This is a genomic window from [Pantoea] beijingensis, from assembly GCF_022647505.1.
Taxonomy (GTDB): Bacteria; Pseudomonadota; Gammaproteobacteria; order Enterobacterales; family Enterobacteriaceae; genus Erwinia; species Erwinia beijingensis.
On record NZ_CP071409.1, the window covers coordinates 2,937,145 to 2,994,815 of the forward strand.

55 protein-coding genes (2 of these 55 only partly in view) are annotated in these 57,671 nt (G+C 50.3%); 23 read left to right on the forward strand and 32 right to left on the reverse strand.

Going from position 1 to position 57,671, the window contains the following annotated elements; genetic code table 11:
* The 5 genes from cyoB to J1C60_RS13365 form a co-directional block, all read left to right on the forward strand.
* On the forward strand, positions 1-1,614 hold the 3' portion of the coding sequence (cyoB, locus tag J1C60_RS13345; protein WP_128179310.1) for a cytochrome o ubiquinol oxidase subunit I. Its footprint begins 369 nt before the window's first position; the window shows 1,614 of its 1,983 coding nt (coding positions 370-1,983); the start codon falls outside the window, past its left edge; its stop codon occupies positions 1,612-1,614.
* Positions 1,614-2,228 (forward strand): cytochrome o ubiquinol oxidase subunit III, encoded by a 615-nt coding sequence (locus J1C60_RS13350; RefSeq protein ID WP_128179309.1) that lies wholly within the window; start codon positions 1,614-1,616, stop codon positions 2,226-2,228. Before cyoB ends, J1C60_RS13350 begins: the two co-directional genes overlap by 1 nt.
* Positions 2,228-2,557 carry a cytochrome o ubiquinol oxidase subunit IV gene (locus J1C60_RS13355; protein ID WP_128179308.1) on the forward strand — a complete coding sequence of 110 codons (330 nt, stop codon included), beginning with the start codon at positions 2,228-2,230 and terminating at the stop codon, positions 2,555-2,557. Before J1C60_RS13350 ends, J1C60_RS13355 begins: the two co-directional genes overlap by 1 nt.
* A 13-nt stretch (positions 2,558-2,570) precedes the next feature.
* A complete protein-coding gene (cyoE, locus tag J1C60_RS13360) occupies positions 2,571-3,458 on the forward strand; it encodes a heme o synthase (RefSeq protein ID WP_128179438.1) in 888 nt (295 codons plus the stop codon).
* A 295-nt stretch (positions 3,459-3,753) separates the two neighbouring features.
* Positions 3,754-5,118: an MFS transporter gene (locus J1C60_RS13365; RefSeq protein WP_128179307.1), complete on the forward strand. Its 1,365-nt coding sequence runs from the start codon at positions 3,754-3,756 to the stop codon at positions 5,116-5,118.
* 98 nt (positions 5,119-5,216) lie between these two features.
* On the opposite strand, the gene J1C60_RS13370 is transcribed toward J1C60_RS13365, so the two are convergent.
* Positions 5,217-5,708: a YajQ family cyclic di-GMP-binding protein gene (locus J1C60_RS13370; RefSeq protein ID WP_128179306.1), complete on the reverse strand. Its 492-nt coding sequence runs from the start codon at positions 5,706-5,708 to the stop codon at positions 5,217-5,219.
* 132 nt (positions 5,709-5,840) lie between these two features.
* On the opposite strand from J1C60_RS13370, the gene panE reads away from it, so the two are divergent.
* Both panE and yajL read left to right on the forward strand, forming a co-directional pair.
* Positions 5,841-6,761 (forward strand): 2-dehydropantoate 2-reductase, encoded by a 921-nt coding sequence (gene panE / locus J1C60_RS13375; protein ID WP_128179305.1) that lies wholly within the window; start codon positions 5,841-5,843, stop codon positions 6,759-6,761.
* Positions 6,715-7,320 (forward strand): protein deglycase YajL, encoded by a 606-nt coding sequence (yajL, locus tag J1C60_RS13380; protein ID WP_128179304.1) that lies wholly within the window; start codon positions 6,715-6,717, stop codon positions 7,318-7,320. Before panE ends, yajL begins: the two co-directional genes overlap by 47 nt.
* A 49-nt stretch (positions 7,321-7,369) precedes the next feature.
* Here the strand turns inward: yajL and thiI are convergent, their stop codons facing one another.
* A complete protein-coding gene (gene thiI / locus J1C60_RS13385; RefSeq protein WP_128179303.1) occupies positions 7,370-8,818 on the reverse strand; it encodes a tRNA uracil 4-sulfurtransferase ThiI in 1,449 nt (482 codons plus the stop codon).
* A 238-nt stretch (positions 8,819-9,056) separates the two neighbouring features.
* Here thiI and xseB point away from each other — a divergent pair, with 238 nt between their 5' ends.
* The 4 genes from xseB (at position 9,057) to J1C60_RS13405 (ending at position 13,263) form a co-directional block, all read left to right on the forward strand.
* Entirely contained in the window at positions 9,057-9,299 is a 243-nt protein-coding gene (xseB, locus tag J1C60_RS13390) for an exodeoxyribonuclease VII small subunit (protein WP_128179302.1), read from the forward strand.
* Positions 9,299-10,198 (forward strand): (2E,6E)-farnesyl diphosphate synthase, encoded by a 900-nt coding sequence (gene ispA, locus J1C60_RS13395; protein WP_128179301.1) that lies wholly within the window; start codon positions 9,299-9,301, stop codon positions 10,196-10,198. The genes xseB and ispA overlap by 1 nt, the downstream gene beginning before the upstream one ends.
* A gap of 19 nt (positions 10,199-10,217) precedes the next feature.
* The gene (gene dxs / locus J1C60_RS13400) at positions 10,218-12,083 is read left to right on the forward strand and encodes a 1-deoxy-D-xylulose-5-phosphate synthase (protein ID WP_128179300.1); all 1,866 of its coding nucleotides are present in this window, start codon (positions 10,218-10,220) and stop codon (positions 12,081-12,083) included.
* A gap of 205 nt (positions 12,084-12,288) precedes the next feature.
* Positions 12,289-13,263, forward strand: a complete 975-nt coding sequence (locus tag J1C60_RS13405; protein ID WP_128179299.1) for an aldo/keto reductase — start codon at positions 12,289-12,291, stop codon at positions 13,261-13,263.
* Between the two features lie 96 nt (positions 13,264-13,359).
* Here the strand turns inward: J1C60_RS13405 and J1C60_RS13410 are convergent, their stop codons facing one another.
* The 11 genes from J1C60_RS13410 to nrdR form a co-directional block, all read right to left on the reverse strand.
* Complete coding sequence (locus J1C60_RS13410) at positions 13,360-13,779, reverse strand: HIT family protein (protein WP_128179298.1); 420 nt, start codon at positions 13,777-13,779, stop codon at positions 13,360-13,362.
* A 72-nt stretch (positions 13,780-13,851) separates the two neighbouring features.
* Positions 13,852-14,898 carry a LacI family DNA-binding transcriptional regulator gene (locus J1C60_RS13415; RefSeq protein ID WP_128179297.1) on the reverse strand — a complete coding sequence of 349 codons (1,047 nt, stop codon included), beginning with the start codon at positions 14,896-14,898 and terminating at the stop codon, positions 13,852-13,854.
* A gap of 176 nt (positions 14,899-15,074) precedes the next feature.
* Positions 15,075-15,848 carry an SDR family NAD(P)-dependent oxidoreductase gene (locus J1C60_RS13420; protein WP_128179296.1) on the reverse strand — a complete coding sequence of 258 codons (774 nt, stop codon included), beginning with the start codon at positions 15,846-15,848 and terminating at the stop codon, positions 15,075-15,077.
* Between the two features lie 36 nt (positions 15,849-15,884).
* Complete coding sequence (locus J1C60_RS13425; protein ID WP_128179295.1) at positions 15,885-17,762, reverse strand: TRAP transporter large permease; 1,878 nt, start codon at positions 17,760-17,762, stop codon at positions 15,885-15,887.
* 310 nt (positions 17,763-18,072) lie between these two features.
* Positions 18,073-19,092 (reverse strand): TRAP transporter substrate-binding protein, encoded by a 1,020-nt coding sequence (locus J1C60_RS13430; protein WP_128179294.1) that lies wholly within the window; start codon positions 19,090-19,092, stop codon positions 18,073-18,075.
* A 350-nt stretch (positions 19,093-19,442) separates the two neighbouring features.
* Positions 19,443-19,946, reverse strand: a complete 504-nt coding sequence (pgpA, locus tag J1C60_RS13435) for a phosphatidylglycerophosphatase A (RefSeq protein ID WP_268967048.1) — start codon at positions 19,944-19,946, stop codon at positions 19,443-19,445.
* The gene (gene thiL, locus J1C60_RS13440) at positions 19,927-20,904 is read right to left on the reverse strand and encodes a thiamine-phosphate kinase (protein WP_128179293.1); all 978 of its coding nucleotides are present in this window, start codon (positions 20,902-20,904) and stop codon (positions 19,927-19,929) included. Before thiL ends, pgpA begins: the two co-directional genes overlap by 20 nt.
* A 52-nt stretch (positions 20,905-20,956) precedes the next feature.
* A complete protein-coding gene (nusB, locus tag J1C60_RS13445; protein ID WP_128179292.1) occupies positions 20,957-21,376 on the reverse strand; it encodes a transcription antitermination factor NusB in 420 nt (139 codons plus the stop codon).
* 16 nt (positions 21,377-21,392) lie between these two features.
* A complete protein-coding gene (gene ribH / locus J1C60_RS13450) occupies positions 21,393-21,863 on the reverse strand; it encodes a 6,7-dimethyl-8-ribityllumazine synthase (protein ID WP_128179291.1) in 471 nt (156 codons plus the stop codon).
* Positions 21,864-22,037: 174 nt separating this feature from the next.
* A complete protein-coding gene (ribD, locus tag J1C60_RS13455; protein WP_128179290.1) occupies positions 22,038-23,147 on the reverse strand; it encodes a bifunctional diaminohydroxyphosphoribosylaminopyrimidine deaminase/5-amino-6-(5-phosphoribosylamino)uracil reductase RibD in 1,110 nt (369 codons plus the stop codon).
* Between the two features lie 3 nt (positions 23,148-23,150).
* Positions 23,151-23,600, reverse strand: coding sequence for a transcriptional regulator NrdR (nrdR, locus tag J1C60_RS13460; RefSeq protein WP_128179289.1), 450 nt, complete (start codon positions 23,598-23,600; stop codon positions 23,151-23,153).
* 385 nt (positions 23,601-23,985) lie between these two features.
* Between nrdR and lysM the strand changes: the two genes are divergently transcribed.
* On the forward strand, positions 23,986-24,423 hold the full coding sequence (gene lysM, locus J1C60_RS13465) for a peptidoglycan-binding protein LysM (RefSeq protein ID WP_128179288.1): 438 nt from the start codon (positions 23,986-23,988) through the stop codon (positions 24,421-24,423).
* A gap of 31 nt (positions 24,424-24,454) precedes the next feature.
* Positions 24,455-25,015 carry a SadB/YajI family lipoprotein gene (locus J1C60_RS13470; protein ID WP_128179287.1) on the forward strand — a complete coding sequence of 187 codons (561 nt, stop codon included), beginning with the start codon at positions 24,455-24,457 and terminating at the stop codon, positions 25,013-25,015.
* A gap of 207 nt (positions 25,016-25,222) precedes the next feature.
* On the opposite strand, the gene J1C60_RS13475 is transcribed toward J1C60_RS13470, so the two are convergent.
* The 6 genes from J1C60_RS13475 to queA all read right to left on the reverse strand — a co-directional run bounded on the left by J1C60_RS13475 (position 25,223) and on the right by queA (position 31,491).
* Positions 25,223-25,573, reverse strand: a complete 351-nt coding sequence (locus J1C60_RS13475) for a GFA family protein (RefSeq protein WP_128179286.1) — start codon at positions 25,571-25,573, stop codon at positions 25,223-25,225.
* Positions 25,574-26,005: 432 nt separating this feature from the next.
* Positions 26,006-26,974, reverse strand: coding sequence for a protein translocase subunit SecF (secF, locus tag J1C60_RS13480; protein ID WP_128179285.1), 969 nt, complete (start codon positions 26,972-26,974; stop codon positions 26,006-26,008).
* Between the two features lie 10 nt (positions 26,975-26,984).
* Positions 26,985-28,832 carry a protein translocase subunit SecD gene (gene secD, locus J1C60_RS13485; protein WP_128179284.1) on the reverse strand — a complete coding sequence of 616 codons (1,848 nt, stop codon included), beginning with the start codon at positions 28,830-28,832 and terminating at the stop codon, positions 26,985-26,987.
* Between the two features lie 27 nt (positions 28,833-28,859).
* Positions 28,860-29,192 (reverse strand): preprotein translocase subunit YajC, encoded by a 333-nt coding sequence (gene yajC, locus J1C60_RS13490; protein WP_128179283.1) that lies wholly within the window; start codon positions 29,190-29,192, stop codon positions 28,860-28,862.
* Positions 29,193-29,216: 24 nt separating this feature from the next.
* Positions 29,217-30,341, reverse strand: coding sequence for a tRNA guanosine(34) transglycosylase Tgt (gene tgt / locus J1C60_RS13495; RefSeq protein ID WP_128179282.1), 1,125 nt, complete (start codon positions 30,339-30,341; stop codon positions 29,217-29,219).
* A 79-nt stretch (positions 30,342-30,420) separates the two neighbouring features.
* Positions 30,421-31,491: a tRNA preQ1(34) S-adenosylmethionine ribosyltransferase-isomerase QueA gene (gene queA / locus J1C60_RS13500; protein WP_128179436.1), complete on the reverse strand. Its 1,071-nt coding sequence runs from the start codon at positions 31,489-31,491 to the stop codon at positions 30,421-30,423.
* A 267-nt stretch (positions 31,492-31,758) separates the two neighbouring features.
* Here queA and J1C60_RS13505 point away from each other — a divergent pair, with 267 nt between their 5' ends.
* The 3 genes from J1C60_RS13505 to J1C60_RS13515 all read left to right on the forward strand — a co-directional run bounded on the left by J1C60_RS13505 (position 31,759) and on the right by J1C60_RS13515 (position 34,508).
* Positions 31,759-32,340, forward strand: a complete 582-nt coding sequence (locus J1C60_RS13505) for an acyl carrier protein phosphodiesterase (protein WP_128179281.1) — start codon at positions 31,759-31,761, stop codon at positions 32,338-32,340.
* Positions 32,341-32,533: 193 nt separating this feature from the next.
* The gene (locus J1C60_RS13510) at positions 32,534-33,136 is read left to right on the forward strand and encodes a peroxiredoxin C (protein WP_128179280.1); all 603 of its coding nucleotides are present in this window, start codon (positions 32,534-32,536) and stop codon (positions 33,134-33,136) included.
* Between the two features lie 121 nt (positions 33,137-33,257).
* Complete coding sequence (locus J1C60_RS13515; RefSeq protein WP_128179279.1) at positions 33,258-34,508, forward strand: mechanosensitive ion channel family protein; 1,251 nt, start codon at positions 33,258-33,260, stop codon at positions 34,506-34,508.
* A 181-nt stretch (positions 34,509-34,689) separates the two neighbouring features.
* Here J1C60_RS13515 and proY read toward each other — a convergent pair whose 3' ends face one another.
* The 5 genes from proY to phoB all read right to left on the reverse strand — a co-directional run bounded on the left by proY (position 34,690) and on the right by phoB (position 41,042).
* The gene (gene proY / locus J1C60_RS13520) at positions 34,690-36,045 is read right to left on the reverse strand and encodes a proline-specific permease ProY (RefSeq protein WP_128179278.1); all 1,356 of its coding nucleotides are present in this window, start codon (positions 36,043-36,045) and stop codon (positions 34,690-34,692) included.
* A 116-nt stretch (positions 36,046-36,161) separates the two neighbouring features.
* Positions 36,162-37,481 (reverse strand): branched-chain amino acid transporter carrier protein BrnQ, encoded by a 1,320-nt coding sequence (brnQ, locus tag J1C60_RS13525; protein WP_128179277.1) that lies wholly within the window; start codon positions 37,479-37,481, stop codon positions 36,162-36,164.
* Between the two features lie 605 nt (positions 37,482-38,086).
* Positions 38,087-39,007 carry a PstS family phosphate ABC transporter substrate-binding protein gene (locus J1C60_RS13530; protein WP_128179276.1) on the reverse strand — a complete coding sequence of 307 codons (921 nt, stop codon included), beginning with the start codon at positions 39,005-39,007 and terminating at the stop codon, positions 38,087-38,089.
* Entirely contained in the window at positions 39,004-40,338 is a 1,335-nt protein-coding gene (gene phoR / locus J1C60_RS13535) for a phosphate regulon sensor histidine kinase PhoR (RefSeq protein ID WP_128179275.1), read from the reverse strand. Before phoR ends, J1C60_RS13530 begins: the two co-directional genes overlap by 4 nt.
* Before the next feature lie 14 nt (positions 40,339-40,352).
* On the reverse strand, positions 40,353-41,042 hold the full coding sequence (phoB, locus tag J1C60_RS13540; RefSeq protein ID WP_128179274.1) for a phosphate response regulator transcription factor PhoB: 690 nt from the start codon (positions 41,040-41,042) through the stop codon (positions 40,353-40,355).
* Between the two features lie 335 nt (positions 41,043-41,377).
* On the opposite strand from phoB, the gene sbcD reads away from it, so the two are divergent.
* The 3 genes from sbcD to J1C60_RS13555 are packed head-to-tail and all read left to right on the forward strand — an operon-like array spanning position 41,378 to position 46,747.
* Positions 41,378-42,601: an exonuclease subunit SbcD gene (gene sbcD / locus J1C60_RS13545; protein WP_128179273.1), complete on the forward strand. Its 1,224-nt coding sequence runs from the start codon at positions 41,378-41,380 to the stop codon at positions 42,599-42,601.
* Positions 42,598-46,275, forward strand: coding sequence for an SbcC/MukB-like Walker B domain-containing protein (locus J1C60_RS13550; protein ID WP_128179272.1), 3,678 nt, complete (start codon positions 42,598-42,600; stop codon positions 46,273-46,275). The genes sbcD and J1C60_RS13550 overlap by 4 nt, the downstream gene beginning before the upstream one ends.
* A gap of 34 nt (positions 46,276-46,309) precedes the next feature.
* The gene (locus tag J1C60_RS13555; protein WP_235859184.1) at positions 46,310-46,747 is read left to right on the forward strand and encodes an energy transducer TonB; all 438 of its coding nucleotides are present in this window, start codon (positions 46,310-46,312) and stop codon (positions 46,745-46,747) included.
* A 103-nt stretch (positions 46,748-46,850) separates the two neighbouring features.
* Here J1C60_RS13555 and mak read toward each other — a convergent pair whose 3' ends face one another.
* Positions 46,851-47,759: a fructokinase gene (gene mak, locus J1C60_RS13560; RefSeq protein ID WP_128179271.1), complete on the reverse strand. Its 909-nt coding sequence runs from the start codon at positions 47,757-47,759 to the stop codon at positions 46,851-46,853.
* A gap of 148 nt (positions 47,760-47,907) precedes the next feature.
* Here mak and rdgC point away from each other — a divergent pair, with 148 nt between their 5' ends.
* Complete coding sequence (gene rdgC, locus J1C60_RS13565) at positions 47,908-48,819, forward strand: recombination-associated protein RdgC (RefSeq protein ID WP_128179270.1); 912 nt, start codon at positions 47,908-47,910, stop codon at positions 48,817-48,819.
* Positions 48,820-49,096: 277 nt separating this feature from the next.
* Here rdgC and ppnP read toward each other — a convergent pair whose 3' ends face one another.
* The 5 genes from ppnP to aroL all read right to left on the reverse strand — a co-directional run bounded on the left by ppnP (position 49,097) and on the right by aroL (position 52,216).
* Positions 49,097-49,390, reverse strand: a complete 294-nt coding sequence (gene ppnP / locus J1C60_RS13570; protein ID WP_128179269.1) for a pyrimidine/purine nucleoside phosphorylase — start codon at positions 49,388-49,390, stop codon at positions 49,097-49,099.
* A 94-nt stretch (positions 49,391-49,484) separates the two neighbouring features.
* Positions 49,485-50,162 carry an AroM family protein gene (locus J1C60_RS13575; RefSeq protein ID WP_128179268.1) on the reverse strand — a complete coding sequence of 226 codons (678 nt, stop codon included), beginning with the start codon at positions 50,160-50,162 and terminating at the stop codon, positions 49,485-49,487.
* A 127-nt stretch (positions 50,163-50,289) separates the two neighbouring features.
* Positions 50,290-51,060 carry an IclR family transcriptional regulator gene (locus J1C60_RS13580; protein ID WP_128179267.1) on the reverse strand — a complete coding sequence of 257 codons (771 nt, stop codon included), beginning with the start codon at positions 51,058-51,060 and terminating at the stop codon, positions 50,290-50,292.
* Between the two features lie 248 nt (positions 51,061-51,308).
* Positions 51,309-51,500 carry a YaiA family protein gene (locus J1C60_RS13585; RefSeq protein ID WP_128179266.1) on the reverse strand — a complete coding sequence of 64 codons (192 nt, stop codon included), beginning with the start codon at positions 51,498-51,500 and terminating at the stop codon, positions 51,309-51,311.
* A 191-nt stretch (positions 51,501-51,691) separates the two neighbouring features.
* A complete protein-coding gene (gene aroL / locus J1C60_RS13590; RefSeq protein ID WP_128179265.1) occupies positions 51,692-52,216 on the reverse strand; it encodes a shikimate kinase AroL in 525 nt (174 codons plus the stop codon).
* 405 nt (positions 52,217-52,621) lie between these two features.
* Between aroL and J1C60_RS13595 the strand changes: the two genes are divergently transcribed.
* Positions 52,622-53,284, forward strand: a complete 663-nt coding sequence (locus tag J1C60_RS13595; RefSeq protein ID WP_128179434.1) for a DUF2076 domain-containing protein — start codon at positions 52,622-52,624, stop codon at positions 53,282-53,284.
* Between the two features lie 71 nt (positions 53,285-53,355).
* Here the strand turns inward: J1C60_RS13595 and J1C60_RS13600 are convergent, their stop codons facing one another.
* Positions 53,356-53,808 carry a YaiI/YqxD family protein gene (locus J1C60_RS13600; RefSeq protein ID WP_128179264.1) on the reverse strand — a complete coding sequence of 151 codons (453 nt, stop codon included), beginning with the start codon at positions 53,806-53,808 and terminating at the stop codon, positions 53,356-53,358.
* A 469-nt stretch (positions 53,809-54,277) separates the two neighbouring features.
* On the opposite strand from J1C60_RS13600, the gene proC reads away from it, so the two are divergent.
* Positions 54,278-55,090, forward strand: coding sequence for a pyrroline-5-carboxylate reductase (gene proC, locus J1C60_RS13605; RefSeq protein WP_128179263.1), 813 nt, complete (start codon positions 54,278-54,280; stop codon positions 55,088-55,090).
* Positions 55,091-55,634: 544 nt separating this feature from the next.
* Here proC and iraP read toward each other — a convergent pair.
* A complete protein-coding gene (gene iraP, locus J1C60_RS13610) occupies positions 55,635-55,895 on the reverse strand; it encodes an anti-adapter protein IraP (protein WP_128179262.1) in 261 nt (86 codons plus the stop codon).
* A 263-nt stretch (positions 55,896-56,158) separates the two neighbouring features.
* On the opposite strand from iraP, the gene J1C60_RS13615 reads away from it, so the two are divergent.
* Positions 56,159-57,671 carry the start of a beta-galactosidase gene (locus tag J1C60_RS13615; protein ID WP_128179261.1) on the forward strand. It continues 1,571 nt past the right edge of the window, so only the first 1,513 of its 3,084 coding nucleotides appear in the window; its start codon is at positions 56,159-56,161; its stop codon lies beyond the right edge, outside the window.

A 57,671-nucleotide genomic window follows, 5' to 3' on the forward strand; every position in this document is an offset into this window, starting at 1 on the left:
AACATTGCTGTTCCTCTACAAATCGGCGCGCGTGACGTGGCCTTCCCGTTCCTGAACAACCTCAGCTTCTGGTTTACCGCTGTAGGTGTTGTTCTGGTTAACCTGTCACTGGGCGTAGGCGAGTTTGCACAAACCGGTTGGCTGGCTTACCCTCCCCTTTCTGGCGCGGAATACAGTCCAGGAGTCGGCGTCGACTATTGGATATGGAGCCTGCAGATATCCGGCATTGGGACCACATTAACCGGGATTAACTTCTTCGTTACGATCCTGAAAATGCGTGCACCGGGTATGACCATGTTCAAAATGCCGGTGTTTACCTGGGCTTCACTCTGTACTAACGTCCTAATCATCGCCTCCTTCCCGGTACTGACCGTGACGCTGGCATTGCTAACCCTTGACCGTTATCTGGGCTTCCATTTCTTCACCAATGATATGGGCGGCAACATGATGATGTATGTCAACCTGATCTGGGTCTGGGGCCATCCGGAAGTATATATTCTGGTTCTACCTGTCTTCGGTGTGTTCTCCGAAGTGGTTGCCACCTTCTCTAAAAAACGCCTGTTTGGTTACACCTCGTTAGTTTGGGCAACGGTTGTTATTACTATCCTGTCCTTTATCGTATGGCTGCACCACTTCTTCACTATGGGTGCAGGTGCCAACGTTAATGCCTTCTTCGGCATCATGACGATGATTATCGCCATTCCAACCGGCGTTAAAATCTTTAACTGGCTGTTCACCATGTACCAGGGACGCATTCAGATGCACTCTGCCATGTTATGGACCGTTGGCTTCCTGGTCACCTTCTCCGTAGGTGGGATGACAGGGGTACTGCTGGCAGTTCCAGGTGCTGACTTTGTCCTGCACAACAGTCTTTTCCTGATTGCGCACTTCCATAACGTTATTATCGGTGGTGTGGTGTTCGGTTGCTTTGCTGGCGTGACTTACTGGTTCCCGAAAGCATTCGGCTTTACGCTGAATGAAAAATGGGGTATTCGCGCCTTCTGGTTCTGGATTATCGGTTTCTTCGTTGCCTTTATGCCGCTGTATGCACTGGGCTTCATGGGAATGACGCGTCGTTTGAGCCAGGATATCGATCCTCAGTTCCACCCGCTGCTGGTTGTTGCAGCCTGTGGTGCCGCACTGATTGCTCTGGGTGTACTTTGCCAGGTTATTCAGTTCTGGGTATCTGTACGTGACCGCGATCAGAACCGCGATCTGACTGGCGACCCATGGGGCGGACGTACGCTGGAGTGGGCAACATCGTCTCCTCCGCCGTTCTATAACTTTGCGGTTATCCCTGAGGTCCATGAACGCGATGCATTCTGGGAAATGAAAGAGAAAGGTGAGGCTTATAAAAAGCCAGCACATTATGAAGAGATCCATATGCCGAAAAACAGCGGCGCGGGTGTCATCATCGCCTTCTTCAGTATGATCTTTGGTTTCGCTGCAATCTGGCACATTTGGTGGTTAGTTGGATTAACGTTCCTCGGCATGATTGTGAGCTGGATTATTAAGAGCTTTGACGAAGACGTTGATTACTATGTGCCAGTGAAAGAAGTCGAGAAAATCGAGAATCAGCACTTTGACGAAATTACCCAGGCAGGTCTGAAATAATGTCAACTGAAACTCTGAGTAAACACCACGACGCCCATGCGGAGCATGGGCATCACGATGCAGGGGCCAATAAAGTATTTGGCTTCTGGATCTACCTGATGAGCGACTGCATTATCTTTGCAACCCTGTTTGCAACCTATGCAGTTATGGTGAACAACACTGCAGGCGGTCCGGCAGGCAAGGATATTTTTGAGCTGCCGTTCGTACTGGTTGAAACTGCACTGCTTTTGTTCAGCTCCATTACCTATGGCTTTGCCGTCATTAGTATGAACAAAGGGAGCAAAGCAGCCGTTAACGGTTGGCTGGCATTAACCTTCCTGTTCGGTGTCGGCTTTATCGGTATGGAGATTTATGAGTTCCATAATCTGATCGTTGAAGGCTTTGGCCCACAGCGTAGTGGTTTCTTATCCGGCTTCTTTACGCTGGTAGGTACTCACGGTCTGCACGTGACCTCAGGTCTGATCTGGATGCTTGTGCTGATGTACCAGATCGCGAAACGCGGTCTGACGCCAACTAACCGTACCCGTATTATGTGCCTGAGTATGTTCTGGCACTTCCTTGACGTGGTATGGATTTGTGTATTCACCATCGTCTATCTGTTGGGGGCCATGTAATGAGTCATTCTGCTAACGAACATGGTGCCGCTCACGGTAGCGTGAAGTCTTATATGATCGGCTTTATCCTGTCGATTATTCTGACGGGTATCCCCTTCTGGATGGTGATGGATGGTAGCGCCTCTCAAGGTGCTATCCTGGGTACCGTTCTGGTGTGTGCGGTCATTCAGGTGCTGGTGCACCTGGTTTACTTCCTGCACCTGAACACCTCTTCTGAAGAGCGTTGGAACTTGGTTGCCATTGTTTTCGCGGCAATCATCATTCTGATAGTTGTTGTTGGCTCGATATGGATCATGTGGAACCTCAACTACAACATGATGGCCCACTAAAGAGTCGCCTGTGATGATTAAGCAATACCTGCAAGTAACGAAACCAGGAATTATTTTCGGAAATTTAATTTCTGTCATCGGGGGATTTCTGTTGGCCTCTAAGGGCAGCATTGATTATTTCCTGTTTCTCACCACCCTGGTCGGTGTCTCACTGGTGGTCGCATCGGGTTGTGTTTACAACAACTTTATCGACCGTGACATCGACAAAAAAATGGAGAGAACAAAGAATCGAGTGCTGGTCAAAGGGCTCATCTCGCCGAAAGTAACCTTGGTTTACGCAACCGTTCTGGGTATTGCTGGCTTCGCGTTGCTTTACCTTGGCGCTAATCCGCTGGCCATGTGGCTGGCGGTGATGGGCTTTGTGGTTTACGTCGGCATATACAGTCTGTATATGAAACGTAAATCAGTCTACGGCACGCTGATTGGCAGTCTTTCGGGTGCAGCACCGCCAGTGATTGGCTACTGTGCAGTCACTAATGAGTTTGATGCCGGGGCGTTTATTCTGCTGGCGATCTTTAGCCTGTGGCAGATGCCGCATTCGTACGCGATTGCCATCTTCCGCTTTAAAGATTATCAGGCAGCGAATATCCCGGTTTTACCTGTAGTAAAAGGTATCTCTGTAGCCAAAAACCATATTACGCTCTACATTATCGCGTTTATGGTGGCCACGCTGATGCTGACCCTGAGTGGTTATGCAGGTTACAAATATTTGGTGGTAGCTGCTGCGGTGAGCATGTGGTGGCTGGGCATGGCGCTGAGAGGTTATAAAACTTCTAACGACGGTGTCTGGGCGCGTAAACTGTTTGTCTTCTCAATCATTGCAATTACATCGTTAAGTGTGATGATGTCAGTAGACTTCATGGCTCCCGCCTCTAAGGATTTGCTGACCTACGTCTGGTAAGCAATAACAAACGCACGATAAAGAGCGCGCGTACTTCCTCGTCTGATGCTGTCAATTCAGCATGAGCCACAGGAAGTCTCGTGCTCTTTCTTTTTGTTACCACTGCTTAATAACTATTGTTTTACCCGCCCTGCCCTGCCCCTTAAAATATGCTGGGCAAACAAAGACTTTATTCCATCAGGCTCGTTTATTTGTTAGCCAGCTTTTTCCTACAAAGCAGGCAAGGTGTGTGTTTCACCCCGATGTGCGGCATAGACTCTCGTGCCTGCTGGAATAGATTCTAACTGAGGTCGTAATGAACGATAACAAAATGACTCCAGCCGAACGCCGTGCGACCTGGGGTCTTGGTACAGTGTTTTCCCTGCGTATGCTGGGAATGTTTATGGTGCTCCCCGTTCTCACTACTTATGGCATGGCGCTTCAGGGTGCAAGTGAAGCTCTGATTGGGCTTGCCATCGGTATCTATGGCCTGGCGCAGGCGGTGTTTCAAATTCCCTTCGGCCTGCTTTCCGATCGTATTGGCCGTAAGCCACTTATCGTTGCAGGCTTAATGGTATTTGTACTGGGTAGTGTTATTGCCGCAAGCACGACCTCGATCTGGGGAGTTATTTTAGGACGTGCCCTGCAAGGTTCTGGCGCTATTGCGGCCGCGGTAATGGCCCTGCTATCAGATCTGACGCGTGAGCAAAACCGAACCAAAGCTATGGCCTTTATTGGCATTAGTTTTGGAATCACCTTCGCTATTGCGATGGTCCTTGGCCCACTAATAACTCATGCGTTAGGCCTTCATGCCCTATTCTGGATGATCGCAGTGCTTGCCACCGGCGGCATTATCATTACGCTGCTGGTGGTTCCTTCTGCGTCCCATCACACGTTAAATCGTGAATCCGGTATGGTTAAAGGCAGTATCCGCGAGGTCCTGGCAAATCCACGCTTGTTACAGCTGAATTTTGGTATCCTTTGCCTACACATACTGCTGATGGCAAGCTTCGTTGCGCTGCCCGGCCAGTTTGAACTGGCGGGTTTCCCGCCGGAGCAGCACTGGAAAGTGTATCTGGTAACAATGCTGATCGCCTTTGCCGGCGTGGTGCCATTTATTATCTATGCCGAAGTCAAACGTCGGATGAAGCGCGTGTTTATTGGCTGTGTCGCGCTCATTCTGGTCGCCGAAATTGTGCTTTGGGGCGCAGGAAATCATTTCTGGACGCTAGTCGTCGGTGTGCAGCTATTTTTCCTGGCTTTTAACCTGATGGAAGCGATTCTGCCTTCACTTATCAGTAAAGAGTCACCCGCTGGTTACAAAGGTACAGCGATGGGGGTTTACTCCACCAGCCAGTTTATCGGTGTTGCACTGGGCGGCAGCTTGGGCGGCTGGATTTTTGGCAACATTGACGCACAAACCGTATTTCTTTTCGGTGCTATCCTCGCAGCGATTTGGCTGGTCGTCAGTAGCACCATGCACGAACCACCTTATGTTAGCAGTCTGCGGATTATACTCACCGAGGATAGTTACGATAGGGAAGCGCTGGAAAAACGTCTGATGGCACAGCCGGGTGTAACATCAGTCTTCATTGTGCCGGAAGAGAAAAGCGCCTACGTGAAGATCGACAGTAAAGTGACTAACCGTATTGAGCTGGAAGCTTTAGTCGCATCTGCGTAATCATTGGATTTCAGCATTGCCCTCAGCCTGTAAACTGAGGGCAATGCGTGGTCATCGTAACCGCGGTCAGGAATAAAAAAAACGTCCGCAAAACCACTTTAATCGCGAAAATTTTTGAACTGGAACGGTTGTCCCAAATCACCTTTTTTCACTAATGCCATGGCACTTTGCAGATCATCACGTGATTTGCCATTAACACGAACTTCATCACCCTGAATCTGCGGCTGAACTTTGATTTTGCTATCTTTAATGAGCTTAACAATTTTCTTCGCAATGTCAGTTTCAATACCCTGCTTCATCCTGGCATCAACACTCCAATGCTTACCGCTGTGCTCTATCTGCTCAGGCACTTCCAGCGCAGCTCCTTCAATTCCGCGTTTAAGTAATTTTTCACGCAAAATATCTACCAGTTGTTTCACCTGAAAATCAGATTCACTGAGCACTTTTATCGACTCATTTTTCTCATTTATCTCGAAGCTGGCGGTCACGCCGCGAAAATCAAAACGGCTCGCCAGTTCCCGGTTAGCATTTTCAACGGCATTACGCACTTCCTGCATATCAATTTCAGAGACGATATCGAAAGATGGCATGATTTATTCTCCAGATTACAAAGTGGCATGCATAATACCCGCTTGCAGCGGGCAAAGAAAACCACCAGCACAGAAAGCTATAATTAAAGCAAAGCTATGGCTAGATGAATAACCCGCACGCGGGGAGGAAGAATGAAGATTACCGTTTTAGGATGCGGAGCGTTAGGGCAAATCTGGTTATCTGCGCTTGCCCAACAAGGCCATGAAGTTCAGGGATGGCTTCGTGTACCACAACCGTACTGTTCCGTTAACGTTATCAATTTAGACGGAACCGTCGTCAATGAGACGTTTATTGCCAACGATCCTCTGTTTTTGGCAGAAAGCGACTTGTTGTTAGTAACGCTAAAAGCGTGGCAGGTTTCCGAAGCCGTCCATAATTTGCAGCCACTGCTACCGCCTGATTGCCCTATTTTGTTGATTCATAACGGCATGGGGACGTTGGAAGAGCTAAGCAACGTGTCCCAACCGATCCTGCAGGGCGTGACAACTCATGCAGCGAGACAAGACGGTACTGTGATCGTTCACGTTGCCAGCGGCATAACACACATCGGCCCGGCTACGCCAGATGGTGCAGCGCTAAGTGAACTGGCTGAAATTCTGCATCAGTCTCTACCTGACGTTGCCTGGCATAATCATATCGCTTCAGCCAGTTGGCAAAAGCTCGCAGTGAACTGTGTCATTAATCCGTTGACCGTGATTTATAATTGCCGCAATGGCGATCTTGCGGCTCACCGGGATGAAATAAGCCGACTGTGTCAGGAAGTGGCCAATGTGATGGAGCGTGAAGGCCAACATACCTCACGTAGCAGCCTGATGGACTATGTGCTGGCAGTCATCGATACGACCGCAGAAAATACCTCTTCAATGCTACAGGATATCCGCAACCAGCGGCGAACGGAGATTGAATACATCACCGGCTACCTTATGCGGCGCGCGCGCGCGCAGGGGATCGCCACGCCAGAAAACAGCCGTATTTATGAATTGGTTAAGCGAAAGGAACAAGATTATGAGCGTGAACGCATCGGTGCTGGTTTGCCTGGCACATGGAACTGAAGAAACCGAAGCCGTTACCGTCATCGATCTGCTGGTGAGAGCCGGCATCGACGTGACCACCGCCAGCGTAGCTGAAAACGGCGAACGCGAAATCGTATGCTCCCGCGGCGTGCGACTGCTGGCTGATGCGCCCTTAGTTGAAGTCGCCGACAACGACTTTGCAGCCGTAGTGCTTCCTGGCGGCTTAAAAGGTGCAGAGGCTTTTCGTGACAGTACGCTGATGGTGGAAACCATACGTCAGTTTCATCTCTCAGGGCGTATCGTTGCTGCTATTTGTGCTGCAGCCGGGACGGTTTTAGTCCCGCACAACCTATTTCCCGTTGGGAATATGACCGGTTTTCCCGGCCTGAAAAGCACTATTCCTGAAGAGAAATGGATGGATAAACGGGTGGTATGGGATCCGCGCGTAAATTTGCTGACCAGCCAGGGGCCCGGTACGGCTATCGATTTTGCACTAAAAATTATCGACCTGCTGCTGAGTAAAGAAAAAGCGCATGAAGTGGCATCGCAGCTGGTTCTGGCAGCAGGGATTTATGATTATCGGGAATGGGTAGACTAAACCTGCCGCTGACGGCATAAAACAACCCCCTCATTGAGGGGGCTTAGACTCAGGGGCGATAAACCTTCACATTTTTAAAGCCCTGCTCATGCAGATACAGCGCCTGCAAACGACTCATCACACCGCGCTCGCAATACAGCAGCCATGTTTTACTCTGGTCTAAATCACCAAACTGGGTACTGAGTTTATAAAACGGCAACGATTTTACCGCCATTCCTTCAATGTGCAGAGGCTTCGCATCCTGCTCATCAACGGAACGAATATCCAGCACCGTGTCGTTATCGCTGAACGAAACCACCGTCTCGACTTCGACTACCTCTTCCTGAGCTCGCTCAGCGATTTCACGAATATCAACGTTCGTCGCCTCCGCCACGACTTTATCGAGGATAGCAAAATCGAAGTTTTGCTCTTCGGCCTCAATTTTTGTCTTCACCGCTTTCACCGTCGGGCTTTTCGAGATCACGCCACAATATTCCGGCATGGTGCGCGCAAAATCCTCGGTGCCAATCTGGCGTGCCAGATTGATGATGTGCTCTTTATCGTGGGAAATCAGCGGACGCAGGATCAGCGTATCTGACGCGTTGTCGATCAATCGCAGATTAGTTAATGTCTGGCTCGATACTTGCCCCAACGCTTCTCCAGTAACGAGCGCCTGCACGCCATAGCGTTCCGCGACGCGGGACGCTGCGCGTACCATCATACGCTTCAGCACTACCCCCATCTGACCATCGTCAACGTTTTCCAGAATCTCGCCCACTACCGGCTCAAAATTAATGGCCACAAAACGTACGCGGTGTGAACTGCCAAAACGTTTCCAGAGATAATACGCAACCTGGCGCACCCCAATCTCATGCGCAGCGCCGCCGAGATTAAAGAAGCAGTAGTGCACTCGGCAGCCACGGCGCATCAACATATAGCTGGAAACACCGGAATCAAAGCCACCAGATATCAACGACAGCACATCTTCCTGGGTACCGATCGGGAAACCACCTAAACCTTCATAGCGCCCGGTCACCAACAGCAGGCGATCATCTTCAATCTCAAGATTAACCGTCACTTCCGGATGATTAAGTTTTACCTGTGCACTGGCAACGTGTTGGTTAATACCACCCCCAACATAACGCTCAACGTCCTGCGAGCTGAAATCATGCTTACCGCGTCGTTTAACACGCACACAGAAAGTTTTACCCGCAACGCGTTCACGGTTAAGTTCAAGCGTCTGCTCAAAAATATGATGAATATCGGTATACTCGCGATCTTCAACGGCCAGGACGTGATGAATGCCGGGAATACGCGTTAACTCATCAACGAGAGTGGCACGCAGGCTTTCATCTTTGGAGCGCACTTCGATATGATCCCAATGGCGGACAACTGCCAGGGTTTCGTCGTAGTGCTTTAGAACGTTACGAATATTCCCTGTAAGGATCTTAATAAAGCGCAAGCGCACAGATTGGCTTTTGATTGTGATTTCAGGGAACAATTTAATGATAAACTTCATGGCGGCACGGGTTCGGTTCGTTGGGCAATTAAGTGCTAAAAACAAAGGCGCTTAACTGTTAAAATCAATGTATTGCAAAGTAGCCTGAGCCCCTTGCATCCGAGGCGCAAAAGTATACCACCTTTGACGGGCGACTGCTTCAGCAACCGCCGACCTTATCATTATTTTGCTAATTATTTCGAGTCGGCTACCATGTCCGATTGCAACATAATGAAAAATTATTGAGCCGATACGTATTATGCCGAAAAAAGCCGAACAGCCCGCTAGTTTTGAAACATCTCTTCAGCAGCTTGAGCAGATCGTGACGCGTCTGGAAAGCGGTGACTTGCCGCTGGAGGAAGCGCTCAATGAATTTGAGCGCGGCGTACAACTGGCCCGTACCGGCCAGCAAAAACTGCAGCAGGCCGAACAACGCGTACAGATTTTGTTAAGCGATGATAAGGATGCCGATCTTACGCCTTTCATGCCGGATAACGAATAATGGATTTCGCCAAACTACTCTACGGTTACCACCAGCGCGTCAATATTGCGCTCACCCGGTTTATTGCTCCTTTGCCTTTTCAGAGTTCACCTCTGGTGAATGCGATGCGCTATGGCGCCTTATTGGGAGGCAAGCGGCTGCGTCCTTTCCTGGTTTACGCCACGGGGGAGATGTTAAAAGCCGATCCGGCCAGCCTTGATGCACCCGCGGCTGCCATTGAGTGTATTCATGCCTATTCTCTTATCCACGACGATCTTCCAGCTATGGATGATGATAACCTGCGCCGTGGGCAGCCGACCTGCCATATTAAGTTTGGTGAGGATACGGCGATCCTGGCTGGTGATGCGTTACAAACACTCGCCTTTTCAATTCTGGCAGATGACCCTATGCCCGGCGTTTCACCTCAGTCGCGGATCGCGATGATTTCCGAGCTGGCACAAGCCAGTGGCGTTGCCGGAATGTGTGGTGGCCAGGCGTTAGATTTAGCCGCCGAGGGAAAACATATTGATCTAGCAGCGCTGGAACAAATCCATCGCCACAAAACCGGCGCGCTGATTCGCGCGGCGGTGCGCTTGGGTGCGCTGTCTGCTGGCGATCGCGGCCGCGATGCACTGCCAGCCCTCGACCGCTATGCCAACGCAATTGGTTTAGCATTCCAGGTTCAGGACGACATTCTGGATGTGGTAGGTGATACCGCGGTTCTTGGCAAACGCCAGGGAGCCGATCAAGATTTAGGGAAAAGCACCTACCCGGCACTGATGGGGCTGGAGAACGCCCGTGAAAAAGCCTGGGACCTTCATAAAGAAGCTCTCAGCGCATTAGAATCGCTTGCCGCCCAATCATTGAATACAACGCTGTTACAGGCGCTGGCAAGCTTCATAATCGAACGCGATAAATAACTTCCACGATGAGTCTCCGATGAGTTTTGATATTGCAAAATACCCGACATTAGCCCTGGCAAATTCGGTGCAAGAATTGCGTTTACTACCGAAAGAGAGCCTGCCAAAGCTGTGTGATGAGCTGCGCCAGTATTTGCTGGACAGCGTAAGCCGCTCAAGCGGCCATTTTGCTTCCGGGCTTGGCGTGGTGGAGCTGACGGTTGCCTTACATTATGTCTATAACACGCCGTTTGATCACCTGGTGTGGGACGTGGGCCACCAGGCCTATCCACATAAGATTTTGACCGGCCGCCGTGACCAAATTGGTACCATCCGTCAAAAAAACGGCCTGCATCCTTTTCCCTGGCGAGATGAAAGTGAATACGATGTGCTCAATGTGGGTCACTCATCAACATCTATCAGCGCTGGTTTGGGCATGGCAGTTGCTGCCGGGAAAGAAGGTAAAGGGCGGCGTACCGCTTGTGTGATTGGCGATGGGGCCATCACTGCTGGAATGGCATTCGAGGCAATGAATCACGCTGGAGATATCAAAGCGGATCTTCTGGTCGTGCTGAACGATAATGAGATGTCGATTTCAGAAAACGTCGGCGCGCTGAATAACCGGCTTGCTCAGATTCTTTCAGGCAAAACCTATGCACGCCTGCGTGAAGGCGGTAAGAAGGTACTCACGGGACTCCCTCCCATCAAGGAGCTGGTCAGACGCACGGAAGAGCATCTGAAAGGCATGGTTGTACCCGGAACACTTTTTGAAGAGCTTGGCTTTAATTATATCGGTCCGGTAGACGGACATGACGTGTTGGCGCTCGTGCAGACGTTAAAGAATATGCGCGACCTTAAGGGCCCACAGTTTCTACACATCATGACAAAAAAAGGCAAGGGCTATGCTCCTGCCGAAAAGGATCCTATCAGTTGGCATGCGGTGCCAAAATTCGATCCGGCAAGCGGGCTATTGCCGAAAAGCGTAGAGGGTCTACCCAGCTACTCAAAAATTTTTGGTAATTGGTTATGCGAAATTGCCGCCAGCGATGACAAGCTAATGGCCATTACACCCGCGATGCGTGAAGGTTCAGGTATGGTCGGGTTTTCACGCCAGTACCCGGCGCAATATTTCGATGTCGCCATCGCCGAACAACATGCCGTTACCTTTGCCGCCGGTTTGGCCATTGGCGGCTATAAGCCGGTAGTCGCTATCTATTCAACGTTTTTGCAGCGCGCATATGATCAACTGATTCATGATGTTGCGATTCAGAAACTGCCGGTCCTGTTTGCTATCGATCGCGGTGGTATCGTCGGTGCGGATGGGCAAACACACCAGGGCGCTTTTGATATCGCCTTCCTGCGCTGCATCCCGGAAATGGTAATCATGACGCCCAGTGATGAGAACGAATGCCGTCAGATGCTCTACACAGGCTATCACTACCAGCAGGGTCCCAGCGCCGTACGCTATCCACGCGGCAATGGAACGGGCGCTACGCTGCAGCCTCTGGCACCACTCACGCTGGGTAAAGGCGTCATCAGGCACGAAGGTGAAAAGTTAGCCATATTGAACTTCGGCACGTTGCTGCCAGAAGCACAGACTGTAGCAGAGTCGCTTAATGCGACGCTGGTAGATATGCGTTTTGTTAAACCGCTCGATGAAGAGTTGATTCTGACATTGTCTAAAACGCATGAAGCCTTTATCACCCTGGAAGAAGGTGCGATTAAAGGCGGTGCTGGTAGCGGCGTGAATGAAGTGCTGATGGCAAAACGTGTCGGGATCCCGGTCTTGAATCTTGGCCTGCCGGATCGTTTTATTCCTCAGGGCACCCAGGAAGAAATCCGCCACGATTTTCAGTTGGATGCCGAAGGCATTCAGGCACAAATTAACGCCTGGATCACACAGTAAAAACGCTCACGCTCCCCTCTCGTGGGGGGCGCTTCGATTATTATCTTTTGACTCAAGTTTGCAGCTCGTTACGTGCTGCAATGACTTACTTAGTGCGCCATCCCGCACGCAGATGCTATAAGTAAATCCTACCAATGCCGTAAACCGCCCTAATTAATACAAAGGTGAGTGGTGATGAGGTCGTTCCGTTATAACAGGGGTTAGAATGAAAACGATTCAATTAGGTAACACCGATCTGCACGTTTCACGTTTATGTTTAGGTTGTATGACCTATGGTGAACCCGCTCGCGGACAACACGCCTGGACATTGCCCGAAGAGAGTAGTCGACCACTAATTAAACAGGCTCTTGAAGCCGGTATTAACTTCTTTGATACGGCAAACAGCTATTCCGATGGCAGCAGTGAAGAGATCGTGGGTCGTGCACTGAAAGATTATGCCCGCCGGGAAGACGTCATCATCGCAACAAAAGTTTATAACGAGATGAGCAATCTGCCCCGGGGTTTGTCACGCGCTCAAATTATGCAGTCGATTGATGATAGCCTGAAACGTCTGGGAACTGATTACGTCGATTTACTGCAAATCCATCGCTGGGATTACAATACGCCGTTAGAAGAGACGCTGGAAGCGTTGCACGATGTGGTAAAAGCCGGCAAAGCACGTTATATCGGAGCCTCATCAATGTACGCCTGGCAATTTGCCAAAGCGCTGTATACGGCTGATCGCCATGGCTGGACGCGTTTCTCAACTATGCAGGACCAGTATAATCTGATTCAGCGCGAAGAAGAGCGCGAAATGTATCCGCTTTGCCTGGCAGAAAATATTGCTGTCCTGCCCTGGAGCCCACTGGCAAGAGGCCGTCTGACCCGCCCTTGGGGAGAAACCACCGCACGTTCGGTATCTGATGAAGTAGGCCATGGATTATACAACCATAGCGAAGAGAACGACGGCCAAATCGCGCAGCGCGTTGAAGCTATTGCGAAAGACAAAGGCGTGAGCCGTGCGCAGGTTGCGTTGGCATGGCTGCTCAGTAAACCGGTTGTTACCGCTCCCATTATTGGTGCTTCACGTGCCGAACAGCTGGATGATTTGGTTAAAGCCGTTGAGGTTGAGCTAACATCGGAAGAAATTGCTGAGCTGGAGACGGTCTATCGCCCACACAGCGTAGTCGGTTTTAACTGAGTGTAAGGCATGCGGGGGCACCCTCGCATGCCTGTTAAAAACTGCAAACTGCAGATAACAGATGCCGGTCCATTAATCGATAAACCAGCAAAATTATTAGCCAAAAACACGGTCCAAATGCTGTGACATATCCGCAGTGAAAGTATCCGGTAGAGCTCTAACCTCACCTTCACGTAATGCTGTACCCCATATCGCCTCTGGAAAATGACTGTCATCACGATAGCGCGGAATAATATGCCAGTGCAGATGCGGAAGTCCCGTCCCAAGACTGGCCAAATTCATTTTGGCAGGCTGCATAGCGTTAATAATCATTCTTTCAACCTCAGCGACCACCTGAATAATATGATTACGCTCATCAGCCGTCAGCTCACTCAATTCTGACTGATGTTTTTGCCATACAACCCGACACCAGCCAGTAAAGGCACTGTCATTGACCAACAGAACCCGACACTTTTCATTTTTCCATATGACGCTTTCATTTTGTGGAAAACAGTAAGAACATGGATGTTCACTCATGATATTTCCTTTATTTATATTCAATCGCGGGAATAGCGAAAAGACGCCATAAAAACATTTCAGCGAAGCTGACTACTTTTTTTTACGCACTGAATCACGAATAACTAAACGGGGTGTAAATAAAAAGGCTTCGGGTTTAATTTTCGGATCGTCAATCCTTTTAATTAAACGCTCTATCATTAAAGCGGCCATTTCAGCAAGAGGAGGCATAACGGATGTCAAACCCGGATTAATTAATCCCGCAAGCGGGATATTATCAATCCCCACCACTGAAATATCTTCTGGCACCCGGATACCGATATCGCGTAACCCAGCAATTAGACCTATCGCCAGAGCATCATTCACAGTCACAATACCGTCTGGTGATGGATTAAGGGCACTGACGTCACGGGCAAGTTCGCGACCTAATTCTGCCATTTCCGTATCGCCATACGCTTTTGATGCCTTACCTTCAATAACCTGGCTCTCTACCTGCTCACCCTGTCCGGCGATAGCCGTATGAAACCCGGTAATTTTATGGCTGCGGCTCATAATATGACTGGCTTCAGTGACAAAGGCCAAATTCCGGCACCCTTGCTGAATTAAATATTCGGTGGCAATCCGACCCGCCTCAATATTATCCATCGATACGCTGTCACACAGAAGTTCCGTAGATGCAGATAGCGCACCAACTCGGCTGTCATAATTGACCATGACCAACCCCTGAGACGCGGCCTGAAAAAAGTGAGGCTTATCTACCGTACTTGAAGCAACAATCACCCCTTTGATACCATGCGCCAACATATCTTCGAGAAATGTATCTTCTTCGCTTTCCTGACGATAAGTATTACCCAACAAAACACGATAACCATCCCAGGCTTTCGCGGCCAGATCGATCTCACGGGCCAGTGCGGCGAAACTGGGGTTAACAATAGATGGAACCAGTAAACCAATCATTTTTACCTGACCCGTTTTTAACTGCTGGGCAATGCGATTCGGCTGGTAATTTAGTTCACGCATAGCAACCTGTATACGCAGTAGCGTTTCATGCCGCATTTGATCGGTTCGTCCATTGATCACGTTCGATACCGTGCTTACGGATACGTCCGCATGCCGTGCTACATCGCGTATATTGGCCATCTCTGTTCCCAGCGTGTTACTTCATCCCTACGACGCACCTCATATATCCTGAAACGGTATCTGCGCCAGGCCCCCACTCGCTTTGAGTATCGGGGACTCCTTATGCAGTTTTGATACCACTTCAATTATTCAGAATATACCTGCCACGTCGCACTCCCCTTAACATCTTGCGGTCATTAAGGTGCCATTTGACCACCGTTAATATCAACGATTTGCCCGGTAATATAGCCACTAAAAGAATGACTTGCCAGATACAGATAGGTCGGCGCAACTTCCTCACTGGTGCCGAAACGCCCCATCGGGATGGAATTACGCATTTTCTGTAGCACTTCTTCACTCTTTCCATGATGAAAAGCGGTATCAATACTGCCGGGCGATACGATATTGAAGCGAATATTATCGCCGGTAAATTCTTTTACCCAGTTACGATGGATACTGTGGACCCAAGCCTTCGCGCTACCGTACAAACCGGCACCTACACCGCCGCCATCGCGTCCGGCGATAGAGCCGGTACTGATTACCGCAGAGGTCTTGCCGCTTTCCTGCGCCGAGCGGCGGAGATGTGGAATAGCATATTTTGTCACCATCACCACTGACCGGACATTCAGGTCCATCACGCCGTCATAGAATACATCATCGATATTTTCCAGCGCACTGCGCCCGCCCAATCCTCCGGCATTATTAATTAACACATCAATGCCACCAAAATGCTCGGCGAAATCGGCCACCAGTTTTTCACAATGTGAAGACTGCGTTAAATCAGCACCAAGCTGAATATATTCACCGGGTAAAGCATCAAACTCAGCCAGGATATCAGGATCTTTAATGATATTTCGCCCATTAATTCCCACTTTAGCGCCGTATTGTAAAAATAACTTCGCCGTAGCCAGACCAATTCCCGCCGTTGATCCTGTGATCAGTACGCGTTTACCCGTTAATTCATTTAGCATACAAGAACCTCTATTAGTAAATAAACTGAGACAATATCAATATCCGGCAAGCTGAGGTAACCATGTTGTCATTACCGGAAGTAGCGAAACAATAATGATCCCCACAAACACAATCAGAGAATATTTCATCATTGGTCTGACGATATCTTTCATTTCGACACCACAAATCATACATGTGGTATATAAACCTAATCCCATAGGGGGCATAAATAATCCAAAGCCCATCGCCATGATCATCACGATACCGAAATGTAGAGGGCTAAAACCTAATTGCGTTGCAATCGGGACCAGAATTGGGGCAAAAATAATTAATGCTGGAGCCCCCTCAAGTACGGCACCGAAAATAACCAAAATAACAATGCTGAGACACAGAAAAATCCAGGCGCCATACTGATGACCAACCGTGACCAACAACTCGGCAATCTGCTGGGGAATCATTTGGATCGTCAACGCATACGAAAGGCTAGTTGCACATGCCACGATAAACAGCAATACACCCGACATTGTTCCCATATCAATGAACATCTTTATCGTAGCTTTAAGCGTCAGTTCACCAAATGCCAAACGACCAATAATTATGGCGTAGACGACCGCAAACGCGGAGATTTCCGTTGAGGTAGCAATGCCGAGCATCACACCGCGTCCAATCATAAAAATCATGAGCAACCCGACTGCAGCCCCAAGCCACAACTGCTTACGGGAACGCATGACCGGATAGGCTTCACTAATATCTACCCGTCCACCAAAGCGGTTAGCTGCAATTAGCAGTAGCACCAGCAGAAAAGCCGCAGGGACAATACCCGCGATAAACAATGCACCAATTGAAATATTGGCAATAAATCCCATCACGATCAGGTTAACGCACGGTGGAATCGTTTCGGCCATCACGGCAGAGGCCGCAAATACGCCAGCGGCTTCATTGCTATCCTGTTTGCCGCGCCTGACCGCTGGCATTAATACGCCGCCAACCGCAGCAACGTCAGCCAACTTAGAACCAGATATGCCGGAAAAAAAGGCCATTGACAGAACCGTGGTCATATTCATGCCACCACGAAAACGCCCCATCCCACGGACAATTAACTCCACCAGTCGGGTAGACATCCCGTTAACTTCCATCGCAGCACCAGCCAACAGGAAAAATGGGATCGCCAGCAAAACAAAGTGGTCAACGCCCGCAACTACCTGCTGCGAGAAAAACACAAACGGTAACGAGGGGGAAAAAATAAAAAATACCATTGCCGACAACCCGAGCGTAAAGGCAATGGGGACTCCTGCGATAATTCCCACCACAAAACAGGCAAACATCAGTGCTGTTGCTAACGATGATGGGTCGTCCATCACCGAGAACTGCAGCCAGGAGAGTGCAGCCAGTATTACGATTCCGACACCACTATAGATAATGACTTTTAGCTGGCCTCGCAGCGCATGCTCCAGCGCAGCGATACACATGATCAATGCTCCCGTTACCACGGGAATAACGAAGATAATCTGTGGTAGCCCGGTTTCCGTTGTCTGCGAGCGAGCCGCATCAAATAAGCTCGATCCAGAGATCAACAAACCGATCGACACCAAAACCAATACCCAGCGACTGGCATGAATAATGTAGGGGCGCAGCAATGCGGGAAAGAATTTCTGAAAAATATCAACCCCGATATGCCCGCCACGTCCGGTTGATGCCGCGACACCAAAAAAAACCAGCGCAACCATCATCGCCCTTGCCATTTCCTCAGCCCAATGTAAGGGGGAGTGCAGCAAATAGCGAAAGATAACCGATGAAAAAACAATCATTACGTCTACAAACAATACCACGCCAGCGGCCCATGAAGCGGCAGTCGCCAGTACTTTACTAAGCCGGCTTAGCACTGCGATATGGTCAATTTCTGCAGCTTTTACTTTTAGCGTTGAGTCTGTCATATCGAACCTCATCTTTCGGTTCCTGTTAACACACGATCCCGTTATGATTTATACGCAACGCCATTCACATTGCCGAAAGATGGCGAACGCATGCATTTACTTCTGTCAGTAAACGGGGCAAAAAATGTTACAGCCCTGGGCACAGCAGAATGCCTTCCCTGGCAATTCGACTTGTGTATTCATGTGTTCGTTTTATCTGAAGTCACGCTTGCGGCGCTGTTCAGAAAATACAGCCAACAAATCTGTAAATTGACGCATTTCGGGTATAAATGACGAAATATATTGTTCCTGAATCACTATATTTAATTATTTACTGTTGTCCCGTTTTTTGAATTTCGTCAACGACAGGTTTCATATCAGGATATTTATTCAGGAAATCATCCCAAACCGGGCGGACTTTCTGGGCAAAAAGTGCAGTATCAGTTTTATGAAACTTCACACCTTTCTCTTCCAGAAGACGAATGGACTGTTGTTCAACAACTTTATATTGTTGCCGCTCATATTCAGTCGCCTCTTTCGCTGCAGCAATAAAGTCAGGACGAATATCAGCAGGAATACGATCGAAGCTGGCTTTATTCATTGCAATCATAATGGGGTTATAGCTGTGTTGTGTTAGCGTAGCATTCTTAATTATTTCATAATACTTACTGGCATACACCGTCGCTGAATCATGCTCCAAACCATCAATCACACCGGTTTGCAGTGATGAGTAGACTTCGCCGCCAGGCATAGGTATCGCAACGGCTCCCATATGATTTATCGTGGCAATAAAATTAGGTACGGGCAATACACGAATTTTCAAATTATCCAGGTCGGAAGGTTTAACTATTTCTTTTTTAGTAAAAATATTTCTTGCGCCGAGGTTATAACCGTACCCCAACACCACGATATTCGCTTTTTGCAACATTAAGCCAGAAAGCATTTCTCCGGCTTTACCATCTAACGCCGCACCAGCCTGATCAAAATCTTTAAATAAATAACCGAGATCGAGCACCCCCATCTGCGGCACCATGGTCGCCCAGATAGAGGTTCCTGAAATCATCATATTTATTGCACCAATTTTCACTTGCTGTGTGGCATCAGCCTCTTTCCCCAACATACTGTTTGGGAAATAGTGAAGTTTAATTTCATCATTCAGGCGAGGATTTTTTTCAATATTTTCCTGGAATCGTTTAAACCAGATGTAATGTGCAGAATTACCATCTGCAGTAAGTGATGAATAAACACGTAAATCGCTTGCTGCAACAGCCTGTTGCCCAAATCCAGAGAATAACCAAAAGCCCGCGGCAACCAGCAAATAACGTAGAGTAAGATGTAAATTGGCTTTCATAATATTTCCTGTGACGTCACGTGAATTAGGATGCCTTTTCCTGCCCTCCCGATACTGAGGTCATTACGGCATATCGTTATCGTGAACTTATTTAACTGTAACGTTTTAGTAAACCGTTACAGTCACCATATATTCCTCGTCAGGAGAGTTCAACATGCACATTCAACATCGGCACGGTTTTTAAAATATTTGTGAAGGAGATCGAAATTTAGCCAGCGTTTAGACAAAAAACACAAGGGGGGAATGATGTGAATATGATTGAGAGGGGAACAGCCGTACAGACTGGATATTTATTGGTATGTTCTACACTGCTCCCCCGGAAAAACAGGCCGGAGGTGCAGTATCAAGGGTTAGAATGGCCAGTGATAACCAAGATAGTAAAGGATGCCGGCAGAGATGATCCCCGCAATGATATCGTCGATCATGATCCCCATACCACCATGGACGTTACGATCGAACCAGCGAATTGGCCAGGGTTTCCACATATCCAGAACACGAAAAATAACAAAACCCGCCGCAACCCACTGCCAACTCATTACCGGTATTGCCATCAGGGTTATCCACATCCCGATAAATTCATCCCAGACAATACTGCCGTGGTCGTGGACTCCCATATCTTTTGCCGTGCGATGACAAAGGTAAACACCCAGGCAAATACCCAGCATCACCAGCAGCGAATAGAGTTGGAGCGGCAGAAAAGTCATCAGCCACCAAAAAGGAATCGCGGCCAGTGAGCCCATCGTACCCGGCACCCAGCGGCTTAAGCCACTGCCGAATCCCGTAGCCAATAGATGCCAGGGATTACTCATTTTCAGGCGGCTTTTTGCAATATCTTTATCGCGCGTCAAAATGATCGAATCCTTTCAAGTTAACCTCAACGGGTTTCCCGTCCTGCAGTAGCGTGACACCTTCGGATTCAGGCGCAATCTGCCCGATACAGGTAAAGGGCACGCCAAGATGACCCAGCGCTACGTCAATTGCACCCCGATTAATTTCAGGAACGGTGAAACACAGCTCATAATCTTCCCCCCCGCTCAGCGCCCAGCGTAAAGCCAGTGGCCTGTCAATATGCTCTGACAGTGAGGATGATAACGGCAGCGCATCAAGGTTGATGCGTGCACCGCATTCGCTCGCTTTCAATACATGGCCCAGATCAGAAATCAGGCCATCGGAGATATCGATGGCTGAGCTGGCTAAATCGCGCAGTGCCTGCCCCTGAAGAATACGTGGCATTGGACGCAAATGACGTTTAATCAATGCTTCACAGGCAGCGGGATCGGCAATTTTTATATGGTGCTGCAATAGTGCCAGCCCAGCAGCACTATCGCCTAGCGTACCGGTCACGTAAATCCAGTCGCCAACGCGGGCACCTGACCGTTTCAGCGCACGCCCGGTCGGCACCAGCCCATGAATACCAAGCGTCAGGCTTCGCGGCCCGCGTGAGGTATCCCCGCCAATTAACTGCATATCATAATAATCAAGCAGTTCGAATAGGCTGTCGCTGAAGGCTTTTAGCCATTGCTCATCCACCTCCGGCAGCGTGATCGCTAGCGTAAGCCAGGCAGGATCGGCGCCCATTGCCGCCAAATCGCTCAGGTTTACTGCCAGCGCCTTGTAACCCAGATCGGAGGGATGAATATCGCGTAAGAAGTGGATGCCTTCTACTAGCGTATCGGTACTGATCGCCAGCGTTTGTTTCTCTGGTACGTTCAGTAACGCGCAGTCGTCGCCGATGCCTTTCTCAACATCGCGACGAGAGCTTGTCACGCGATTAAAATAACGCGCGATAAGTTCGAATTCGCCACATGCCATAAATGCGTTCCGGTAAGACCAGGAAAAAGGCCGGGCAACCGGCCTCAGGAGACTACTTTCTGTTGGGGCGAATCTGTGGAGCGGCTTTATCCAGCACGCCATTGACAAATTTATGGCTGTCTTCGGCACCAAATATTTTTGCCAGCTCAATGCCTTCATTGATGGCCACTTTATACGGCACATCTGAACGCTTGCTCAGCTCAAACAGCGAAATACGCAGTACGGCTTTCTCAACCTGTCCCAGCTCTTCAAGCTGGCGTGACAGATAAGGTTTCATCAGGCCGTCCAGATATTCCGCATTGGTCGCAACGCCAACCAGTAACTCACGGAAATAGCTGATATCAACGTCTTTGACGTCTTGCTCCGCCAGAAACTGGTATTCGACATCAGCGATGTCGTTTTTGGACAACTGCCAGGAGTAAAGCGCCTGGACAGCGCACTCACGGGCGCGGCGACGTGCAGCAGGTTTCACAAATTTCCCCTTAAAATCAGGCTTTAATGGCTTTCAATACATTGATCATTTCAAGTGCGGTCAACGCGGCTTCCGCGCCTTTATTTCCCGCTTTGGTCCCCGCGCGTTCAATCGCCTGCTCGATGTTCTCGGTAGTCAATACGCCGAAAGCAACGGGAATATCACTGTTCATTGCGACGCTGGCGAGACCCGAGCTGGCTTCACCTGCAACGTATTCGAAGTGGGCGGTACCGCCACGAATCACGGTGCCCAAAGCAATGACGGTGTCATGTTTGCCCGCTTTGGCAATGGCGCGTGCCGTCATCGGCAGCTCATAGGCACCGGGCACCCAAACCACGGTGATATTTTCATCTTTAACCTGGCCAATACGCTTCAGTGCGTCAATAGCACCATCCAGCAGGCTTTCGTTGATGAAATTGTTGAAACGCGCGATAACAATAGCAACGCGTGCATCAGGAGTGGCGACAGCAGCTTCAATAATCTTCATAATCTTCCTTTCAGGGTTCTGTTTGGCCCCGCAGGGGGGCGGATTCTAACATACTCTTTGGCGGTCTGCTTTCGCTTTTATGCAGGCCTGCATTTCATCTGGTAAAACGCCAGGATCAATCGCTTGATACATGCTACGGCCTGCAACGCCTCCACCTGACACGTTTCCGGTACCCTAGCGGGAAACCGGCGTTAATGTCAGGCGTAAATCCGGTCCAACCTGCCGCACATCGCTAAAGCTAAATGTAGGCACATCGGCAAGATGTGTCAGTCCAGGCAGATGGCACAGTCCGCGCGCCGCATCGCCCAGCAGTTTCGGTGCAAGGTAGATCAGCACTTCATCAACCACACCCGCTCTCAGCAGCGCTCCTGAAAGTGTTGCCCCTGCCTCAACCCATACGGTGTTGATCTGCCGCTGGCCCAATAGCATCAGCAATGACACCAAATCCAACTGTTGATCTAACGCCGGCACGGTCAGTTGCTCAACCCCTTCCGGCCAACTTTCTGCATCCGGCGTGAGACGCGCCAGCCAGCTATTTCCCGGTTCGCCGATCAGCCGATGCTGAGGCGTTACGCGGTTATGGCTGTCAACTATCACCCTCACCGGCTGACGCAGTTTATCCTCTGCATAACTCGCCTGCGTCAGGCTATCAAACTCTTCCCAGCGCACCGTCAGCGACGGATCATCAACCAGCACCGTCTCACTACTGCTGAGGATCGCGGAACTTTGCGCACGCATACGCTGAACGTCACGCCGCGCTTCTGGTGACGTAATCCACTGACTTTCACCCGAAGCCATCGCCGTACGTCCATCAAGCGAAGCACCGAGTTTTAGCTGTACCCAAGGAAATCCCGTACGCATACGTTTCAGGAAGCCGCGATTGATCGCCTCAGCCTCCTGCATCATCAGGCCATGGCTCACTTCAATCCCAGCCTGCTGTATACGATACAGTCCCCTTCCGGCGACCTCAGGGTTTGGATCCTGCATAGCCGCCACGACACGTGCCACGCCAGCGTCAATCAGGGCATCGCAGCAGGGTGGTGTTCGGCCAAAATGGCTACAGGGCTCCAGAGTGACATACGCCGTTGCGCCCTTCGCCCGTTCGCCCGCCATCCGTAACGCATGTACTTCAGCATGTGGTCCGCCCGCCTTCTGATGATAACCTTCACCAACAATGATGCCATCTTTCACAATAACGCAACCGACGCTAGGATTTGGTGTCGTGGTGAACTGCCCGCGACGTGCCAGTTCCAGCGCCCGCGCCATATAATTTTCATCCTGCATTCTTCAGTCCTGTAATCGGGCTATCTCTTCACCAAACTCGCGGATATCCTCAAAACTACGGTAAACAGAGGCAAAGCGAATGTAGGCAACTTTATCCAGCTTTTTCAACTCATCCATCACCAGATTGCCAATCATCTTGCTGGGAACCTCTCGTTCTCCAGTAGCACGCAACTGGGTTTTAATGTGGCTTATGGCATTTTCGACATCATCAGAATTAACCGGGCGTTTTTCCAATGCCTTCATCATGCCGCTGCATAATTTATCTTCGTTAAAGGGCTCACGAACATCATTGCTTTTTACCACGCGTGGCATTACCAGTTCAGCCACTTCAAACGTAGTGAAACGCTCATGGCACACCAGGCACTGACGGCGACGGCGAACGGATGTCCCCTCTCCAACCAGTCGCGAATCAATCACTTTGGTATCCACAGCAGAACAGAATGGGCAATGCATAGCGCTTCCTGATAATTCACGAAATTGAGCCACAGTGTAGCGCGAAGTCGGTATTAACAAAATAACCGCAAGTGGCAATCGTGGTATACAAGTGGCTGTAAGAAATTGACTTAATAGACATCGACTTATTCTTGATCAACTGAAAAAACCGCTATGCTTAACAAACCGCTATAGCGGCATACCCTGAATTTACCCTACAAAGCAGGGTTGCAGATCGATGGCATATTCAGGATTAACCTGAACAGTACGTGTGCAGGTTAATGGTATGCACCACTGGCTCATACTCCCGGGGCTGACTGATGTCGCCAGATGGAGTATCGCCAACAAAATCTGCGGCCTGAAATATGACGGGTAGTGTTCACATTATGGAATGACTGGAGGTTATATGGGACTGTTTGACTTCGTAAAAGATGCAGGTGAAAAACTGTGGGATAAGGTAACAGGCGGCGACGACCAGAGCCAAAAGTTGCAGGAACACATCAACACGTTGGGTCTACCCGGCAGCGAGAAAGTGGAAGTAAAAGTCGTTGATGGAAAAGCCATCATCAGCGGTGATGCCGTCTCGCAGGAACTTAAAGAGAAGATCCTGATCGCTGCTGGTAACGTGGCAGGAATTACCCAAGTGGAAGACAAGGTATCTGTAGCACAAAGCGAACCCGAGGCACGCTTTTATCAGGTCAAGTCAGGCGATAACCTGAGTAAAATTGCTAAAGAGATGTACGGTGATGCTAACCAGTACAATAAAATTTTTGAAGCAAATAAACCAATGCTCAGTCATCCGGATAAGATCTATCCAGGACAAACGTTGCGTATCCCGCAGTAAACATTGGCTTGCAGGGAGCGGAAGAAGAGAGATGGTTAAATACAGGTTACCCTTAAGTATGCTGGCCGCAATCATTTTGCTGGCAGGCTGTGCATCACCGCCACAGCAAACCAAAGTAAATGAGCTGCACAATGAAGTCAGCAAACTCAATCAACAAATGCGTAAGCTGGTGACGCAGGCCTCCGCGCTGGAACAACAGGGCCAGTTGAATGCAAATTCAGCACGCGGAGCATGGCTTCTCCCAAGGGCGAATACCGGCGTCGTTTTGCAAAGCGATATCGGTGATCTGCGCTTATCGCTAAATTATGTGGAAGCCGAAGCGAACGGCACGCGGGCCATATTACATATCCGTGCCAACGGCGAACGCATGCTACCCGCCTTTACGGCAAAAGTTGAATGGGGTGAGCTGGATCCAACCACCGGTAAGCCGCTGACCGTTGATAGTCAATCGCAAACCATTGAAGTTCCCTCTTCTCTTCTTGCTAAAACGGAAGCGACTGTCCCATTACGTCTGAGTGGTATTGCACCCGACCAACTGGGTTTTGTACGCGTGCATGACCTGATGGCCGTCGCGAAGCCGTCAGCTCAATAAAGGGGACAGCTTCACGCCTCGGGTAAGGATTACCAGGGGCGTGAAATATATACGACACGGGTTATCATTCTGCTTCCTTACGGCCCCTGTAAAACACATGACACCCCAGCCCTCCTGAACGAGGGGTAATGTCTCGAATAAGGCCGGATGCCCGTTCGACCTAAAGCAACCATTGTCTGGCGAAGTCGACAAGAGACGAGAAAGCAATCAAGAACTTGCACCATCCAGTTGTTGAACAATCAGGCTATCAATATCGATCGACGGTACGCACCTTAAATTAATGGCGACAATTTCCTCGCCTCCCGGTCCCTTGCCACGCCCAAACGGTTGGCATCCACATATTGAGCAAAAATGGTGCGCAATATTGTGTTTATTGAAGTAATACTCAGTCAGCGAGTCCTCACCTTCCGTAAGGGAAAAACGCTCAGCAGGCACAAAGGACAGCAGAAAGCCCTTTCGCCGACAGTGGGAACAGTTGCAGCCGATCGCCTCCGTGGGCGTTTCCCCACTCACCTGGAAAGCGACGGCTCCGCAGTGACAGCTTCCTTCATATGCCATACGCAAGTCTCCTTCAGTGTTGGTTATTCGAACACGAATGATTCTTCTGCAGAACAGAGGGACGTAAAACAGATTCCATCCGCACTACATCTGTCAAACCATTAACGCCCCAGCCATAAGCGTTTTCAACACAAGAGCGGCTTTTGCGTCGCAGATAGAGGTGATTACAGGTGGCATGGCGAGCGCATTGATGCAATGTTGAATATAGTATGCCGCACCCGATGGTCAACTATCCGGTTCAGTCTGAAGCGCGGTTTTGAGAAGCTCGTATCATCGTAACAATTTAAAGGGCTGGTAAAAATATGCCTTCATGTGAATAGGCTCATTGCACGCGCCCCTGCAAATTGTATTTTCTCTTACCGGGAAAACATCATCGAAAAATAAAAAAGCCACGCATCTGCGTGGCTTTTCAGCATAAAAACCCGTTAGCTTTTATGGAAGGATCGACGGCTGATCCGCGCCCTCTTTTTCTACTTTCTGCTGGATCATATGCTCACGCTTCATGCCCAGTTTCAACGCCAGCGCAGAGGCGACGTAGATAGAAGAAATAGTACCGATAGAGACACCGATCAGCATCGTTAGTGAGAAGCCCTCCAGCAGCGCACCGCCGAAAATGAACAGCATCAATACCACCACCAGCGTCGTCGCCGATGTCATGATAGTACGGCTCAGCGTCTGCGTCAGTGAGACGTTGACGATATCGTAAGGCGTACCGCGACGGATCTTGCGGAAGTTCTCACGAATACGGTCCGATACCACGATGCTGTCATTCAACGAATAGCCAATCACGGACATCAATGATGCGATAATGGTGAGATCAATCTCAATTTGAAACAGCGAGAGGATCCCCATGGTGATTACGACATCATGCGCCAGTGCCAGCACGGCCCCCAGCGCCAGACGCCACTCAAAGCGAAACGCGACATAAATCAGGATGGCAATTAGCGCGACTAACAACGCCATACCGCCCGCCTGGGCTAAATCGCTACCCACGCTAGGCCCAACAAACTCAATACGCTTCACCGTTGCCGTTTGTTCGGTCGCCTGATTAATGACCGAAACCACTTTATTGCCCAGTTCCTGACCCGCATTCCCTTCGCTCGGTGACATACGTACCATCACGTCGCGGCTGCTGCCAAAGTTCTGCACCTGCGGCTCGACAAAACCGGCTTTTTCCAGCGAGCTACGTAACGTATCGAGCTCGGCGGGTTTCTCCAGAGTAATTTCAATTACCGTACCGCCGGTGAAATCGAGACCCCAGTTAAACCCGCGTACGCCCATCACAATCACCGAAGCGATCAGTAACAGGCCAGACAGGGTAAAGGCCACTTTATCCCAGCGCATAAAGTCATGAACTTTACGCCCGTAGTTTAGTTGTTCAACGCTATATTCCTGTGCCACAACGCACTCCTCAAATAGACAGCTTGTTGATGCGTTTGCCGCCATACAACAGGTTGACGATGGCACGCGTACCGACGATCGCCGTAAACATTGAGGTCACCACACCAATCGCTGTGGTAATCGCAAAGCCTTTAATCGAACCGGTACCCACAGCGTAAAGAATGATAGCCGTGATCAGCGTAGTAATGTTGGCATCCACAATACTGGAGAATGCACCTTTGTAGCCTTCATGAATCGCCTGCTGAATGGAACGTCCATTCTTCAGCTCTTCTTTGATACGCTCGTTAATCAATACGTTGGCGTCAACGGCCACCGCCAGCGTCAGAACAATACCGGCAATACCCGGCATAGTCAGCGTAGCCCCTGGCAACAGCGACATAATGCCGACAATCAGCACCAGGTTGGCAATCAGTGCAGAAGTCGCTATCACGCCAAACTTACGATAGTACACCACCATAAATACAATAGAGGCGATAAGCCCCCACAGGCAGGCTTCAAGACCTTGCGTGATATTTTGCTGTCCCATCGTAGGACCGATGGTACGCTCTTCCACTATCTGAATCGGCGCGATCAAAGCCCCCGCACGCAGCAGCAGTGATAACTGGCGCGCTTCGTTCGGGTTATTGATACCGGTAATTCGAAAACTGTTTCCTAAGCGTGACTGGATATTGGCAACGTTAATTACCTCTTCCTGCTTCTCAAGAATAGCGCGGCCCGTGGCATCTTTCTTACCGCTGTCTTTGTATTCAACAAACAGCGTTGCCATTGGTTTTCCGATATTGTCCCGGGTAAAATTGGACATCATATTCCCGCCCGCACCATCGAGTGAAATATTCACCTGCGGTTGGTTATATTCATCAGTGCTGGAGGTGGAATCGGTAATGTGGTCGCCCGTCAGAATCACACGCTTATACAGCACAACAGGCTGTCCTTCACGCATTTGCTTGACTTCAGAGTCACCCGGTACACGGCCATTTGCCGCAGCCGTAGCATCCGCACTCGTGTTAACCAGACGGAACTCCAGCGTCGCGGTCGCGCCGAGAATCTCTTTTGCACGTGCAGTGTCCTGAATCCCCGGTAGCTCAACAACGATACGGTCAGATCCCTGACGCTGCACCAGCGGTTCAGCAACACCGAGCTGGTTAACGCGATTACGCAGAATATTGATGTTCTGCTGCACCGCATATTCGCGGGCTTCGCGCAGGCGATCGTCACTCATCACCGCACGCAGTGCATTGCCGCTGCCGTTGGCGATCACTAAATCGCGATGGCGGCTGGTTAAATAGCTTACGGCATCATCACGGGTTTGTGCATCACGGAAACGGATTTCCACACCGTAGTTATCCAGCTTACGCACGTTGGTGTAAGGGATATTCTTTTCACGCAGATCGCTACGCAGGCCATCTGTATTTTGCTCTTGCAATTTGCCTAATGCGGTATCCATATCCACTTCCATCAGGAAGTGAACGCCGCCGCGCAGGTCAAGACCGAGTTTCATCGGCTCAGCTGCCAGCATGTTCAACCACATCGGTGTCGCAGGTGCCAGATTAAGCGCAACGACGTAATTCTCGCCAAGTACCTTCATAATCGCTTCACGGGCGCGCAACTGCACGTCCGTATTAGAGAAACGCGCCAAAATAGCACCGTTCTCCAGCGCAACTGACTTGCTCTGAATATTTTTTTCTTTTAATGCAGATTGGATCTGAACCAGCGTTTGCTCACTGGCGGCGCCACCGCGCGCACCAGTGATTTGAACAGCCGGATCCTCTCCATACAGGTTGGGAAGTGCGTACAACAGACCGACGAGAATCACGACGATCAACATGATGTACTTCCACAAAGGATAACGGTTTAACACGGCAGTTCCCTTAGGGAAAAACTAAAATTAAAGCGCCTTCATCGTACCTTTCGGCAGAACGGCAGCCACGAAATCACGTTTGACCACAACTTCCGTCGTATCGTTTAGCGCAATAGCGACATAACCCGTCTCAGCCACTTTGGTCACACGACCTACCAGACCGCCAGTTGTCAGCACTTCATCACCTTTGGCAATGGAATCCATCAGCTTCTTGTGATCTTTCGCACGTTTCTGCTGTGGGCGCAGGATCATAAAATAAAAAATCAGACCAAACACCACCAGCATGATAACCAGAGAATAAGGACTTCCCTGCGACGGTGCGCCTGCTGCAGCCACTGCGTCAGAAATGAAAAAGCTCATTAAATTTCCCTCATAGTTTAATTATCAGACGGCTAAAGGCGGAACTGCCTTCCCCGTCCGTTGATAGAACTCGGTAACGAAGCGCTCTAATTTACCCTCTTCAATAGCCTGCCGTAAACCTGCCATCAGGCGTTGGTAATAGCGCAGGTTATGAATGGTATTCAGACGCGCACCCAGTATTTCGTTACAACGATCAAGATGATGCAAGTAGGCGCGGCTGTAATTGCGACAGGTGTAGCAATCACACTCGGCATCCAGCGGAGACGTGTCATCTTTATGCTTCGCATTGCGGATTTTCACCACGCCGTCAGTGACGAACAGGTGACCATTACGCGCGTTGCGGGTGGGCATGACGCAGTCGAACATATCGATACCGCGACGGACACCTTCAACCAAATCTTCAGGCTTGCCGACGCCCATCAAATAGCGAGGTTTATCCTCCGGAATTTGCGGGCAAACATGCTCAAGGATACGGTGCATATCCTCTTTTGGCTCGCCGACCGCTAAACCGCCCACAGCGTACCCATCAAAGCCAATCTCTACCAGTCCTTTGACGGAGACATCACGTAAATCTTCGTAAACGCTGCCCTGGATAATCCCGAACAATGCATTCTTATTGCCGAGTGAATCAAAACGATCGCGACTACGCTGCGCCCAGCGTAGCGACATCTCCATCGAACGTTTGGCATAATCCCAGTCGGCAGGATAAGGAGTACATTCGTCAAAGATCATCACGATATCAGAACCGAGATCGTACTGAATCTCCATCGATTTTTCCGGATCAAGGAAAATCGGATCGCCGTTGATCGGATTGCGAAAGTGTACACCCGCCTCGGTGATCTTACGGATATCACCGAGGCTGAACACCTGGAAGCCGCCGGAATCGGTCAGGATGGGGCCCTTCCACTGCATAAAATCATGCAGGTCGCCGTGCAACTTCATGATCTCCTGGCCTGGACGCAACCAGAGGTGAAAGGTATTTCCAAGAATAATCTGCGCACCGGTATCCTGCACTTCTTCCGGCGTCATGCCCTTTACCGTACCGTAGGTGCCAACGGGCATAAATGCGGGCGTTTCAACCACGCCACGCTCAAAAACCAGACGGCCACGACGCGCACGGCCATCCGTCGTATCAAGTTCAAATTTCACATTACCTCCACCAGAGAAACAGTCTGATGTATTCAGATTAAAATGACCGACGCAGGGAATGCCCGCTATCGGCAAATAATTAGTTACCGACGACCTCTACCAGTGCCTGCGGGTTATGGCTAATAAACATCGCATCGCCGTAACTAAAGAAACGATATTGTTCGGCAACCGCCTGCTGGTATGCATACATGGTATGGCGATAGCCGGCAAAGGCGGAAACCAACATAATTAATGTGGATTCCGGCAGGTGAAAATTGGTAACAAGTGCATCAATCACCTGGTAGCGATAGCCCGGATAAATAAAAATTTTAGTGTCGTCAAAGAAAGGGGCAATCAATGCCTCTTTTGCTGCCTGAGCAGCACTCTCCAATGAGCGTACAGAAGTCGTCCCGACGGCGATGACTCGATTACCGCGTGATTTACAAGCCAGTACCGCATCAACCACGTCCTGCGGCACTTCGGCATACTCGGCATGCATAATGTGGTCTTCAATGCTATCGACGCGAACGGGCTGAAAAGTCCCGGCGCCAACGTGCAGCGTCACAAACGCCATTTCAATGCCTTTTTCACGCAGCGCCGCCAATAGCGGTTCATCAAAATGCAACCCGGCGGTGGGTGCCGCGACTGCGCCCGGACGCTGGCTATAAACAGTTTGATACAGTTCACGATCCGCATCTTCATCAGGACGATCGATATAAGGCGGCAATGGCATATGCCCGATAGCATTCAGGATATCCAGCACGGCACGCGTATCATCAAAGACGATTTCAAACAGTGTGTCATGACGTGCAACCATTGTTGCTCTGACGTTCTCATCCTCACCAAGCAGCAACTCTGCGCCGGGCTTAGGTGATTTTGAGGACCGCACATGCGCCAACACCCGCTTATCATCAAGCATGCGTTCAACCAGCACTTCGATTTTACCGCCGCTCGCTTTCCGCCCAAAGATACGCGCCGGAATAACGCGCGTGTTATTAAAGACCAGTAAATCGCCGGGATTAAGCTTGTCCAGCAAGTCGGTAAAGATGCCATGCGTCAGCGCGCCGCTCGGCCCATCAAGAGAGAGCAACCGGCATCCGCTGCGCTGGGGCTGCGGATAATGGGCAATCAAAGACTCAGGTAAGACAAAAGAAAAATCGGCAACGCGCATGGTTAACATCTTCAGGTCCGAAACAGGCGGCATAGTTTAGCTGAAAAGCCATCAATTCTAAACAACGGGCTGAGTTTATTACCAAAAATCCACGATGATCCAAGATGCGGCGGCCTCCAGGGATGAAGGCTCACCCACCGTCATTGGCGTTGTAGCAAGGCAGCAAGAGAAGGAATCCCGATAAGCTGACACCTGTCAGTGATTCGGGTGAGTGAACGCCGCTAACACGGCTACAACGTCAAGGAGGAAGGGTATATACTGATTGCCATGAACTTCTTAGCCCACCTTCACTTAGCCTCATTGGCTGATAGCTCCTTACTCGGTAATCTGATGGCAGATTACGTGCGCGGCAACCCTTATGTTGCCTGGTCAAAGCCAGTAGCTGACGGAATTTCGCTGCATCGCCGTGTTGATGCGATGACAGATTCTCTGCCTGAAGTACGCGAGGCGCGAGGGTATTTTCGCGCGGCAACCCGCCGCGTTGCGCCGATTACGCTGGATGTTATTTGGGATCATTTTTTAGCATTAAACTGGGATCGCGTGCAGCCGGACATTTCCCTGCATGCTTTTTTACAACAGGCACAATCCGTGATCGAACCTCAATTAGCGATAACACCAGAGCGCTTTCAGAATCTTAATCGTTATTTATGGAAAGAACGCTGGCTGGAGCATTATGCTGACGCAGAATATTTAGAAAAGGTATTGCGAGGCATGGCTTCACGGCGTCCTCGTCTCGCTTCGCTCAGCGACTCATATCAGGATTTCGCCACGCATTATCATCTGTTTGCCACACATTTCTGGCAGTTTTATCCCCGGATGATGGAACGTGCGCGTCAACAGACGCTGTGAACCAACAGGATGATTTGATGCTTGCCCTTTTCACAAAAAGGGTTATTGTATTAGTTCGAATTGATAATTCATATTTTTCAATAGGCAAAGCCTATCTGATTAATCGGCGGTACACACTAGTTTCTGACAAGGCTAAGCCTCTATACTGCTCGCGTCTTATCACATTAACCTAAACTACTTTACAGGAGTGAACATGGTCCTGGTAACTCGTCAAGCCCCTGATTTTACTGCAGCTGCCGTACTGGGCAACGGTGAAATTGTTGAAAATTTCAACTTTAAAAAACACACCGCTGGTAAAGCCACCGTTGTGTTCTTTTGGCCAATGGACTTCACCTTCGTCTGCCCTTCTGAACTGATCGCTTTTGATAAGCGTTATGCAGAGTTCCAGAAACGTGGCGTTGAAGTTGTCGGTGTTTCTTTTGACTCTGAGTTCGTTCACAACGCATGGCGTAAAACCCCTGTTGATAAAGGCGGCATCGGCGAAGTGAAATACGCGATGGTTGCTGACGTTAAGCGTGAAATTCAGAAAGCTTATGGAATCGAACACCCAGATGCAGGTGTTGCGCTGCGTGGTTCTTTCCTGATCGACAAAGCTGGTGTTGTTCGTCACCAGGTTGTTAACGATCTGCCACTGGGCCGTAATATCGACGAAATGATTCGTATGGTTGACGCGCTGCAGTTCCACGAAGAGCACGGCGAAGTTTGCCCTGCACAGTGGGAAAAAGGAAAAGAAGGGATGGGTGCATCTCCGGAAGGCGTTGCTAAGTACCTGTCTGAAAACGCAAACAACCTGTAATCCAGGTCAGTTTGTTGGAAAAGCTCGCTTCGGCGGGCTTTTTTATTTTATATGGTTTATCAAAAGTCTAACGTTGCAAAATAGGTTAGCCAGGATATTTTCAAAAGCAAAAGGATGCTGAATGCAATACCAAATACAAAAATGGCTGGAAAAGCTGGGTATTCACTACACCGAAATAGCCGCTATTATCGCCGTAATTCTTCTTATTGTGGTTATTTCACTTATCGTACATGGGCTATTACGTCGCCTTGTGCTTCCCTTTCTTCAGCACCGGGCCGATAGCAGCACACGGCAATGGCCAAAAGTGCTGATGCAGCATAAATTATTCAGCCGCGTTGCGCTGCTGGCGCAGGGGATTTTGTTGCAAATTCTGTCCGCCTGGTTCCTTTCCGGCAACGAACATACCTATTCCATTTTACTGATCGCTTCGCAAATATGGGTGACGCTATTTTCATTGTGGGTACTGTTTTCATTGCTGGATGTGTTGTTGGCGCTGTCGGCAAACAGCAACATGGCGGATCAATTACCGCTGCGTGGCATTTTTCAAAGCATTAAGCTGATCGCGGCGATCGTTGTCGGCATCATGATCGTCTCAATACTCATTGGGAAATCACCCTTGGTGCTGATCACCGGCCTGGGTGCGATGACCGCTGTACTGATGCTGGTATTTAAAGATCCGATCCTCGGTTTAGTCGCCGGCATCCAGCTTTCAGCCAACAATATGCTGAAATTAAACGACTGGCTGGAGATGCCTAAATATGGGGCTGATGGCGCGGTAGTCGATATTGGCCTGACAACGGTAAAAGTACGCAACTGGGACAACACCATTACTACGATCCCCACTTATGCGCTGATTTCAGATTCTTTCAAGAACTGGCGTGCGATGTCAGAATCCGGCGGACGACGTATTAAGCGCAGCATTAATATTGATGCCACCAGCATCCACTTTCTGAGCAATAAAGAGATGGATGAACTGAAACGAGCCCAACTGTTAGCGCCTTATATCGATAGCAAGCGCCTGGAAGTGGGTGAATATAATGCCCTGCTGGACTGCGACCTCGACACACCGCTGAACGGGCGACATCTGACTAATATCGGAACCTTTCGCATATGGCTGGAGAGCTGGCTGAAATCACATCCCCGTACTCATAAAGGCATGACCTTAATGGTGCGCCAATTGGCCCCGACCCCGGAGGGACTGCCGATTGAGATTTATGCCTTTGCGAACACGACCGTTTGGCTCGAGTATGAACGCATTCAGTCAGATATCTTCGACCACATTTTTGCTGCACTGCCCGCCTTCGGCTTACGCGTTCATCAAACGCCTACCGGGCATGACATGCGAAATATCGGTGTAGCGCCCCAGCCCTAGCGCCGCGGCTCTTTCCATCGCCAGGCAGGCCCTTTTCAGGGCATGCCTGGCTGATAACATCACCGAAATAACAGAGATACGTTTCAGTCGATCACATCCGTACTCAGCCCGGCCTTACCCTTATGTTTTTTCCCTGATAATACATATCAACGACCAGTGAGCACCAACAGACCCTGTCGCCTCAGCGACACACACGTTTTTTAACCGCGTAGCCAGCCAGCAAAATACCGATCCATACCATGCCTACATAGAGTGAAACACGCGTGTCAGGGAAATAGCCGATTAACGCGATAATAAAGACCAGAAACAGCACGCCCACTGTCGCGGTGAAAACGCCACCAGGCAACGCAAATTTCAATCCTCGCGCATCTTCTTTCGTTAATGTCCGCCGAAACGCAATTTGTGAGCACAGGATCATTATCCATACCCAAACGGTCGCAAAGGTCGCCAGCGAGGCGATCACCAGAAACACTTTCTCTGGCATCAGGTAATTCAGATATACCGCCGCCAGCATTGCCAGCATCATCACCAGCACCGTGACCCATGGAATACCACGGCGCGAGACGTGCATAAAGATCTTTGGCGCATGTCCCTGCTCCGCCATACCGTGCAACATGCGTCCCACACCAAATACATCGCTATTAATGGCTGACAGCGAGGCGGTGATCACCACAAAATTAAGAATAGAGGCCGCAGCGGCAATCCCAAGATGCTGAAAAGTTAGCACAAACGGGCTACCTGCCGTACCGACCTGATTCCATGGATAGATCGACATAATGACAAACAGCGTACCAACGTAAAACACCAGGATACGTAGCGGAACCGAATTGATCGCGCGGGGAATCGACTTTTCTGGCTCTTCTGCTTCACCTGCCGTAATCCCAATAATCTCAATTCCACCGTAAGCAAACATCACCATTTGCAGCGAAAGCAGCATCCCCACAATACCATGCGCGAAGAAACCGCCGTGGGTCCAGAGATTATGGATACCCGTTGGCTGCCCACCGTTACCAATTCCCCAGAAAATAATACCGAAGCCGGCCATAATCATGATGATGATGGTGGCGACTTTAAAGAAAGAAAACCAGAATTCCACCTCACCAAAAACCTTCACACTCATCAGATTAACTGCACCGATGATCAGTACTACGCTCAAGACCCATATCCAGTGTGGTACCTCAGGAAACCAGACCCCCATATAGATACCAAAGGCGGTAACGTCAGCGATCGCAACGATCAGGATCTCAAAGCAGTATGTCCAGCCGGTGATATAGCCCGCCAGCGGCCCCAGATAATCTTGCGCATAACGAGAAAATGAGCTGGCTTGCGGGTTATTAACCGACATTTCCCCTAATGCACGCATGATAATGTATGCGACAGCACCGCCGATAATATAGGCCAGCAACACGCTTGGACCGGCCATGCGTATTGCGTCTGCTGAACCGTAAAATAGCCCGGTTCCAATCGCTGATCCCAACGCCATAAACCGGATATGGCGAGTGCTCAATCCTCTTTTGAGCTTATTTGTTTCTTGCATAGCCACTCACACCTGTAAAAATACAAGGTCGGTTTATAGCCGACCTTTTATGACTGCCTTTAATGAAAAAACCACGGGCTTGCCCGTGGTTAAGTTAAAGAGAAAACTAACTCATATTACTGCTGTACCGCCACCTGCTCACGTCCCATGACCCGATCGCAAATCGCTACCAGAATCAATATAGCCAGCGAAGGCGGTAACCAGGAAAGTCCCTGTTCTGCCAGCGGCAGGCTCTGGCTCCAGGCCGGCAACATTGCGCTAAAGTGTGTGGCCTTAATCGCATCAATAAAACCAAATACCAGGCTAACCAGCATCGTCGGCGCAATAATACGGCTGCTCTTGTTCCACCAGTTAAGGGTAAAACTCAGTACCACCAACACAATGCAAGGCGGATAAATCGCCGTCAGCACCGGAATGGAGATCTGGATCAGATGGCTTAGCCCCAGATTCGATACCACCATGGAGAACAGACCAAGGATAAACACCAGTGTCCGGTAAGAGAGCGGAAGGTACTGCTCAAAGAATTCGGCACAGGCACAGGTTAATCCTACCGCCGTCACAATACAGGCAACGAAGATCAGCGCAGCCAGGAAGAAACTGCCCATGCTGCCAAACGTCTGCTGAACGTAAGCGTGTAAGATCGCTGCACCGTTTGCATTTTGGTCAACGATTCCACCGCTACCCGAACCCAACTTAAACAGCGCCAGATAGACCAGCGTCAAGCCAACACCAGCAATCAGCCCGGCAAGCACGGTATAGCGCGTCAGCAATTTACCATCGGTCACGCCACGCGAGCGGGCCGCATTAACGATAACGATCCCAAAGACCATGGCACCCAGGGTATCCATGGTCAGATAACCATTGATGAAACCGTTAGAAAACGCCGCGTGCTGATACACATCCGTCGCCGTGGTAACCGAACCCGCCGGCCACATAATCGCAACCACGCCTAATACCGTAAGCGCAACGATTTTCAGCGGAGCCAGAATATGCCCGACGGTATCCAGCAATTTCCCCGGATATAGCGAGATGCCGATGACCAAAATAAAATAGACCAGGCTGTAAATAAACAGTGGCATTGCGCCATCGCCGGTAAGCGGTGCAATTCCCACTTCGAAGGAGACCGTTGCTGTACGTGGTGTGGCAAACAAAGGGCCAACAGCCAGATAACAAACGGTAGCCAGCAGCAAACCGGCTGCTTTACCGATCGGCGAGCTCAGAGCATCCACGCCACCGCCAACGCGTGCCAGCGCGATCACGGTCATCACCGGCAGACCTACTGCGGTAATAAGAAACCCCAGGGCTGCAATCCAGACATGTTCGCCGGACTGAATCCCCACCATCGGAGGAAAAATGATGTTACCTGCGCCAACGAACAGAGCAAACGTCATGAAACCCAGCGCAAGAATATCTTTTGAAGCTAAACGATGTGTCATAAAAAAGCCGTAATATCTGTTACTGATGTTGTGAAGGAGTCGTGTTTTGCGGTTATCAACTCTGTCTGCGTTAAAAGGCAGTCATAACTGGCGCTATTCGCAGCCGCAGTGTGCAAGCAAATGGCCGGATGCAGATAATTTGAACTATTTTTCTTCTGCTTACAGAGGATATATACCCAACCTATCCCGAATGGGCTGGCCCCGGTGAACGTCGCAAAAGAAGAAACAGCTACGAGCTCACAGATGCAGTCAATCCGCCCACAGCCGGAATATGGCAGAGTATATCGACAACGGCGCTAAGTTAAACGTTTATAGCGGAGAAAGGCAACACGGGATCAAAAAAGCAGAGTGATATGCCAGTTAAATTTTAAAAAGCAGTTTATCGCTTCAATATTTAACTAAAGCACATCATATGATTTGTATTTTTTTTGAACAGCCCGGAGGCAAGCTGGTCATTCAGGCAGCATAATTCGCACAAAACCCGCATTTTTACACTACCGTCTGCACAAGTTTACGCCATCTGCGTTTATCTTTCTTAGCGACGCATCCACAGCGCTTCGTTCCTCACCGACAATGCCTGTCAACGGTTTCGCGATAATGCGAACTCATTCAAGCAGAGCTCTGGCTATAGCGGCCTGTTGGGCTGAGAGCGGTAAATATCCCGCACGCCCCACCAAACCTTGTCCGGTGGGTGAAAGAACCTGCTTTAGAAAAGCGGCGGTTAGAGGCTCCAACGGCTTGCCTGGTGCCTTGTTGATATAGATATAGAGCGGGCGTGCATAAGGGTACTTCCCGCTACGAATATTGTCCGCCGTGGGTAGAATCGCTTCCCCTCCATCACGCGCCAGTGGAACCGTTTTGACACCGCTGATATGAAAGCCAATGCTGGTATAACCAATGCCGTTCAGTGAACCAACAACAGCCTGAACAACTGCAGCCGATCCCGGATATTCGCTAACATCATTGCGGAAATCGCCCTGGCACAGTGCCTGTTGTTTGAAAAAACCCCATGTTCCTGACGCTGAGTTACGACCAAAACGCTGAATGCTACGCTGCTGCCAGCCGGGCTGACGCAGCCCCACATCTCCCCAGTTTTTTGGTGATGTGGTTGCTCCGCATTGACGCGTGAGCGAGAAAATAGCATCAAGTTGTTGCGCGTTAAGCGCCACTAACGGATTGTCCTGATTAACGACCACGACTAGCGCATCCATCGCCACAGGGATCGCCAGCGGCGGGTAACCATAACGCTGTTCAAAGAGCTGTCGTTCACCCAATTGCATCGGCCGACTCATCGCACCTAACTGCGCCGCACCGGCGGCAAGCGCTGTCGGTGCCGTCGACGATCCCGCCGCCTGAATCTGAACATTGACGCCCGGATACTGGCGGTTAAAACTCTCGCCCCAAAGCGCCATCAAATTACCCAGTGTATCGGAACCGACACCCGATAAATTTCCCGCCAGCATTCCCTCTTTTGCCTCGGCTGGCATTGACAGCAGCAGCGCTACCGCCAAAAACCATAATTTCATACCTCGCGCCTGCTGGTAGCCCGCGCGCTATTTTCCGGCAGCTTGTGGTTCACAATAAGGCCGGGGGCCAGCGTAAAAGTAAAGCAGGTTTCCACTCCGGGCTGACTGGTAATATCCAGCCTCGCATTATGGTGGCTCAACGCATGTTTCACGATAGCCAACCCCAATCCACTACCGCCCGTGGTACGCGATCGCGCTTTATCGACACGATAAAAACGCTCGGTCAAATGAGGAATATGCTCTGATGGAATACCCGGTCCATTGTCCTTGACCGCAAACTGCGCACCCTGCTTATTTTGCAGCCAGCTAATATCGATCCGCGTACCCTCTGGGGTATGATTTATGGCGTTATAGACCATATTCGAGATTGCGCTACGTAACTGTTCATCATTACCGTAAACACGCAGGTGAGGATCGGTATGAAAATAGATCTCATGGCGCCCGCTACTTAAGGTTTCCGCCTCGCGCTGCAGTAAGCGCAGCATCATTGGCACATCAACGGTTTCCTGCAGATCAATCGCGGGAGCCGCCTCAATGCGCGAAAGCGTTAATAGCTGTTTGACCAGACTATCCATGCGGCGCGTCTGCTCCTGCATCGTGTTTAACGCCTTGTTACGCGATGGCCCTTCGAGTACCGAATCATTCATCATCTCCAGATATCCCTGCAATACGGTCAAGGGTGTGCGTAACTCATGACTCACATTGGCAAAAAAGTTCCGGCGAGCACCTTCCAACTGGTGCATCTGGGTGACATCACGCGCCACCATCAACCATTGCCCCTCGCTGTAGGGCATCACACGGAATTCAAGATGACGGTGATTATTCAACACCAGGGTTAGCGGGCGAGCAAAATCACGTTGGCGCAGATAGCGGGAAAATTCAGGGTAGCGCAAAAGATTAAGGATATTTTGCCCGTTATCTTCTGGCCAGCGCAGACCAAGATGCTGTTGCGCTAAACGGTTACACCAAAAGATATTGCCCTCTTCGGTAATGAGTACCACCGCATCAGGGAGTGATTCCGCCCCACTGCGAAAGCGTTTAATCAAATTGCCCAACTCGCGACGCCGACGGCGGTTGCGCAGTTGCATCTGATAAAGGCCATAAAATAGCGGTTCCCAACTGCCCTTACCCGATGGCGGCGTCATAGTGCGATCGACCCAAAGCCAATGGGACAAGCGCAATATGTTCACGAAATGCCACCCCAGCATCCCGAGTACCGACAACAGAAGCAACCACGGTAAGTAACCGACCAACAGCCCGATAACCAATGCTGGCAGGCATGCCAGCAGTAGCTCAATCAGTAATCCCTTCCAGGAGAGGCGTTCCAGCACGGTTTAGACCCCGATCAATAGCGAGCGGAGAAACGGTACCCCGTCCCGCGTACGGTTTGAACCATGCGGTCGTGGCCCGTCACCTCCAGCGCTTTACGCAAACGGCGGATATGAACATCAACGGTACGGTCTTCAACGTATACATTGGTACCCCAGACGTGATTCAGTAGTTGCTCACGACTATAAACCCGCTCCGGGTGAGTCATAAAAAAGTGCAACAGCTTATATTCTGTTGGTCCCATTTCAAGTGGCGTCGTTTCCGCCATCACTCGATGCGATGAAGGATCAAGACTCAACCCTTGAATTTCAATCACCTCTTCTACCGCCATCGGTGAAATACGGCGCATCACTGCCTTAATACGTGCAACCAGTTCCTTCGGTGAAAATGGCTTGGTAATATAATCATCCGCACCGACTTCCAGGCCACGAACGCGATCTTCTTCCTCGCCCCGGGCGGTTAACATCATTACCGGGATCTCACGCGTCATCGCTTCGCGCTTCAGGTGTTTGATAAACTGAATACCGCTGCCACCCGGTAGCATCCAGTCAAGCAGGATTAAATCCGGCCAGGGTTCGATCAGCATATTGATCGCGCTGTCATAATCTTCTGCTTCAATCGGTTGATAATCATTTTGCTCGAGAACGAAACACAACATCTCACGAATTGGGGCTTCATCTTCGACTACCAAAATGCGCTTAGCCATTATTGCTCCTGCGAATGTGACCATTTGTCACTGGGATTTGCGGCGTCATTATGCGTCAGTTTTATGACATATTTATGAAAAATGCACGGGTAGGTGCCGCCTTTAATACTCTTTAATGACAGCCCCGACGGCATGAAAACAGCCTGTTCTGGGGCTTACCTACACCTGATCAGGCAACTGTCACAGTCTGATATCGGCATAATCGCCCTCTCCCCCCCGGAATGAATAAGCAATCATGTCATCTTACCGGATGAGTTGACTCGCTCCGCTTCCCCTGCAACGCCAATTATTTAGGGTATAATCGGCACATCGCGTTGTGCTTTGCAGGGAATTTTATGCGCATTATTCACACCTCGGACTGGCACTTAGGTCAATTTTTTTATACCAAAAGTCGGGCTCCTGAGCATCAGGCCTTCCTCGACTGGTTGTTAAATAGCGTAGAACAACATCAGGTTGATGCGGTGATCGTTGCCGGTGATATTTTTGATACCGGTTCGCCACCGAGTTACGCGCGTGAAATCTATAACCGCTTTGTGGTTCAACTCCAGCAAACAGGCTGCCAACTGGTCGTGCTGGGTGGCAATCACGATTCGGTGGCCACCCTGAATGAATCGCGCGAGCTGTTAGCCTGCCTTAATACGCGTGTCATTGCTGCCGCCAGCGATAATATCGACGACCAGGTGCTGTTGTTAAAAAACCGGCAGGGCGAGCCCGGTGCACTCCTTTGTGCAATCCCCTTTTTGCGTCCGCGCGATATTATTCATAGCCAGGCGGGACAATCGGGACGAGACAAACAGCAAACGTTACTGGACGCCATCGCTGAACACTATCAGCGTTGTTACCGGCAGGCGGAAACACACCGTGAAACGCTCGGCCTTTCGCTGCCGATCATCGCGACCGGTCATTTAACCGCCATGGGCGTAACCCAAAGTGATGCCGTACGCGATATCTACATTGGAACGCTGGATGCTTTTCCTGCTCAGGCGTTTCCCCCCGCAGATTATATTGCCCTCGGACATATTCATCGCGCCCAGCGCGTGGCGAATAACGATCGTATTCGCTACTCTGGCTCCCCCATTCCGCTCAGCTTTGATGAGCTAGGTAAAGAGAAAAGCGTTTTTTTACTGGAGTTTAACCAATCGACGCTAGACCACATTCATACCCTGCCCATTCCCCGCTTTCAGCCCATGCGGATGATCAAAGGATCGCTGGAGGAAATAGAGCAGCAGTTGCTGCAGTTTGAGGCGGACAGCAATGGAAAAACCATCTGGCTTGATATTGAAATCGCCACTCAAGAGTACCTAAGCGAAATGCAACGTCGTATTCAGGAACTCACCGCAGGGCTGCCGGTAGAGGTCGTCCTATTACGCCGCAGCCGTGAGCAGCGCGATCGGGTGATTGCGCGGCAGGATAATGAAACACTGAGCGAATTGAGCGTGGAAGACGTCTTTGCCCGCCGCCTTGCTCTGGAAGAAGAGATGCCATCCGAACGCCAGCAACGCGCACAACAATTGTTTGCCGAAACGCTGGACGCAATTCGTCATGAGGCGCAGCCATGAAAATTTTGACGCTACGCTTTAAAAACCTCAACTCGCTGAAAGGCGAATGGAAAATCGATTTTACTTCAGAGCCCTTTGCCAGCAACGGCCTGTTTGCCATCACCGGTCCAACGGGTGCCGGTAAAACGACGATTCTCGATGCTATTTGTCTGGCGCTTTACCATGAAACGTCACGGCTGGGAAAAATCTCTCAGTCGCAAAACGATCTGATCACACGCGATACCGCCGACTGCTTAGCCGAAGTAGAGTTTGAAGTGAAAGGTGAGGCCTGGCGTGCTTTCTGGAGCCAAAATCGCGCGCGCGGTGCAGTAAGCGGTAACTTACAGGCGCCACGCGTAGAGCTGGCACGTTGCGCTGATAATCGCATTGTTGCCGATAAGGTGAATGACAAACTGAAGATGACCGAGGCCTTAACCGGTCTCGATTTCGATCGCTTCACTAAATCAATGATGCTCTCGCAAGGACAATTTGCCGCCTTTCTTAACGCAGACGCCAACGCGCGTGCCGCGTTACTTGAAGAACTTACTGGAACCGAAATTTACGGCCGTCTGTCAGCCGAAGTCTTTGAGCGACATAAAAACGCGCGCACGGCGCTGGAAACCCTTCGCGCTCACGCATCCGGCATGGCGCTACTCGACAATGCAATGCATGAAGCGTTAACGCAACAGCAAGCGCAGCTCAGTGCACAGGAGCAGGTACTGACGTCAGCGCTGCATCAACACCAGTTAGAACAGCAGTGGTTGATGCAGCAAGATAAACTGCAGCAGGACGGCGCGCAGGCGCAGCGCGCGAGGCTGTTAGCTGAAGAGGCGTGGCATGAAGCTCAGCCCGCCCGATTACAGCTGGCGCAGGCCGAACCCGCCGAAAAGCTGCGTCCGCTGTGGCAATGGCGTAACCAGCAGCAGCAAGATCTGCACGCACAGGAAGCACAACACCAGCAACTTAGCGAGCAGCTACAACAGGGCAGCATCCAGCTACACGCGCTCAGTGAACAGCAACAGCAGGCAGAAACGACCCGCAGTACATTGAATAAACAGCGTCAGCAGCAGGAGGCGTTGATCAGTGACAAAATCCTCCCGCTTGATAATCAGATTGCTACGCTACGCCAGCAAAGCGAACAACACGCCAAAACACTAAGTGAGCACCAACTTTCATTACAGAAAAAACAGCAGGCTCAGCACCAACAGGCAAACCAGTTAGCCAACTTGCAACAGTTACAGCAGCAGCACCAGCAGTGGCGTGAAAGCCACAGTGCTATCGCCCAATGGGGCGATTCACTGCGTTCCTGGCGCATCAGCTTTACACAACAGCAAAAAAGTGAACAAACGCTGTCTGCGCTGTTAACGCGTGAAAAAGAACAGGTAAATCGACTGCAGCAACAGCAGCAGATGCGGGAACAACTTGCCGCCCAACGTGCACCGCTGGACGCCGGACGTCTGCTTGCTCAGCAGCAGCTTGATCTCGCGGAGCAAGCGCTGGCCGCGCTGGAACAGCAGTACCCTGAAGCTATCTTACGCGATACGTTGGATCAATTAGCGCGGCAGCGGCCGCATCGGCAGCAGCTGGCGTTGCTTTCCCCACAGCTATTACAATTCAGCCAGCGCCAGCAGAAACAACAACAGACACAACAGACGCTGGAAAGTCAGTTACAGCGTGATCGACAGCAACTCCTCACGCTGCGTAGTGAATGGAAAAACAGAAAACAGCACTATCAGGATCTGGAAGCACGCTGCAAGCTGGAACAGCACATTGCCGACCTAGAGCACTATCGTGCGCAGTTGCAGGAAAATCAGCCCTGTCCACTTTGTGGCGCTTTGTCACATCCCGCGATTGAAGAATATCGCGCGCTCGTGCCGTCTGAAAATCAACAGCGCCTGCAGGCGCTGGAAAAAGAGGTTCACCTGCTGTTTGAACAGGGTACAGCAAAAAATGAGCAGGTTAAGCTACTCACCGGACAGGCAGAAAACCTGCAGCAGGAGATAAAAGAGAACCAAGCAGACACGGCCCGACTGACCCAACAATGGCAGACGATTGCTCGTGAGTTGGCACTCACCTTTAGCCCGCTGGATACAACGGCATTCAATGACTGGCTGGCACAGCAGGAGCAACAGGAAGCGTACCAACAGCAAATATTGCTCCGGCATGAACAGGCTGGCCGCAAACGGCAGCAGGCAAAAGATGCCTTAACCGAACGGGAGCAGGCAATACAGCAGTTACATCAGGCACAGCAACTGGCGCAGCAACAAGAAGAAAATCTACGCCAAACGTACCAGGAGCTGCAAAAACAGTGCGTTCTGGAACGGCAACAGATTCAGCAACAGCAGGATGACTTTACCGCAGAGTTGGCAAAGTATCAGCTGACACCGCCTGGCCGCGATGAGGTCGAAAGCTGGCTGCAGACTCGCCAGGATGAGTGGCAACGCTGGCAGCAAAGTGAACACGCCCTGAGCGAGCTCGCGCCACAGCAGGCATCGCTCCAGGGTAATCAGGATGCGCTGGCCAATGCGCTGAGTGACCTGCAACAACATATCGCCCGCTTAGAGCAAGAGCAACAAGCGTTACGACAACGTGGTGATGAATTGCAGCAGCAACGTCTGCAACTCTTTGGTGAGCGTCAGGTGCAAACTGTTCGTCAACAGCTACAGCAGGCCAGTGATGATGCAGATCGCCATTGTGCATCAATGCAACAGCGCTGGCTGACGGCACAGAATCAGATAAATACCCTGACCGGACAGCATAAATCACTAAGTGAGCAGTTACATACGCTACAGCAGCGGTTAACAGAGGCAAATAACCAGTTTAGCGTTGCGCTACAAAACAGCCATTTTGCTGATGAAGCCGCATTGAGTGCTGCTTTACTGGATGAGACGATAATGCAACAACTGCGGGCACAGCAGCAACGGTTGGAACGTCAACACCAGCAAGCCGCTGCGGTTGAACAACAGACGCTGAAAGCACAGCAGGAGCATCAAGCCCGGCAACCAGAAAATCTGTCCATGCATCAGGGACAGCTCAGCGAACACATTGACGCACTCCGTGCAGAAATACGTGACAACGCGCAACAGCAAGGTCAGGTACGCCAACAGCTACAGAGCGACAGCGAGCAACGTATTAAGCAGCAGGCGCTGCTAGAGCAAATTGCCACTGAAGAGCAGCGGGTAGACGATTGGAGCCTGCTGAACCAACTGATCGGCTCCAGTACCGGTGATAAATTCAGAAAATTTGCCCAAGGTCTGACGTTGGATCATTTGGTATGGCTGGCAAATAATCAGCTCAATCGTCTACATGGCCGCTATCTTTTACAGCGAAAATCACAGGAGATGCTGGAACTTCAGGTGATTGACACCTGGCAGGCCGATGCCCAGCGCGATACCCGCACACTGTCCGGTGGAGAGAGTTTCCTTGTCAGTCTTGCGCTGGCATTGGCTCTCTCCGATCTGGTCAGCCATAAAACGCGGATTGAATCGCTATTCCTCGATGAGGGCTTTGGCACGCTGGATGCCGAAACACTGGATACCGCGCTGGATGCGCTGGATGCGCTTAATGCCAGCGGCAAAACCATCGGCGTAATCAGTCACGTCGAGGCGATGAAAGAACGCATTCCGGTACAAATAAAAGTGCGCAAAGTCAACGGGCTGGGCTACAGCAAACTGGAGTCGCCATTTTCAGTTTAATCGCCCTTTCGCCAGGGATGGCTTCCGGATATGGTTGGGCATTAATAGCAGAGTGTCCCTTGAGGTAGAGATGTTGCGTTATGGTTTTTCCCTGATGGCGGCGCTCAGTGCGCTGCTACTCAGCGCCTGTCAGATCCCGGGGGGGAAACCTCAGGCTAATTTACCCGACCGCGACCGCGTAACAGAAAACTGCCCCGGGAAAATGGCAGGTGATAACGCGCTGTGTAGCTACTTTCACGAAATGCAATGGCGTCTACAAACTAACTTTATCGGCGCCGATCGCTATTACGGCCGCGAGTGTCTGATCACCGCAGAATACCGCCAGGGACGTTATAACGTGCTTCGCACGCAAGGCGATGAAGCACTCTGTCTGAAGGCGTGGAGCGTAGTTGGTACGACAAAAGGGTTACCTCCGCCACCGGAAAAATTACCGCACACGCTGTCATTTTGGTTTAAACCAGGCAAAAAGTAATACGCGCATTCCCCGTCTCCACTGACCATGCCGCGATGCTCCGTCCCCACGGACGCGGCACGTTTCTGGCATTGTACCCGTCGGTGCCAGCGCCACAGCGCAATTATTCAACAGGCCATAGCCACGCCGCGCCACGTACGCCACTGGAGTCGCCATGTTTGGCCTGCACAATGGGGGTTTCACACTCACCACCAAACACCCAGTTTTTTATCAACTGAGGCACGGTCTGATATAATCGCCCGACATTACTCATCCCACCGCCCAACACGATAATATCGGGATCAAGGATATTGACGATGTGCGCCAGAGATTTTGCCAGCCGCAGCTCATAGCGGCTCATCGTTAACTCCGCTAGTGCATCCTGCTGCTCCAACAGTTTCACGATCTCCGCCCCCTGACGCGCGGCCCCACTCAGGCGCTGATAATCGGTAGCAAATCCCGTCCCAGAAATAAAGGCTTCGATACAACCGGATTTGCCGCAATAACAGGGCACGTCCTGGCGAAAACGCAGCTCATCCTCATCCATCCACGGCAGTGGATTATGTCCCCACTCGCCCGCATTGCCGTTGCCACCAATATGCGAACGCCCATTTAAAGCAATACCGGCCCCACATCCTGTTCCGATAATCACAGCAAATACCGTCGATTTTCCCGCCGCAGCACCGTCAACCGCCTCCGAAACGGCCAGGCAGTTAGCATCATTCGCAACCCGTACCTCACGCTGTAATAGCGCGGCGAGATCTTTATCCAGCGGCTGGCCATTTAGCCAGGTCGAATTCGCGTTCTTTACCTTCCGGGTAAATGGCGAGAGCGTACCAGGGATACCAAGACCGATACTGCCCTGCTGACCGGTTTTTTCCTCAGCAAGCCGGATCAGCCCGGCAATTGCCTCCAGCGTTTTCCGATAATCATCACGCGGAGTGGCAATACGGTGGCGAAACAGCTCCAGCCCTTCGCTTGACAGCGCGATGACTTCCGTCTTCGTTCCACCCAGATCAATGCCTATACGCACGTTTTATTCCTCATTATTCGACGCAGAGTCAAATACATTAGAGGCCCAGTCCAGGAAAGGCAATGAAACCACGGCGATGTTTCGTTATCATGCGCCCTGACTTTGAGACTTGTGCGCCTGAATGCGCCCCCCGGCAAAGGAAAACACCATGTTGTGGTTTAAAAATTTGATGGTTTATCGTCTGAATCGTGATATTCCCCTGTCCGTTGATGACATGGAAAAACAACTCGATGCGTTCTCCTTTACCCCTTGCGGTAGCCAGGATATGGCGAAAACCGGCTGGGTTTCACCGATGGGCTCAAGAGGCGATGCGCTGACGCACGTAAATAACGGCCAAATCCTGATTTGCGCACGTAAAGAGGAGAAGATCCTGCCCTCTCCGGTCATCAAACAGGCGCTGGAAGCCAGGATCGAAAAGCTTGAAGCCGAACAGCAGCGAAAACTAAAGAAAACTGAAAAAGATTCACTGAAAGACGAGGTACTGCACAGTCTGCTGCCACGTGCTTTCAGCCGTTTTAGCCAGACATTTTTATGGCTTGATACCATTAATGGTTTGATTATGGTGGACTGCGCCAGCGCGAAGAAAGCAGAAGATACGCTGGCGTTACTGCGTAAAAGCCTTGGTTCGTTGCCGGTCGTTCCCCTGACGCTGGAAAATCCGATTGAAATGACGTTAACAGAGTGGGTCCGATCCGGTGAACTGCCAGCAGGTTTTGCGCTGATGGATGAGGCCGAACTGAAAGCGATCCTGGAAGACGGTGGCGTTATCCGCTGTAAAAAACAGGATCTGGTTTGCGATGAGATCGCCAATCATATTGAAGCCGGAAAATGGGTGACTAAGCTTGCACTGGATTGGCAGGAGCGCATTCAATTAATGCTTTCTGATGACGGTTCGCTGAAGCGTTTAAAGTTTGCCGATACGATACGTGAACAGAATGATGATATCGATCGGGAAGATTTTGCATTACGTTTCGACGCAGACTTTACCCTGATGACGGGGGAACTGGCCGCGCTGATCAGCAACCTGATTGAAGCTCTGGGCGGCGAAGCATCGCGCTAATGAGCGGCAGGATTGGCCCAATAACTGCAACCTTCCGCCGCCGTTAAGACACAGATTAATACCTGAAGGCATTCAGGTTGTATCAAGGGGAATGTTTCCCGGGCTCTTATCGAAAAGACGTAGTTCAGAGGAACCTGCGTAGCGGGCACTGGGGCTATCGAAAAGGCGACGCAGGGCCGACGCGTTCCGACCCTGCCAGGCCATTTCGGCGGGGGTCACCGAAATGGTTTAGCCGTCAAAGCCCTGGCAGCAGGGCTCCGACAACCGCGAGCAATAATTACTTATCAGCCAGATAACGGCACAGGTAAGACGTCGGCTCAGCAACCTGCAGATGGAGTTCACTGTGCCCCGGTACGTTAAATACCTCGCCCGCCTTATACAGTGTCCATTCCGTTTCACCCACCAGCAGCACTTTCATTGAGCCACTCACAACCGTCATCTCTTCCGGTTGTCCCGTCCCAAAAGTGTATTCACCCTCAACCATCACACCCACGCTAGCGCGGCCAGTGCTGGCACTGTCAAAATTAATTGACTTCACTTTTCCATCAAAGTACTCACTAACCTCAAGCATGTCACTTCCCTCAAAACCTGAAAATGGGTGGAAAATCAGTGTAGAGGTTTGATTAAGCCTCTGTCACGTAAAATTAATCAGCGGTGAGACATGCTTAGACCAGCAGCTCAGCGGCCAGTTTAACCAACAACATATTTGATAGCAGTACAGGAATACCTAACAGCTTTTGTAGAAGGTCACTGTGACGTTGCTGATAACCCAGGCTGTCCAGTACCACAACGTCAGCCCCCTGCTCCTGCAGGGAAAGCGCCGCGTCAATCAATCCATCATTATCCTCATGATACGGATTGGCGACGGCAAAACATGGCGTCCTGCTCAAGCTTTTCCATTTGATACTCTGCTGTTTGATTTGCTCAATCATCGGTACCACAATACCGACCTGATGGCCTTCGACGATAGATTTCACAAGGGGCGGGATAAGACGATCTGGCTCCAATAATACCGCGCGGCGAGCATGCAAAGTGCTGAGTTCATTGCTACAAAGCAACAAAATGGTTTCCACTCCTTCAGCTTCCAGCTCGACGATCTTTCGTTGTAATCCCGCTTCTACCTTTGCCACGGACAGCAATACCTGCGAACCATCGGGCAAATGTGATATCAGCACTTTTTCATGGTGTTCAGCGGCATACTGGCGTTCAATCTCGGTGGCGGTTAATCCTTCCAACAATGCAGCATGCGCAATCTGCTCCTCAGTCATATATTCAAGCAGCAACGGCAAAATATCGTTACGCGGCGTAGCGCCAATGGTCAGAGTGACTAACGTGTGTTTCATAATACTTTCCGGGTCTTCTTATGCCTGCTGTCATTCAGGGATAGCCGCCGATTTTTTATCTGCGGGAGGCGCTTCTCTCTACGGCGTATTCGACGTCAGATATTCAATAATTCAATAATTCAATCAATTAGTTATGAAAATCACGATCGCCAAAGTTGCTGCGAAGCTGTCTGGCGACGCACATTAATGCATCAAGAACTGGGCGGGCATAGTAAGGAGAAGTTTCAAGCGACGGAAAAGTCACCCCTAATCCAACCGTCTCACCACGATGTTTATTCGTTACAGCAGTCGCCATCGAGCTGATCCCCTGTAAACTTTCATTACATGCCAGCGCCCAGCCTTGCTGGCGAACAAGCTCAAGCTTCTCTATCAGAGATTCAAGCTCTGGCAGCGAATTGCCTGTTCCCCTTTCTGGCCATGCATTCTTATAAAGTTCGCGGACATCATCATTGCTGTAACGAGCCAGAATCGCTCGCCCCGTTGAGGTTTCAGCGGCTGGTGAACGGCTACCTGCGGGAGTGACCACCTGCAAAAACTGCCGTCCCTGAAACATACGCATCACCATAATTTCACGCCTTTCCAGCACCGAGATATAACAGGTACAGCGTGATTCTACCGACAGCTGCGCCATCAACGTTGAGGCGCTATCGACCAACGGTGTGGAAAGATAATGACTGGCAGCTGACAGTAAAACCCGTCCAATATGGAAACTCCGCGTCTCCGGGTCGCGTTCCAGAAAACCCTGAGCCTCCATCGTCGTCAGCAAACGCGAGACGGTACTCTTTGGCAGGGAAAGTGCCGACACCACTTCGGTAAATGAAAGCCCAGTATGTCCCTGAGTCACGCCATAATGATTAAATAATCCCAGTACCGATGCCGCATTTTCTAAGGTGGACATATCGTTGTTCCACTATATGGAACTGAGTTCCTGTTTATTGTCACGAGAAAATAAAGGCCCGTTATCACAGGGTCAAGCGCTATTTTTTTCTGATACCTGAAAGGAAGCCGCAAGAAATGTTACTGCGTCTTATCCCCAGGATTAATAACGTGGAAATACCTGACAGCCCCATGTAAATTCACCACATTATCCTCTGTCAAAAGCATAATGCACTGAATAGCATGGGTAACTTCACCTTGATATGCGCATCACTCTTTCGTGCGATCCTCATAACGTGCTCTGGCATCCCGCGCTTCCTGTTCGGTCTGGTGCTCACTGATTAGCGTATTTTCATGGGGATGATCGGCACGGAGCTGATACCAGGTTACGGTTTGACCTGCCGCCCCTTTTTCAACCGTTTCAATACGCGCTTCGCGTGGATATGGAGGTCTTGACGCCATAAAATCTTCCCTCTTCGATAAATGCCCCACTCTTTGGCCAGCCAATAACATCACTGACGCTTTTATTAAGCATAGTCAATGCGCGCGATCCTGTCGTGAGAGTGTCAAGAAGACGGAATGTTCTGAGTCAGAGAAAAGCAGGAGAGAAATGGGTGAGACAAACCGTCCCGGTGAATCGGGACGGTTTAATATTAACTGGCGCGTGCGATGGAGAGCGTTTCCAGCACCGCGTTCACAACGCTTTCAGGTTCTTGCATAGCATTAATAACGTGATGTGCGGTTTGCAGATAGAGGGCATCGCGCTGCGATAAAACCTCAGCCATCTCTTCAGTAATAGGACGCCCGGTCAAGGTAGGGCGCTGATTTTCCTGCGGAGAGGCTTCTATGCGCGCAGCCAAAACCCTTGGGTCTGCATTGAGATAAATGACCCGCCCATGCTCACGCATAAACTGACGATTCGTCTCCGCGAGCACCATTCCGCCACCGGTCGCTATAACCGTAGACGGCGCAGTAACCGCCATCAGCGACTCGGTTTCCCGCTGGCGAAACCCATCCCATCCTTCAGCGGCAACAATATCGGCAACGGTCTGCTGAGTCATTTGTTGGAGATGATGATCGGTATCACTGAACGCATAGCCCAGCGCCTGCGAAAGCGCGAAGCCAATGGTAGTCTTGCCGCATCCGCGGGCACCGATCAGGTAAATGGGTAACGACATAAAGGCACATCCTCAGGCTCGTTGTTAACATGTATCGTTCGCGAACAACGGGGTAAAACAGGTCATCTTTGCGTCGCATCATACCGAGAATTTTTTCACCGGACCAGACGTAACGCATGAAAACCCCTGAAGCATGCAACAAAATACGATAATCAATTGAATTTAAATGAATAATCGATGCACATTTTGTGCATCGATGCGTCATTTTATCGTATTTTTCAATCGCAACATTTACTTACGCGACGCTGATTTACTTTCTCCCCTGCTGGACCAAAATGAGAACACTCGCCTGTTGCTGAATACGGAAGATATCGCATCCACATCCGGCAAATTTAAACAATATATTCGGCAGGTACGCGTGCCATCGCAATGGCGCATATCAATAGCCGCACCTCGGAGGTTCCTGTGCAGAGTGAAGAACAACGTCTTATTGAAAACCTGTTTAGCCGTCTGAAACAGGCGGAAACCCAATCAGGCACCCGCGATGCTGCGGCGGAAACACTTATCCATCAACAAATTCAGCAACAGCCCGGAGCACCTTATTACATGGCACAGGCTATCCTGATTCAGGAAGCGGCGATGAAAAAGCTGAATGAACGTATTAATGAACTGGAAAGCCGGGTCGCCCAACAGCCTCAGCAGAGTAGCGGCGGGTTTCTTGCCGGGTTGTTTGGCGGGGGCAGCAATAATGCGCGGCAAACGCCCCCACCGTCGGGCTTCAGCGGGAACAGCGCGCCCAACTCGCCAACCTATGCCCCGCCGCCTGCGACATCATCCCGCGCAACGGGCTTTCTTGGCAGTGCCCTACAAACCGCCGTTGGAGTGGCGGGTGGCGTAGTCATGGCCGATATGCTGACCAGCTTGTTTCATCATTCGCAGCCAGAAGAGATTGTAAATATTATCAATGAGCCACCGCTGCCCGATGTGGCAGATAATAATTTGGACACCTTTAATTATGGTAGCCGCGACACGCAGTTTAATCAGGATAGCGATTTGACGCAGTATGACAACGGCCTGGATAACGACAGCTTTGATGACGACTTCAGCAATGATGATAGCTTTATATAAACAGTAACGAGCCCGTTCCGGCGGCAACTATCCACTGAACGGTACCAGGCGCCGGCAAAGCCGCTGCAGCACTACGCGCGGCGCAGCGCCTGTAACCACTTATCCAGCTCATTAGCAAATTGTTGGCGATCCCGTTGGTTTAACGTCGCAGGCCCACCGGTCTGCACGCCGCTGGCGCGTAGCGTGTCCATAAAGTCACGCATCGTCAAACGCTCACGAATCGTCGCTTCACTATACCGTTCACCACGGGGATTCAGGGCTATCGCGCCCTTTTCGATGACCTCAGCAGCCAGCGGAATATCAGCGGTAATCACCAAATCTCCCGGTTCGGCACGGCGCACAATTTCATTGTCCGCTACGTCAAAACCTGCTGGTACACGCAGAGTACGTAAAAAACGTGATGGCGGTACCGTTAATGTCTGATTCGCCACGAAGGTCACCTCAATCTGTGCGCGCTCTGCCGCACGGTACAGTACTTCTTTAATCACTTTTGGACACGCATCCGCATCCACCCAAATTGGCATAACTTGTCCTGTCAACAGTTTGAATCACGCATAAGGTTGATTATAAATGGAATTAATCACATTTCGCCATGCTGGTTATCTTGCCGTTCTTTTCCTGAATGGCAAACTTTATTTGGTGAGCCGCGTTATTCGTCGGGATGTCCAAACGTACAGCATCATATCATCCTCCTTTGCGCCGTCTTCCATGCCGGGTTCTCCCGTCGTTTGCCCTTTTCTGACAGAATCAGCGAACGGCCATTTTATCTCAGTTCCAAACGAGGGACCCGAGCGTTGAACAATCAATCTGGCTATTTACGCAGGCGACATGATGATGCGCCGTGCATCTCGTCTGTTATTTGGTCGGCATGGCTTTCATTCTCCGCTTGTTGGCAGTACCTATTCCGTCAGTTTTAACGTCATCGACGCTGGATTACGGTGAAGAATGTCGTAAGCTAGATGGCGCGATCACCGAATGCATAAAGGAAAAGAGATGCTGGAGAAAAAGATAGGTTTCATCGGCTGCGGCAACATGTCTAAAGCCATTATTGGCGGTCTGGTGGCCGGTGGACAAATCAAACCTGAGAACATTTGGGTATTCGATCATAAACCCGAAACCAATCAGGCGATGCAACAGCAATATGGTATTACGCCTGGCAACAGCGCTGAAGAAGTGGCCAAACAGGCCGATATTTTGTTTGGCGCCGTAAAGCCCAATGCGATTCTGAAAACGCTAAAGGATGTGGCTGGAAGCCTGAATAAAGATACGCTCGTGGTCTCGATTGCCGCAGGTGTAACACTCGACTCGCTGGCCACGGCGTTAGGCCACGATCGTAAGATCGTTCGTGTTATGCCAAATACCCCTGCGTTGGTCAACCAGGGAATGACATCGGTAACCCCTAACGCGTTAGTGACGCAGGAAGAAACCGATGAAATCGTTGCAATATTTAACAGCTTTGGCAAAGCAGAAGTGGTTGCTGAGTATTTGATCCACGCCGTGGTAGGCGTAAGTGGATCGGCACCAGCGTACGTTTTTATGTTTATCGAAGCCATGGCCGATGCCGCTGTGCTGGGTGGCATGCCACGCGCGCAGGCGTATCAATTCGCCGCTCAAGCCGTAAAAGGGTCCGCACAGATGGTGCTCGAGACGGGTAAACATCCGGGCGAGTTGAAAGATATGGTGTGTTCGCCAGGCGGAACCACCATTGAAGCCGTGAAAGTGCTGGAAGACAAAGGTTTCCGCTCGGCGGTGATCGAAGCGATGCGACAATGCATGGCGAAGTCAGAAGCATTAAGTAAAAAATAACGCCGTCATCGGGGTCGTTCCGGGCTCATACCGGCCCCGATTCGTTAACTTTTGGCTTATATAACCGTTGCCCCATCAAGCAACCGCTCACCGATACAAACCGCAATTTAGCGGTAAATCGCCGCCCGTTCCCCACAAAACGTACGCCAACTCTGCATGCAGTGTGCGAAAGCAACGGATCGCATTGAAAAGAAACCCGGCACGTCCTTGTTAATCAGCACCGCTGTACAGTTTCTCGTGAGTCCCGCTCGTCATTAGGCCCACAATAGAATAATAAATAACATTATTCAGAGAGCGGAAAAACGTGAGACCTGGTAAGCAGGCCAGTATCACAAGTTAGGATAAATGATGAGTCAATACGGACGTAGCCTCAGCGACAGATAGTACAAGCTGCCTTTATTATAAATAATGAAAGGCAATAGCCACAAAAATAAAATTACTCTGCTCTTATCGTCTCGATAAATAACATAATCGAATGCCCGGCATGCAGACACACGTTATATAATAATGATCAAGCAGAATCACAATTTATCAGAGAAGGGAATTAAAACCGGGGGTGAGTCAGCAGTTTTTGTACATATCCCTGTAATAACGATGCGTCCTGTTGATTGGCGGAAGCATCGTGTGCGGCCTTCTGGATAGCATCCTCGATGCCAGCATTAATTTCCTCGCGCTGGACCTCATCCATTTTCCGTAACATCGCCGTCACGACGATCTCCAATGCTTCGACCTGAGCGGTAAGCTCCTTTGACTCTTCTTCTTTTGCAGCAAGTTTTAATAATAATTCGGCAATGAGATTTTTCATGCATGTATCTCAGCAAGATAAAGTAAGACGTTAACATTGTGAAAAATAAATTGATAGAATTTTCTGACGGCTATTTATTTATTACATACTCATCGTCACTCTCGAAATAATGCACAGGATAGTACTGCTGTTCGCGCCCTAACAAAACCAGGTCGACATCTTTTTATGGAACGCGATCGTGGTCGCGAATTGCCTGTCAGCGGCTTTACCATCTCACATCTGACAGGCAATGTGAGCACATTCTATTTTGCCGGATGATAATCATGACTAAGCCAGACATTACTCTGGACGACGTGATAAAGCGCCGTGACTGGGAAAATATCAGCATCACACAGCTTAATCGTTTACCAGCACACCCGCCTTTTTCCAGTTGGCGCAGTCACTGCGATGCGCGCGATAATATTGCCTCTCCCCAGCATATTTCCCTGAATGGTTCCTGGCAGTTTAATTACTTCGCCCATCCCGAGGCGGTCCCGCCAACCTGGATCAATCAGGATCGGCATGATGCAAGAAGTCTCAATGTTCCATCCAACTGGCAGTTACATGGATATGACAAGCCAATTTATACCAACGTCCGCTATCCTATCCCTGTGACGCCGCCGCGGGTGCCGCAGGAAAATCCGACCGGCTGTTATTCCCTTGTCTTCAAAACTGACGAAAGTTGGCATCGCGAGGGGCAAACTCGCGTCATTTTCGATGGCGTTAACGCCGCATTCCATCTGTGGTGTAACGGCCACTGGATCGGATATTCACAGGATAGCAGACTGCCTGCAGAATTTGACCTGAGCCCGTTCCTGCACCCTGGGGAAAACCGTCTGGCGGTTATGGTGCTACGGTGGTGTGTTGGAAGCTATCTTGAAGATCAGGATATGTGGCGAATAAGCGGTATTTTTCGCGATGTCAGCCTGCTGCATAAACCCCGGATACATCTCAGCGATATTCGACTGGAAACACATCTCAGTCCTGAACTCAGTTCAGGATACCTGCAGGCCCATGTCATCGCGTCATTTATGGCAGAGCAGGCCGGCGATTATCAGGTTAGCGTGACGCTCTGGCACAAAGATAGCCTCATCACATCGGAACAACAGTATTTTGGTAGCAATATCATTGATGAAAGAGGCAGTTATGCCGATCGCACTACACTCAATTTACCTATTGATCGCCCTTTGCTGTGGAGTGCAGAAACCCCCAACCTGTATCGTGCGGTCATTGCGCTACTGGACAACAGCGGAAAATTAATCGAGACGGAAGCCTACGATGTAGGATTCAGAAAGATAGAGATCATCAAAGGATTACTGCAACTCAATGGCAAGCCGCTATTGATCCGTGGCGTTAATCGTCATGAACATCATCCCGAAAATGGCCAGGTGATGGATGAAGCCACCATGATGCGGGATATCCTGTTAATGAAGCAGCATAATTTCAACGCGGTGCGTTGCTCACACTATCCTAATCATCCACGTTGGTACCAATTATGCGATCGTCTTGGACTCTATGTTGTTGATGAAGCCAATATTGAGACACATGGAATGCAACCCATGAGTCGGCTTGCAGACGATCCCCGCTGGTTTAACGTGTTTAGCGAACGTGTCACGCGCATGGTACAGCGCGATCGTAATCATGCCTGTATTATTATTTGGTCACTGGGGAACGAATCAGGTCATGGTGCATCCCATGATGCGCTTTATCGTTGGGTGAAAAGCAGCGATACGACGCGGCCAGTACAGTATGAAGGAGGCGGAGCCGATACCTCATCGACGGACATTATTTGTCCGA

What these genes read in the sequence shown, in the direction of transcription:
- aroL (WP_128179265.1), bottom strand. Translation starts at nt 52,216, where the DNA reads ATGTCGTTACCCATTTACCTGATCGGTGCCCGCGGATGCGGCAAGACT.
- J1C60_RS13530 (WP_128179276.1), bottom strand. Translation starts at nt 39,007, where the DNA reads ATGAAATTATGGTTTTTGGCGGTAGCGCTGCTGCTGTCAATGCCAGCC.
- lysM (WP_128179288.1), top strand. Translation starts at nt 23,986, where the DNA reads ATGGGACTGTTTGACTTCGTAAAAGATGCAGGTGAAAAACTGTGGGAT.
- iraP (WP_128179262.1), bottom strand. Translation starts at nt 55,895, where the DNA reads ATGAAAAATCTCATTGCCGAATTATTATTAAAACTTGCTGCAAAAGAA.
- phoB (WP_128179274.1), bottom strand. Translation starts at nt 41,042, where the DNA reads ATGGCTAAGCGCATTTTGGTAGTCGAAGATGAAGCCCCAATTCGTGAG.
- yajC (WP_128179283.1), bottom strand. Translation starts at nt 29,192, where the DNA reads ATGAGCTTTTTCATTTCTGACGCAGTGGCTGCAGCAGGCGCACCGTCG.
- J1C60_RS13405 (WP_128179299.1), top strand. Translation starts at nt 12,289, where the DNA reads ATGAAAACGATTCAATTAGGTAACACCGATCTGCACGTTTCACGTTTA.
- J1C60_RS13505 (WP_128179281.1), top strand. Translation starts at nt 31,759, where the DNA reads ATGAACTTCTTAGCCCACCTTCACTTAGCCTCATTGGCTGATAGCTCC.
- ribH (WP_128179291.1), bottom strand. Translation starts at nt 21,863, where the DNA reads ATGAAGATTATTGAAGCTGCTGTCGCCACTCCTGATGCACGCGTTGCT.
- J1C60_RS13420 (WP_128179296.1), bottom strand. Translation starts at nt 15,848, where the DNA reads ATGCTAAATGAATTAACGGGTAAACGCGTACTGATCACAGGATCAACG.
- J1C60_RS13410 (WP_128179298.1), bottom strand. Translation starts at nt 13,779, where the DNA reads ATGAGTGAACATCCATGTTCTTACTGTTTTCCACAAAATGAAAGCGTC.
- rdgC (WP_128179270.1), top strand. Translation starts at nt 47,908, where the DNA reads ATGTTGTGGTTTAAAAATTTGATGGTTTATCGTCTGAATCGTGATATT.
- J1C60_RS13510 (WP_128179280.1), top strand. Translation starts at nt 32,534, where the DNA reads ATGGTCCTGGTAACTCGTCAAGCCCCTGATTTTACTGCAGCTGCCGTA.
- J1C60_RS13470 (WP_128179287.1), top strand. Translation starts at nt 24,455, where the DNA reads ATGGTTAAATACAGGTTACCCTTAAGTATGCTGGCCGCAATCATTTTG.
- J1C60_RS13365 (WP_128179307.1), top strand. Translation starts at nt 3,754, where the DNA reads ATGAACGATAACAAAATGACTCCAGCCGAACGCCGTGCGACCTGGGGT.
- ribD (WP_128179290.1), bottom strand. Translation starts at nt 23,147, where the DNA reads ATGCAGGATGAAAATTATATGGCGCGGGCGCTGGAACTGGCACGTCGC.
- J1C60_RS13370 (WP_128179306.1), bottom strand. Translation starts at nt 5,708, where the DNA reads ATGCCATCTTTCGATATCGTCTCTGAAATTGATATGCAGGAAGTGCGT.
- yajL (WP_128179304.1), top strand. Translation starts at nt 6,715, where the DNA reads ATGAGCGTGAACGCATCGGTGCTGGTTTGCCTGGCACATGGAACTGAA.
- queA (WP_128179436.1), bottom strand. Translation starts at nt 31,491, where the DNA reads ATGCGCGTTGCCGATTTTTCTTTTGTCTTACCTGAGTCTTTGATTGCC.
- J1C60_RS13430 (WP_128179294.1), bottom strand. Translation starts at nt 19,092, where the DNA reads ATGAAAGCCAATTTACATCTTACTCTACGTTATTTGCTGGTTGCCGCG.
- J1C60_RS13575 (WP_128179268.1), bottom strand. Translation starts at nt 50,162, where the DNA reads ATGAAACACACGTTAGTCACTCTGACCATTGGCGCTACGCCGCGTAAC.
- ispA (WP_128179301.1), top strand. Translation starts at nt 9,299, where the DNA reads ATGGATTTCGCCAAACTACTCTACGGTTACCACCAGCGCGTCAATATT.
- cyoE (WP_128179438.1), top strand. Translation starts at nt 2,571, where the DNA reads ATGATTAAGCAATACCTGCAAGTAACGAAACCAGGAATTATTTTCGGA.
- J1C60_RS13475 (WP_128179286.1), bottom strand. Translation starts at nt 25,573, where the DNA reads ATGGCATATGAAGGAAGCTGTCACTGCGGAGCCGTCGCTTTCCAGGTG.
- J1C60_RS13580 (WP_128179267.1), bottom strand. Translation starts at nt 51,060, where the DNA reads ATGTCCACCTTAGAAAATGCGGCATCGGTACTGGGATTATTTAATCAT.
- panE (WP_128179305.1), top strand. Translation starts at nt 5,841, where the DNA reads ATGAAGATTACCGTTTTAGGATGCGGAGCGTTAGGGCAAATCTGGTTA.
- J1C60_RS13355 (WP_128179308.1), top strand. Translation starts at nt 2,228, where the DNA reads ATGAGTCATTCTGCTAACGAACATGGTGCCGCTCACGGTAGCGTGAAG.
- sbcD (WP_128179273.1), top strand. Translation starts at nt 41,378, where the DNA reads ATGCGCATTATTCACACCTCGGACTGGCACTTAGGTCAATTTTTTTAT.
- brnQ (WP_128179277.1), bottom strand. Translation starts at nt 37,481, where the DNA reads ATGACACATCGTTTAGCTTCAAAAGATATTCTTGCGCTGGGTTTCATG.
- J1C60_RS13600 (WP_128179264.1), bottom strand. Translation starts at nt 53,808, where the DNA reads ATGCCAATTTGGGTGGATGCGGATGCGTGTCCAAAAGTGATTAAAGAA.
- ppnP (WP_128179269.1), bottom strand. Translation starts at nt 49,390, where the DNA reads ATGCTTGAGGTTAGTGAGTACTTTGATGGAAAAGTGAAGTCAATTAAT.
- nrdR (WP_128179289.1), bottom strand. Translation starts at nt 23,600, where the DNA reads ATGCATTGCCCATTCTGTTCTGCTGTGGATACCAAAGTGATTGATTCG.
- dxs (WP_128179300.1), top strand. Translation starts at nt 10,218, where the DNA reads ATGAGTTTTGATATTGCAAAATACCCGACATTAGCCCTGGCAAATTCG.
- thiI (WP_128179303.1), bottom strand. Translation starts at nt 8,818, where the DNA reads ATGAAGTTTATCATTAAATTGTTCCCTGAAATCACAATCAAAAGCCAA.
- proC (WP_128179263.1), top strand. Translation starts at nt 54,278, where the DNA reads ATGCTGGAGAAAAAGATAGGTTTCATCGGCTGCGGCAACATGTCTAAA.
- xseB (WP_128179302.1), top strand. Translation starts at nt 9,057, where the DNA reads ATGCCGAAAAAAGCCGAACAGCCCGCTAGTTTTGAAACATCTCTTCAG.
- J1C60_RS13515 (WP_128179279.1), top strand. Translation starts at nt 33,258, where the DNA reads ATGCAATACCAAATACAAAAATGGCTGGAAAAGCTGGGTATTCACTAC.
- proY (WP_128179278.1), bottom strand. Translation starts at nt 36,045, where the DNA reads ATGCAAGAAACAAATAAGCTCAAAAGAGGATTGAGCACTCGCCATATC.
- J1C60_RS13585 (WP_128179266.1), bottom strand. Translation starts at nt 51,500, where the DNA reads ATGGCGTCAAGACCTCCATATCCACGCGAAGCGCGTATTGAAACGGTT.
- thiL (WP_128179293.1), bottom strand. Translation starts at nt 20,904, where the DNA reads ATGGCATGTGGCGAATTCGAACTTATCGCGCGTTATTTTAATCGCGTG.
- J1C60_RS13425 (WP_128179295.1), bottom strand. Translation starts at nt 17,762, where the DNA reads ATGACAGACTCAACGCTAAAAGTAAAAGCTGCAGAAATTGACCATATC.
- J1C60_RS13550 (WP_128179272.1), top strand. Translation starts at nt 42,598, where the DNA reads ATGAAAATTTTGACGCTACGCTTTAAAAACCTCAACTCGCTGAAAGGC.
- J1C60_RS13350 (WP_128179309.1), top strand. Translation starts at nt 1,614, where the DNA reads ATGTCAACTGAAACTCTGAGTAAACACCACGACGCCCATGCGGAGCAT.
- J1C60_RS13415 (WP_128179297.1), bottom strand. Translation starts at nt 14,898, where the DNA reads ATGGCCAATATACGCGATGTAGCACGGCATGCGGACGTATCCGTAAGC.